A 56,682-nucleotide genomic window follows, 5' to 3' on the forward strand; every position below is an offset into this window, starting at 1 on the left:
AGGGCGGCGACGCGCTTGGGGCGCAGATTTCGCAGATCGTCACCGCCGATTTGAAGCGTTCGGGTCTGTTCGCTCCGATCGACAAGAGCGCCTTTATCGAGAAAATCACCAACCCCGATGCAGCACCGCGCTTCGACGACTGGAAGGTGATCAACGCGCAGGCGCTGGTCACGGGCAGCGTCAGCAAGGAAGCCGACGGCCGCATCCGCGCCCAGTACCGGTTGTGGGATACCTTTGCCGGCCAGCAGATGGCTGGCGAGCAGTTCTTCGCCAACGATGCCAATCAGCGGCGTGTCGCCCATATCATCGCCGACGCCATCTATGAGCGGCTGACCGGCGAAAAAGGCTATTTCGACACCCGCGTCGTCTTCATCGACGAATCCGGAGCCAAGAATGCGCGCAAGAAGCGCCTCGCGATCATGGACCAGGACGGCGCCAACGTCCGCTATCTTTCGGACGGCAGGTCGATCGTGCTGACGCCGCGTTTCTCGCCGAACCGGCAGGAAATCACCTACATGTCCTATGAAAGCGGCCAGCCGCGGGTCTATCTGCTGCAGATCGAGACCGGCCAGCGCGAACTGGTCGGCAATTTCCCCGGCATGACCTTTGCGCCGCGCTTTTCGCCCGACGGCCAGAAGGTGATCATGAGCCTGCTGCGCGACGACGGCAATTCCAACATCTTCGCCATGGACCTGCGCAGCCGCTCGACGACGCGGCTGACCAACTCGACCGCCATCGACACCTCGCCGTCCTATTCGCCCGACGGCAGCAAGGTGGTGTTCACCTCCGACCGTGGCGGCCGCGCACAGATCTACGTGATGGGCGCCGACGGTTCGGGCCAGACCCGCATCTCCTTCGGCGACGGCGTCTATTCGACACCGGTCTGGTCGCCGCGCGGCGACCTGATTGCCTTCACCAAGCAGACCGGCGGCGAATTCCAGATCGGCGTCATGAAGACCGATGGATCGGGTGAGCGCATCCTCTCCTCCGGCTTCCAGCAGGAGGGACCGACCTGGGCGCCGAATGGCCGCGTGCTGATGTTCTTCCGCGATTCCGCCGGTGGCCCCAAACTGGTTTCGGTCGATCTGACCGGACGCAACGAGCAATCGATCCCGACGGCGAACTTCGCTTCGGACCCTGCCTGGTCGCCGCTGCTGGAGTAAGAGACGAACTGAGGAACTGGGAATTGAAGAACTGAAGAACTGAAGAACTGAAGAATGGAGAAGGCGGGCGGCTACATCAAGCGTGCGAAGGATCTAGAGGTTTATAAGCGCGCTTATGTGGTCTCTCTTGACGTGCATAAAGCTACGCTCGCCTTCCCGAAAATGGAGCAATACGCACTGGCTGATCAGTTGCGTCGCTCCAGCAAGGGAATCTGCGCCAATTTGGCTGAGGGATTTGCCAAGCAGACTCACTCCAAACCCAATTCGCGCGGTTCATTTCGATGGCAATGGGGTCATGCAGCGAAGTGGAGACGTGGATTTCCTATGCGTTCGACCTTGGATACATCAGCCAGGCACAACACGACGATTGGCTGCGACCCTATGCCCATATCTACGGCATGCTGATCAATCTGAGAGAAAAGCTGAAGTGAATTCTCTCTTCAGTTGCTCAATTCCCCAACTCTTCAATTCCTCTTTTCCATCTCTTTGTCGCGTTTTGGCCGTATTTCCGCCTAGGGTCCGCGCCAACTGTGGCTCATGGCCAATGGCTGCGGACGGGCAGCTTAAACCAAAATTTAACCGTGTTTCTTGAATGCCGGTTAACCCAAACGTGGTTACTGGGTGATCAACGAAATCACTCAAATTAGACCACTCGAATTACGAAGGAGAGGCGGCATGGGCCGTATTGCAGCACTTACCAGAAACCCGGTCATGATCGCGCTGGTGGCGATGCTCGCCATCGCAGGTTGCGCCTCGAAGAAGACGCCGAACAACGCGGCCGATCTTGGCCTTAACGGCGCCGGCGCCGCAACACCCGGATCGGCGCAGGACTTCACCGTCAACATTGGCGACCGCATCTTCTTCGACACGGACTCGACCTCGATCCGTGCCGATGCGCAGACGACGCTCTCGCGCCAGGCACAGTGGCTGAACCAGTACAAGCAGTATGCCATCGTCGTCGAAGGCCATGCCGACGAACGCGGAACGCGCGAATACAATCTGGCGCTCGGCGCCCGCCGCGCAGCCGCTACCCGTGACTTCCTTGTCGCCAAGGGCGTCTCGGCCAGCCGTCTCAAGACCATTTCCTACGGCAAGGAACGTCCGGTCGCGGTTTGCGACGACATCTCTTGCTGGTCGCAGAATCGCCGCGCGGTCACTACGCTTAGCGGCGCTGGCTCCTGAGGCATCATGGACCGGCGCGTCAAAGGACGCGTGGCCGTCTAGCGGTAAAAATGCAACATACTTGTGCGAAAGGCGGCCTTGGGGCCGCCTTTTTCATATCCGGATGCCCGAAACAAAATTTGGCCGAAGTCTCGGCTCCTGCTATGAGCCGAGGGCGCTTGGCTGGTCCCATTCTGATTGGAAGGCGCGAACAAGCTAACGAAATCACTGCGAGAGGCACATGCATTTGAGATCGGTTCTGAGCGGCACGCTTGCGCTGCTGCTCCTATCAGGCGTCACCGCCCTGGCTAGCGGCACCGGGGCGAGCGGCACAGGGCAATCAACCGACAGCGGCTTTACCTTCCATCTTCCCAGTATCGAATTGCCCGGTTTTTTTGGTCAAAAGAAGAAACCGGACCAGGTTCAGCTGGTGCAGTCCGATCCTACCGCTGTCACCAGCCTGGAAGAGCAGCTGCGGCAGATGAACGGCAAGATCGAGGAACTCAATTTCCAGGTCCTGCAAATGCAGGAGCAGATCCGCAAGCAGCAGGAAGATAATGAATTCCGCTTCCAGCAGCTGGAAGGTGGCGGCACGCAAGGCGGACAGCCGCCGGCGCAGAAGAAATCGGACGCCACCACCGGCACCGACAACAACGTGGCGGCGGCCCCGGCAACACGGGCGCCGGCCGATGCCGGCGCCGAGCCCGCCAACGATCAATCGGCAGTCGGCAAGACGGTCGAGGACGTCATCGTCGAATCTCCGGATGGCGACCCCGGCAAGGTTATTCCCGGTACGGGAGCGCCGGAAAAGACCTTCGGCAGCATCACCGTCGACAAGAACGGCAATGTCATCGATGCTGGCGGCAACACACAATCGACCGCGCCGGCGCAGGATACCGCGCCAGTCGCCGGAGCGGCGCCCAAGGCCGGCAAATCCGATACGGTGGTCGCGGCGTTGCCCGCCACCAACAATCCGGAAGAGCTCTACCGCAACTCATACCAGTTCATCCTCTCGGGCGACTACGGCACCGCCGAGCAGGGTTTTCGCGACCACATCGCCCGCTTCCCCAAGGATGCGAAAGCAGCGGATGCGCATTACTGGCTGGGCGAGTCATTGCTCGGCCAGCAGAAATACCGCGATGCGGCCGAGACGTTCCTTGCCGCCAGCAAGGACTACCCCAAGGCCAAGAAAGCTCCCGACATGTTGCTGAAGCTCGGCGTGTCGCTGGTCGGCCTCAAGCAGCATGACGTTGCCTGCGCCACTTTCAGCGAGGTCGGCAAGCGCTACCCCGATATTTCCAGCGCGCTCAAGGAACGCGTCAAGCAGGAGAAGGCTCTGGCTGCCTGCTGATCCTTGTCATACATGTCGTTGTCCTGAAACCGGGATCACTTTTGGGCGACATGCATCATGCTCGACACCGAGCCGGACCTTTCGACTAACCCTTTTTCGCATATCGATTTTACCAGCGGCGCTGTTGCGGCCGTGTCCGGCGGCAGCGACTCGACCGCCCTGCTCCTTCTTCTCAAACACCATCTCGAACGTAGGGCGCCGGCAACCAGGCTGCTGGCGGTGACGATCGACCACGGTTTGCGGTCCGGTTCGGCTGCGGAAGCGCAAACAGTGGCGAAGCTGTGCGCCAGGCTCGGAATTTCACACCGCATCCTGACATGGTCGGGTCCAAAGCCATCGACCGGTCTGCCCGCCGCCGCTCGCGAGGCGCGCTACCGGCTGCTAGCCGAGGCGGCACAAGCGGAAGGCATCGGCATGATCCTCACCGGCCATACCGCCGACGACCAGGCGGAAACGGTGCTGATGCGGCACGCGCGGGACGCGGGCCAAGGCCATGCCGGCATGGCCGGCCGGGGACTTGCCGGCATGGCGCCGGCCACCCTCTATGACTGGCGCATCTGGATCGTGCGGCCGCTCCTCGGCGTGCGGCGCGCGGTATTGCGCGACGTCCTGCGCCGTCAAAATGTCGGCTGGGCTGACGATCCGACCAATGTCGACGCGGCTTTCGAGCGGCCGCGTATGCGGGCCGCACTTGCCGGCGAGAGTGTCGAGCATGTGAAGGGCATGTTGATGCTCGCGGGCCAGGCCGCCCTCGAGCGCAGGCAGCTTGGCGCCAGCGCAGCCGGTTTGATCGATGGCTTGGCCAGCCAGCCAGCCATCGGCCTCATCCGCCTCGACCCGTGCCTGCTCTCCTCCGGTGACGAGCAGGCGGCCATCTATGCGTTGCGCATCCTTCTGGCCACGACCGGCGGGATTGCCTTCCTGCCGGATCAGGCCCGCAGCGAGGCTCTGTTCGGTCGGCTGAGGGCTGGATTTCTTTGCGCCACATTGTCGCGGACGGTTGTCGATTCCCGGCGCTCCGGCATATTCCTGCGCCGCGAGGCGCGCGGACTGCCCGCCGCCGCTGCCGCCACCGGCAGCACCCTGTGGGACGGCCGCCGGCACATCACATTGAACGACAGCAGCAGCGCATTGTTGATTGCCCCGTTAGGCACGGCAGCGGCGAAACGGCTCGCGACGGGTGAAGGAAAAACCCCGTCGAGCCTGATGCGCGCCGCGCTCGCGGCCGAACCGGCGGTGTGGCAGGCCGGTGAATGCCTTGGTTTGCCTGGATATGGACTGAAGTCCGCGACGGTGGAAGCGCGGCCGGTCGTTGCCCCCTTCGGCCGCTTCCTGCCATCCTTCGACCTAGCGCCGGCGCGGGCCGTCGCCGGGCTGATTGGCGCGGCCCCGGTCCCGCCCTTGCCTTTCAGCGGCCACAGTGCCGGCTGAGGGTTGCGCGAAAGCTTAACCCAGACGTGCTGTTCTGCTTGGCAAGGGGGGACGCTCTCCCTATGTTAGGCGCAAGTTTCCTCTCATGACGCGTGTCCGCCTCGCGGACGCCAACGGGACAATTGATGAATCCGAACTATCGCAACCTCGCGCTCTGGGCGATCATAGCGGTCCTGCTCATAGCCCTGTTCAATTTGTTCCAGACGCCGCAGACGCGAGGGGCTTCCAGCGATGTGCCTTATTCGCAGTTCCTGCAGGATGTCGCGGCGGGGCGGGTCAAGACGGTGACCATTGCTGGCGCTCGTATCAGCGGCACCTACACCGACAATTCCAGCGGTTTCCAGACCTATTCGCCCGGCGATCCTTCGCTGGTCTCGCGGCTGCAGGACAAGAACGTCACCATCAATGCACGGCCTGAAACGGACGGTTCCAATTCGCTGTTCGGCTATTTGATCTCCTGGCTGCCGATGATCCTCATCCTCGGCGTCTGGATATTCTTCATGCGCCAGATGCAGTCCGGCTCCGGCCGCGCGATGGGCTTCGGCAAATCGAAGGCCAAGCTGCTCACCGAAGCGCATGGCCGCGTCACTTTCCAGGACGTTGCCGGCGTCGACGAAGCCAAGGAAGATCTGGAAGAGATCGTCGAGTTCCTGCGCGATCCGCAGAAGTTCCAGCGGCTCGGCGGCAAGATTCCGCGCGGCGTGCTGCTCGTCGGCCCTCCGGGAACCGGCAAGACGCTGCTCGCGCGCTCGGTTGCCGGCGAAGCCAATGTGCCGTTCTTCACCATTTCCGGTTCTGACTTCGTCGAGATGTTCGTCGGCGTCGGTGCAAGCCGCGTCCGCGACATGTTCGACCAGGCCAAGAAGAACGCGCCCTGCATCATCTTCATCGACGAAATCGACGCAGTCGGCCGTCATCGCGGCGCCGGCCTCGGCGGCGGCAATGACGAACGCGAGCAGACGCTGAACCAGCTGCTGGTCGAGATGGACGGTTTCGAATCCAACGAAAGCATCATCCTGATCGCAGCCACCAACCGGCCCGACGTGCTCGATCCGGCGCTGCTCCGGCCAGGCCGCTTCGACCGCCAGGTCGTGGTGCCGAACCCTGACATCGTCGGCCGCGAGAAGATCCTCAAGGTGCATGTGCGCAACGTGCCGCTGGCGCCCAATGTCGACCTCAAGGTGATCGCGCGCGGTACGCCTGGCTTCTCCGGCGCCGACCTGATGAACCTCGTCAACGAATCCGCGCTGATGGCGGCACGACGCAACAAGCGCCTCGTCACCATGGCTGAATTCGAGGACGCCAAGGACAAGATCATGATGGGCGCCGAGCGCCGCTCGTCGGCCATGACGCAGGCCGAGAAGGAGCTGACCGCCTACCATGAGGCCGGCCACGCCATTCTCGCGCTCAACGTGCCGTCGGCCGATCCGCTGCACAAGGCCACCATCATCCCGCGCGGCCGTGCGCTCGGCATGGTCATGCAGTTGCCCGAAGGCGACCGCTATTCGATGAGCTACAAATACATGATCTCGCGGCTCGCCATCATGATGGGCGGCCGTGTCGCCGAGGAGTTCAAGTTCGGCAAGGAGAACATCACCTCCGGAGCTTCTTCGGATATCGAGCAGGCGACCAAGCTGGCGCGTGCCATGGTCACGCGCTGGGGCTTTTCCGACAAGCTCGGCCATGTCGCCTATGGCGACAACCAGGAAGAAGTGTTCCTTGGCCATTCGGTGGCGCGCACGCAGAACGTCTCGGAAGAAACGGCGCAGATCATCGACGCCGAAGTGCGCCGCCTGATCGATGAGGCCTATTCGTCGGCGAAGTCCATCCTGACCAAGAAGAAGAAGGAATGGATCGCGCTGGCGCAGGGCCTGCTGGAATACGAGACGCTGTCCGGCGAGGAGATCAAGCAGTTGATCGCCGGCCACAAGCCCGCACGCGACCTCGGCGACGATACGCCGCCAAGTCGTGGCTCGGCCGTGCCGAAGTCCGGCGGCCGCCGCAAGAAGGGTCCTGAGCCCGAAGGCGGTATGGAACCACAGCCGTCGAGCTGAGTTCGGCCACCGATTTCATCGAACGCCGCGGCTTGCTCCGCGGCGTTTTTTGTTTTTGGCGTTGGGGAGGAGTTGTCCGCGACCTCGCATCTGCGACGGTGACGATTGGCTCTAGGTGGTAGCCAATCTCCCCCACAAGGGGGAGATTGGCAACGTCGCCGCTGGCGTGCCCTCGAAGGCAACAAAAAGGCCCGCGAACCCTGCGGTTCGCCGGCCTTCTCTTCTTCAGATGTCTTGTCGCTCAGCTCTTCAGCTTGGCATTGCACAGGCTGTAATAACCGCCGCCCTTCTGGATCCAGCGAAGGCCGTTCAACGTGCCCGCGTCCTTGTTGCCATGGTAGCCCTGGAGACAGGTCTTCATGCGCGCCTTCGCGGGCTTTTCGGTCTTGAACTCGGCGGCCAGCGTGGTCGGAAATGTCACGCCCGCGGGCGCTACAGTGGGGGCGACCGCCGCGCTGGTTTCTTTTTTCGTCTGCGGCTCGGTTTTGACCGTATCCTCGCTGACACTGTCCGCTGCTGATGTCGCGCACTTCTCCTTGCGAAAAGCCGTCCAGTCCATGCCGTTCAGAGTGCCGCCTTCCTTGGCTGTTCGATAGGTCTCGCCGCATTCCTTCATCGTCAGTGCGCTTGCGGGGGCGACGCTCCAAGCGACAAATGCGGTCGCAGCCAATACCGCCAATTTCAAACCGTGCATAAGACCCTCCTGGTTGATAATAAGTTTGACGTCTTTTTGTATATGGTTTGTTCTCTATATGTTCAACCAGAATCTTTACGGACTACCGATGAGCTTGGCGGTGGGCAGTGTAGGCGAATTGATGATGCCGGCAGCCCGGCGACATGCAGATGCGAGCAAGGCAGTGTGCGTCTTCGCGCAACAACAAAGGCCCGCGCATCTTGCGATGCGCGGGCCTTTGTTTGGAGACTATGGCTAAGCGATCAGCCCTTCAGCTTGGCATTGCACAGGCTGTAGAAGCCGCCGCCCTTCTGGATCCACTTCAGGCCGCCGAGCGCGTTGGCGTCCTTGAGGACATAGTACTGGTCGAGGCAGGTGTGCATGCGGCCCTTTCCGGGGGTCTCGCTGGCATATTTCGCCGAGATCGCGGACGGGAACTTGACGCCCTTGGGCGCAGCCGTCGTCGGCTTCGCCGGCTCCTTGGTGTAGCTCGCCTCGTCGGCGGCCGGCACGGTGTCGTCATCCGAGGCGGCTGCGCCGCACTCGGTCTTGCGGAAGTCGTTCCACTTCATGCCGTTCAGCGTGTTGGCCGTCTTGGCGGCCTGATACTTGGTGCTGCATTCGGCCATGCTCAGACCCTTGCCGCCATTGTCTGCGGGAGCGGCGGGAGCCGCGGCGGCCTTGGTGGTCGCCGGCTTGGCGGCGGCAGCGGCGGATGCACCGGCGGCGCATTCGGATTTGCGGAAGTCGTTCCACTTCATGCCGTTCAGCGTGCCGGCAGCCTTCGCCGCCTGATACTTGGTGCTGCATTCCTTCGCCGTCAGGCCCTTGGCCGTGCTGTCGTCCGGCGCGGCAGCCTTCGTGGTGTTGGTCGCTTTCTTGGCATCGGCCGGCTTGGCGTCGGTCGTCGCTGTGGCGTCGGTGCCGCACTGAGCCTTGCGGAACTGGTTCCAGGTCGCTCCGGCCAGTGTCCCCGCATCCTTGGCGGCGTTATACTTCGTGCTGCACTCGGCCATCGTCAGTGCGTTGGCTGGCGCGGCCAGGAACAAGGTCGCGACGGCGAGGCCGGTCAAAGTGGCAAGTCGGTGGATGAGCATAGCGTTTCTCCGTTGCAGCAGCCCATGATACGTCCCTGCAAATCAATAACGCTCAACGGTCGGTTGCGCCAGATGCTAAGTGGCGTATATATCGCCGAAAATCGGCTTCTCCCGATAAGGTGATGAAATCGTTGTCCGTTGCCTGGTTCAGAGCAAGATTTTCCTGGTGCATCAGCGCTGAAAGGCTCGAATGACTTGTATATTGCAGCATGGCAGTCTGGGCATGTCAGGTTGCGGCCACGTTGTGTGCAGTGCACAACAATGGTTTTCTAAGGATTGGTAACGTATAATCACACAATGTGATCATAGCGCCCTGGCCACTTGTGGCATGACGTGCCGGGGAAGAAACTTCGAGGAAGCTGACTGGCATGGCAGGGAATTATTTCGGCACGGACGGCATTCGCGGACGCGCCAACAAGTTTCCGATGACCGCTGAAATCGCGATGCGGGTCGGCATGGCCGCCGGCCTTTCTTTCCAGCGCGGCAGCCATCGACATCGTGTCGTGCTCGGCAAGGACACCAGGCTTTCCGGTTATATGATCGAGAATGCCATGGTCGCCGGTCTTTGTGCCGCCGGCATGGACGTGTTCCTGCTCGGCCCGATCCCGACGCCGGCTGTCGCCATGCTGGTGCGTTCGCTGCGCGCCGATATCGGCGTCATGATCTCGGCCTCGCACAACCCCTATTACGACAACGGCATCAAGCTGTTCGGACCCGACGGCTACAAGCTCTCCGACGAGATCGAGGAGCGCATCGAGAGCATGCTCGACAGGGATATCGAACTGGCGCTCGCCGATTCCGACGGGCTTGGCCGCGCCAAGCGCGTCGACGGCGTGCATGACCGCTACATCGAATTCGCCAAGCGCACCTTGCCGCGCTCGATGTCGCTCGCGGGCTTGAGGATCGTCGTCGATTGCGCCAATGGCGCGGCCTACAAGGTGGCGCCCGAGGCGCTGTGGGAACTGGGCGCCGAAGTCGTCGCCATCAATGTCGAGCCCAACGGCTTCAACATCAACAAGGAATGCGGCTCGACCCACCCGGCCGGCCTGCAAAAGAAGGTGCACGAAGTGCGCGCCGATATCGGCATCGCGCTCGACGGCGACGCCGATCGCGTCGTCATCGTCGATGAAAACGGCGCGATCGTCGATGGTGACCAGATCATGGCGCTGATCGCCGAATCCTGGCACCAGAGCGGACGGCTTGCCGGCGGCGGTGTCGTCTCAACCGTCATGTCCAATCTGGGCCTCGAACGCTTCCTCGGCGACATGAAGCTGCAATTGCACCGCACCAAGGTCGGCGACCGTTATGTCGTCGAGCATATGCGCGCGCACGGGCTGAATGTCGGCGGCGAACAGTCGGGCCATATCGTGCTGTCCGACTTTTCGACCACCGGCGACGGCCTGGTTTCGGCGCTGCAGGTGCTGGCCTGCATCAAGCGGCAGGGCCGGCCGGTCAGCGAACTGTCGAAGAAATTCGAACCCGTGCCGCAACTCCTGAAGAACGTTCACATTTCCGGCGGCAAGCCGCTCGAGGAGGCGCCGGTCAAGGCCGCCATCGAAGACGCGCGCAACCGGCTCGGCAAGACCGGACGGCTGGTTATCCGGCCATCCGGGACAGAGCCGCTGATCCGCGTGATGGCCGAGGGCGACGACCCGCAACTGGTCGAGTCCGTGGTGAATGGCATCGTGGACATCATCTCGGAAACGCGCAGCGCCGCCTGAGCCCCAGCGCCCGGCAGGACGTCGTCGCCTGAACCTGTCCAAGGCCCGCCTTTCGGCGGGCTTTTTCTTGTCGGCTCCCAGTCTGTTCGCTGTTCGGAAATCTCGCAGCGGTTCCCAGAAGTTTCGAGATTCGTGGTTAAGCAACAGGGTTAAACGCCTTTTAACCTTTGCAATTCATTATCCACGACTGAAAGCCAATCGCATTTCGGGCGGGTTTGCCGTTCCGAGCTTCTCAGGGGTGACAAGCATGTTCAAGACAGCAAGAAAGGCCCTGCTCGCCTTACTGTTCGCAGGCCTGGCGGGGCCGTTGTTCGCGGCCGACCTGCCGGAACCGATCGTCGAAGAGGCTCCGCCTCAGGCCGTCTACGAGCAGCCGGTAGAAGTCGGCGGCTGGTATATCCGTGGCGACATCGACTATCACAAGTCGACCGTGCGCGGCATCGACTATATGACCTACACCGTCGATCCCTGTAACTGTACGGTTACGCCCGGCACCAGAAGCTTCGATTTCGGCAAGCTCAAGGGCGGTTTCTCGCTCGGCGCCGGCGTCGGCTACAAGATCAACGATCACTTCCGGACCGATTTGACCGCCGACTATTGGTTCAAGTCGAACTTCAACGGCGGCACCTCGGACATCAACGGTACTTCGACCGAAGTATCGAAGATGAGCGCCCTGCTGCTGCTTGCCAACGCCTATGTCGATCTCGGCACCTACCATGGCATCACGCCTTACGTTGGCGCCGGCATCGGCGGCGCCCGCGTCAAGTGGGATGATGTCTACGACCCGAACACCACCGAGTTCAATCCCGGCAGATCAAGCTGGCGTTTCGCCTACGGTCTGATGGCCGGCGCTTCGTACTGCTTGACCGACAAGATCATTCTCGATGCCGGCTACCGCTTCTCCCATATCCAGGGCGGCCGCATGTTCGACTGGAACATCACCAGCTCCGGTCCCGGCTTCGATCGTGGCATCAACACACACGAAGTGCGCGGTGGCCTGCGTTACCAGTTCGGTGGCAACAACGGTTGCGCCGCGCCGGTCGTTGCCTACCAACCCGAACCCGAGCCGATCTACACCAAGTAACAGCATCTACATTACTTGAATTCTTCACAAACCGCCCGGCCTCAGCCGGGCGGTTTTTCGTTGGCCGCCTGGAATCGACAGGGGAAATGAATTCGCTAACGCTCTGTTAGCCTTAACCGGCACTTAACCACTATGGTTAACAATGCTTCTTGAAACGATGGCTGCCGCTGCGATTGCGGGCTGCGCCAAATTCGGGAGTCGGGGACCATGAAACTTACATCGCGTATGGCGCTGGCGCTCGGTGCACTAGCCCTCCTGCCGCTGACGCCGGTGCACGCGGCCGACTACGATCCGCCGATCTATGTCGACCAGGCGCCCGACTACGTCCCGGTCGAGGTCGGCTCCGGCTGGTATCTGCGCGGCGATCTCGGCTATGCCTTCAACAAGCCCTATGAATTTTCGGAAACTCCGGCCGGTCTGGTTACGGATACCAGCCCGCTGTCTGGTTCGATAGGTATGGGCTACCATTTCAACGATTACTTCCGTGGTGAATTGAATTTCGGTCTGCTGCCGACAAGCAAATTCGCCAGCAAATTCGACAGTACTTGCGATGGAACGCAGACGGTGACTGTCACCAGCGGTGGCAGCACAAGCGCGTTCGCCGGCCCAAGCACCCGTGGATGCGAAGGCTCCAACGACGGCAACAACAAGGCCTACGATGTGATGGCCAGCGCCTTTGTCGACCTGGGCACTTATGTCGGCTTCACGCCCTATGTCGGAGGCGGTGTCGGCATAGCGTACAGCACCTACAAGTACGCTCAAGGCGCTCGCAACTGTCAGAATTCATCGACAACATCAGGTACAACCACGACCATCTTTGAATGCGACGATCCAAACGGCTATGATGGGACGACGCAGTCGGAGAAGCAGTTCAGCTTCGCCTATACGCTCGGCGCCGGCTTTGCTTATCAGGTCAGCAAGAATGTTGCAGTCGATGTCGGCTATCAATACACGGCTCTGCCTTCCGCGAAATACGTGACAGCAGACGCTGTCGGCAACCCTGAGTTCAAAAAGGGCCTCGATTATCATCAGGTCAAGGTCGGGCTGCGCTACGATCTCTGGTAGGCGCGGCGAGTACGAGGACCAGGACGGCGGATCTTTCGGGGTCCGCCGTTTGCGTTTGAAGTCACGACATCCTGATCAGGGATCGCCGGTATCCCGGCAACGACAAAAACTTTCCTCTTGACGCCTGAAGCCCGAACGAATATCGCCGTCCGTGGGCCACCCCTCCCCAACGAGGGGCCACTATCTGGAAGGATAGACCACGATGACGACGCATACGAAGCCCGGACTCCGTCCGGCAAACCCCAATTTCTCCTCAGGTCCCTGCGCAAAGCGCCCCGGCTGGTCGGTCGAGGCGCTGAAGGCTGCCGCGCTCGGCCGTTCCCACCGCGCCAAGATCGGCAAGACCAAGCTCGAACAGGCGATCGAGCTGACGCGCGAGATTCTCCAGGTCCCGGCGGGTTACCGCATCGGCATCGTGCCGGCGTCGGACACCGGTGCGGTCGAGATGGCGCTGTGGTCGCTGCTCGGCGAGCGCGGCGTCGACATGGTCGCCTGGGAGAGCTTTGGCTCCGGCTGGGTCACCGACGTGGTCAAGCAATTGAAGCTCGCCGACGTGCGCAACATCGAAGCCGGCTACGGCGAGCTGCCTGATCTCACCAAGATCGATTTCGACCGCGATGTGGTCTTCACCTGGAACGGCACCACGTCGGGCGTTCGCGTGCCGAACGGCGATTTCATTCCCGCGGACCGCAAGGGCCTGACCGTCTGCGATGCGACTTCCGCCGCATTCGCGCAGAGGCTCGACTTCGAAAAACTCGATGTCGTCACTTTCTCCTGGCAGAAGGTGCTGGGCGGCGAGGGCGCTCACGGCATGCTGATCCTGTCGCCTCGCGCCGTCGAGCGGCTGGAAACCTACAAGCCCTCATGGCCGCTGCCGAAAATTTTCCGCCTGACCTCAGGCGGCAAGCTGATCGAAGGCATCTTCAAGGGCGAGACCATCAACACGCCCTCGATGCTGTGCGTCGAGGATTACCTCGATGCGCTCAACTGGGCGAAGTCGACCGGCGGCCTCGACGCGCTGATCGCCAGGGCGGATGCCAATGCGGCCGTCCTCGATCGCTTTGTAGGCAAGTCCTCCTGGCTCGGTCATCTCGCCGTCCAGCCGGCGACACGGTCGAACACGTCCGTCTGCCTGTCCTTCACCGATCCGGACGTGTCCGCGCTCGACGCCGACGGGCAGGCGGCCTTCGCCAAGGGGCTGGTGTCGGTGCTCGACAAGGAAGGCGTCGCCTATGATATCGGTGCCTATCGCGACGCACCGCCCGGCCTGCGCATCTGGTGCGGCGCGACGGTCGAGACGTCGGATCTCGAAGCGCTGCTGCCCTGGCTCGACTGGGCATTCGCCGCACAGAAGGCGTCGCTCAAAGCGGCGGCCTGAGATCGTTCGCGGCGGCCTTCGGGCCGCCCACTCCCATCAGGATCAAATCCATTTCAAGGAGGCCGCCATGGCGCCCCGCGTTCTCGTCTCAGACAAACTCTCCCCCACCGCCGTGCAAATCTTCAAGGATCGCGGCGTCGAGGTCGACTATCTGCCCGATCTCGGCAAGGACAAGGATAAGCTCGCCGAAGTGATCGGCCAGTATGATGGCCTCGCCATCCGCTCGGCGACCAAGGTCACCGAAAAGCTGATCAACGCCGCTACCAATCTCAAAGTCATCGGCCGCGCCGGCATCGGCGTCGACAATGTCGATATCCCGGCGGCAAGCCGCAAGGGCATCATCGTGATGAACACGCCCTTCGGCAACTCGATCACCACAGCCGAACATGCGGTGGCGATGATCTTTGCGCTGGCGCGCCAGATCCCTGAAGCCAACGCCTCGACCCATGCCGGCAAATGGGAAAAGAACCGCTTCATGGGCGTCGAGATAACCGGCAAGACGCTGGGCGTCATCGGTTGCGGCAACATCGGTTCGATCGTCGCGACGCGCGGCGTTGGCCTCAAGATGCACGTCATCGCCTTCGATCCGTTCCTGTCGGACAGCCGTGCCGAGGAGCTTGGCGTCGACAAGGTCGAGCTCGACGAGCTGTTCGCCCGCGCCGATTTCATCACCCTGCACACGCCGCTGACCGACAAGACGCGCAACATCATCGATGCCGCGGCGATCGCCAAGATGAAGAAGGGCGTGCGCATCATCAATTGCGCACGCGGCGGTCTGATCGTCGAGGCCGATCTGGTCGCAGCGCTGAAGAGTGGCAAGGTGGCCGGCGCTGGCGTCGACGTCTTCGAGGTCGAACCGGCCGAGAACAACGAACTGTTCGGCATGGAGAATGTGGTGGCGACGCCGCATCTCGGCGCCTCGACGACGGAGGCCCAGGAGAATGTCGCGCTGCAGGTTGCCGAGCAGATGGCCGACTATCTGATCAAGGGCGCCGTCTCCAACGCCATCAACATGCCGTCGATCACCGCCGAGGAGGCGCCGCGGCTGAAGCCGTTCGTCAAGCTCGCCGAGGTGCTCGGCGCCTTTGTCGGCCAGGTCACCGAGGATCCGATCAAGGAGGTGGAGATCCTGTTCGACGGCTCGACCGCGACGATGAACACGCGCGCGCTGATCAGTGCAGCACTCGCCGGGCTGATCCGGCCTCAGGTCTCGGACGTCAACATGGTGTCGGCGCCGATCATGGTGAAGGAGCGCGGCATCATCGTGGCCGAGGTCAAGCGCGACAAGTCGGGCGTGTTCGACGGCTATATCAAGCTGACGGTGAAGACCGAGCACATGACGCGCTCGATCGCCGGCACATGCTTCTCGGATGGCAAGCCACGCTTCATCCAGATCAAGGGCATCAACCTCGATGCCGAGGTCGGCCAGCACATGCTCTACACCACAAATGCGGACGCGCCGGGCATCATCGGCCTGCTCGGCACCGTCTGCGGCGAGAATGGCGTCAACATCGCCAACTTCCAGCTCGGCCGTAACCGGCCGGGCGGCGATGCCATAGCGCTGCTCTATCTCGACGCGCCGTTCCCGGAAGCCGTGCTGGAAAAGGTCAAGGCGCACAAGTCGATCGACTCGGCCAAGCGGCTGCAGTTCGACGTCAACGCGATGTGATTGAGGACAGGCGGTCGCCGACCCACCTCGTTGACGCCGGCCGCCGCGGCGGCCGGTTCATGTCAACTCATCCGAGCCATCGGAGACACCCACGCGATGTCGGTAGACCAGTTCCCAGCCCTTCCAGCCCGTAAACAGCAGGATGAGAACCACGATCAGCGATAGGACGATGCCGGTTGGCATCACGGCCGCCACTCCGCCGGCATACCGCGAGTACCAGTTGTAAAGCTCGATCAACACGACGAGCACATTGCCGCCGGCATGGAGCCATGCCGTCGTGAGATTGCGGACCTGAACATCGCCGAGAACATCCGTCAAGCCAGCAAGCGCAGCCAGGGCAGCCATGATCAGGCCTGCGCCGAGAAGCCAAAGCGACCCGGTGACCCATCCAGGATCGGCTGTTCGCCAGAAGATAAGGTCGCAAACGAAGGTGCCGACAAAAAAGGCAATCGGAAACGGAATCAGCATCGGGTGGATAGGGTGACCAGCAATGCTTGCCGTGCTGCGAGGGTTGTGGCTCATCATGTCGCCTCCCTGGCGTTCAAACTCCGCTGGAGGTGAAATGTTCCAAGTAGGGGACGCGGCAGGATTCATGCCGCTGTTTCCGCGCCATTGGCGAAGTCCAGGCCGTTCGCGTGATTACCGCGACGGCGGAGGGCGTCAGCCGCCAAATGTCATCCGCGGTAGTCCGCCACCGCCATCTTGCGCCCGCTATATTCGGCAAGCCCGATGCCGCCCAGCACGAGCACCAAGGCCAGCGCCTGATAGAGCTGGAACGTCTCGCCGACGATCAGCACCGACAGCAGCGTGCCGAAGATCGGCACCAGATTGATGAACAGGCCGGCGCGGTTGGCGCCGATCAGCTCGTTGCCCCTGATGTAGAAGATCTGCGAAACGACCGAGGCGCCGATCGCCGTATAGACGATGACGGTCCAGCCGCGCGCGTCGGGCATGATGACCTTGCCGGCGAGGACCTCCCACAGGAAGAACGGCAACGAGGTGACGAGTGCCGAAACCGACAGGGCCAGCATCAGGCTCTGCCAGTGCATCACCGGCTTCAGCCGCAACCCCACCGAATAGCCGCTGTAGAGAAAGACGGCGACCAGCATGATGGCGTCACCGAAATTGAGTTCCAGCGTCAACAGCCGGCGCGGGTCGCCATGGCAGGCGGTGAGGATCACGCCGGCGATGGTCAGCACGACGCCGACAATCTGCGCCCAGTTCACGCGCAGGCGGAAGAAGACGAAATTGGCAGTCATGATCAGGATCGGCATCGCCGCCTGTTCGATCGAGACATTGATCGCTGTCGTGTAGTTGAGCGCCGTGTAGAAGATGGTGTTGAACAGGGTGAAGCCGCTGGCGCCGAGGGCGACCAGCACGAACCAGTGCTTGCGGACCATCGGCCAGTCCTTCTGGATGGTCTTCCAGCCGATGGGCAGCATGATCGCCACGGCCAGCACCCAGCGCAGGAAGACCAGCGTCATCGGCGAGACGTGATCGACCGCCAGCTTGCCGGCCACCGAATTTCCACCCCAAAGCAAGGTGGTGAGCAGCAGGAATATGTAGGCGCTTCGATGCATCGCGGGATTCCAGTCGCCGGAGCTGCGGTGTTTGCCGGCCTATTGCCCTCGCTCGCCCAAGTAAATGATGTCAAAGCCGAAAATTGTTGTGCCTCAGGGCATTTTCGACGGCAAAGAAAGGTCGCGCTCGCGAGGTCTTGACGTTATAGAGGCCTGTCGTTTCGAACCATATTCAAGCCGCTTGGCGGCGTCTCAAGGGAAAAGAAACATGGCCAATGTGGTGGTCGTCGGCTCGCAGTGGGGTGACGAAGGCAAGGGCAAGATCGTCGACTGGCTGTCGGAGCGCGCCGATGTCGTGGTGCGTTTCCAGGGCGGCCACAATGCCGGCCATACGCTGGTCGTCGACGGCAAGGTCTACAAGCTGTCGTTGCTTCCGTCGGGCGTCGTGCGCCAGGGCAAGCTGTCCATCATCGGCAATGGCGTCGTGTTCGACCCGCACGCTTTCGTCGCCGAGGTGGCAAAACTCAAGGCGCAAGGTGTCGAAGTGGCGCCGGATCGCCTGAAAATAGCCGAAAACACAGCGCTTATCCTGTCCCTGCATCGAGAGCTGGACGGATTTCGTGAGGACGCCGCATCCAATTCCGGGACGAAGATTGGCACGACCCGTCGCGGCATCGGCCCCGCCTATGAGGACAAGGTGGGCCGGCGCGCGGTCAGGGTGATGGATTTGGCGGATTTGGAAACACTGCCCTTGAAAGTCGATAGGCTGCTGACGCACCACAATGCGCTGCGTCGCGGGCTTGGTCATGCGGAAGTCACGCATGACACGATCATGCAGGAACTAACCTCGGTCGCCGACGACATCCTGCCCTATATGGACCGGGTCTGGAAGATCCTCGACGACAAGCGCCGGGCTGGCGAGCGCATCCTGTTCGAGGGCGCGCAGGGCACACTGCTCGATATCGACCACGGCACCTATCCGTTCGTGACCTCGTCGAACACGGTTGCCGGACAGGCTGCCGCCGGCTCCGGCGTTGGCCCGGGCGCCATCGGCTATGTGCTCGGCATCACCAAGGCCTATACGACACGCGTCGGCGAGGGTCCGTTCCCGACCGAGCAGAAGAACGAGGTCGGCGAATTCCTCGGCACGCGCGGCCATGAATTCGGCGTCGTCACCGGTCGCAAGCGCCGCTGCGGCTGGTTCGACGCGGTGCTGGTGCGCCAGGCCGTCGCGGTCAACGGCATCAAGGGCATCGCGCTGACCAAGCTCGACGTGCTTGACGGGCTGGACGAGATCAAGGTCTGCACCGGTTACCGTCTCGACGGCGAGATGATCGATTATCTGCCGGCCAGCCAGGGCGCGCAGGCACGTGTCGAACCGGTCTACGAGACGCTCGAGGGCTGGAAAGGCACCACTGCCGGCGCGCGCAGCTGGAATGATCTGCCGGCCCAGGCGGTCAAGTATGTCCGCTACATCGAGGAGCTCATCGGCGCACCGGTCGCGCTCCTTTCCACCAGCCCGGAACGCGACGACACGATACTTGTGACCGATCCGTTTCAAGACTAGTTTCTGAAGCCTTTCCGGGCATCGCGGCTGATTTGCGGGGGCCGGCGCGGAAGCAAAATACAGGTCGACTGAAGCATGGCAGATTTCGTTGCTATTCTGAAAAACGCGCTCGACAAGCATGGCGACGAGACGCCGGAAAAGCGTACGCGCATCTATGCCAGCGTTCGCACCATGCTGGCGAAGAAGCTTGGTGAACGTTCGCCGCCGTGGGCTCCCGAAGCCATAGCCACGCAGATGCGTTCGCTGGAAGACGCCATTACAAGCGTCGAGCGCGATTATGCCAAGAGCGTGCCGGAGACCGACCCGCTCGCGGAGCTGGAACACATCTTTTCGTCGATCGATCGCAACAAGAACCAGCCAAGCCATACGAGGCAGCCGGCGAAGGCGGAATCGGCCTGGCCGGCACCGCCCGTCGCCAAGCCCGAGCCCTATCAACCCGCGCCGCCGCCTGCCGCCAAGGTCGAGCCAAGCTGGCAAAGATCGACGCCGGCGCCTGCCCAGCCGGCTCGCGCCGACACGCCTCTTCCAGGCATGAACGCCGAGGAGGCGGACGACGAGGCCGATGTCTTTTCCAGCAACGAAGACAATGAAGAGCCGGTACAGGACACCTTCCAGCGCCTGCGTCCCGCCGAGCGCAAGCGCAGCTATGGCGGGCTGATCGCGGCCGTCGTCGCACTGCTGGTCGTTGCCGGCGGCGGCTACGGCATCTGGCTGAACAAGGACGCCTTCGGCAAGATGCTGGGGCTTGGCGGCAATCAGGTAGCGAAAACCGAACCCGTGAAGCCAGCGCCGGCCAAGCCGGCAACCGATGCCGCGGCAGCGCCGCCGGCGCCCGCGGCTGGCGGCACGGAAGCCGAAAGCACGAAATTCACCCAGCGGCTGACACCGCAGGGTGGTGAAGTCGACCCGGGTCCGGCCGGTGGCCAAAGCGGCATCGGCGAAGGCGAATCGGTCGCGGCGCTGACCACCCCGCCCTCGGCCACGAACGCACCGGCGATTTCCGCACCGGCCGCCGGTACGCCTGCCGCGACTACGCCTCCGGCGACAGATGCCGCCCCCGCAACGCCGCCTGCCAACGGAGCAGCGCCTGCAGCGCCGGCCGGTGCTGCCGGCACGCCGCCAGCACCGGCAGGTGCCGCGCCGCCCGCCCCGGCGGCTGCGCCTGCGGAAGCCGCTCTGCCTGTCGGCCAGAAGGCGATCTTCTATGAGGAGCGCACCAGCACCGCCCAGGGCTCCGCCGAGCCCGGCAACATCGTCTGGTCGCTGGTGCAGGAATCGCCCGGTGGCGACCTGCCGCCGGAGCCGGCGATCCGCGCCGAGGCGACCATTCCCGGCAAGGACATCCAGTTGCGCATGACCATCCGCCGCAACACCGACCAGACGCTGCCGGCCAGCCACATCATCGAGATGATCTTCCTGACGCCCGACGGTTTCGAGGGCGGCGGTGTCGACAACATCCTGCGCGTTGCCATGAAGGCTTCGGAGCAGGATGCCGGCAGCCCGCTGATCGGCATTCCGGCCAAGATTGCCGACGGCTTCTTCCTCGTCGCGCTCAACGACACCAAGGCCGACGAAGACGCCAACATGACCTTGTTGCGCGGCCAGGACTGGATCGACGTGCCGGTGGTCTACAAGACCGGACGGCGGGCGTTGCTGACCATGGAAAAGGGCATTCCAGGAGAGAAGGTGTTCGACGAGGCAATCAAGGCCTGGCAGGCCAAGACGGCAGGCTGAGACGCTGTAGCCGCCGTTCAGAAGCCCTGGAACAGCATGTCGAGCGCAGCGACGATGTCATCGTGGTGCTTGATCAGGTTCAACCGACTTTCGCCCAAATCGCTGGCCGGAACGGTGGCAACCAGGTGTGTTGCCATAACGAGCTTTCGACCGTTGATCTCAAAAATCGGATGAAGCTTTCGCATCGGCGGTGGCACCATTGCGACCGGCAGAAGCGGCACGACCACCCGCGTCTTGAAATTTTCGAGCAGTTCTGACTGAACGTCGAGCACATAGCTGCCTTCGATGCGACCGGCGAAGACATCATAGCGGGGCATCAGAACTGCCGGTAGTCTTCCAGCGGGATGCCATGTTTCTCGATATAGTCGTTCCACGCGTCCATCGTGGCGCGGTTCTCAAGCTTCCACAGCCGCGTTTTTTCGGCAGCCACCGCCTCCGCGATGCCGGCCTCCGCAGCGCGCGAGACATTCACGTCAAGTCCCTTGGCTTCCCTCATGAGGTTCGAATCGATCGACAGATTTGCTGGCTGACGGATCGCACTCAAGGCAATTTTGCGCATAATAGCCTCCGCAACATGCGCATAATGTATGCGCATTTCGGCGTCGGAGCAATAATCAAGCGACGCTAATTGGAGGTGTGCGAGCCTACCCTTCCATCTCCTCGCGCAACATCTCCAGTTCCAGCCATTCTTCCTCGAGCGCGGCCAGCGTCGCGCGCTCCTTGTCGAGGGCGGCGATGGTTTTCTGGAACGAGGCCGGATCGCGCTCGTAATAGGCCGGATCGGCGATGTTGTTCTCCAGCCGCGAGATAGAGGCCATCACAGCTTCGATTTTCTTCGGCAGGGATTCCAGTGCGAATTTCTGCTTGAACGACAGTTTCTTCGCCGGCACTTTTGGCGCGGCGGCTTCGCTCTTGTCTGACGCGGGCGCCTCGCCATTTTCGGCTCTCGCCCGCGCCTTGCGGTCGTCCAGCTTCGTGCCGCCGCGCTGCGCCAGCATGTCGGAGTAGCCACCGGCATATTCGATCCAGCGGCCTTCACCATCCGGCGCGATCAGGCTGGTCACGGTGCGGTCGAGGAAATCGCGGTCGTGGCTGACCAGGATGACGGTGCCGGCGAAACCGGCGACCAGTTCCTGCAGCAGTTCAAGCGTCTCCATGTCGAGATCGTTGGTCGGCTCATCGAGCACCAGAAGGTTTGCGGGCCGCGCCAGCACGCGCGCCAGCAAGAGCCGCGCCCGCTCGCCGCCGGACAACTCGCGCACCGGCGTGCGCGCCTGCTCCGGCTTGAACAGGAAATCCTTCATGTAGGAGACCACGTGGCGCTGCTCGCCATTGATGACGAGGTTTTCGCCGCGCCCATCGGTGAGATATTGTGCCAGCGTCTCCTGCGGGTCGACCGCCTCACGCTTCTGGTCGAGCGTTGCGATCTCCAGATTGGTGCCGAGCCGCACCGAACCGGCGTCCGGCTTCATCTCGCCGGTCAGCATCTTCAAGAGCGTGGTCTTGCCGGCGCCGTTCGGCCCGACCAGGCCAACGCGATCGCCACGCTGGATGCGGGTCGAAAACGCCTTGACCACGGTGAGATCGCCAAAGCTCTTTTCGATGTTTTTCGCCTCGATCACCAGCTTGCCGGACTCGGTGGCGTCGCTCGCCACCATGGTCGCCGACCCTTCGGCCCCGCGATGACCGCGAAAACGCTGGCGCATGGTCTGCAACTCGCCGAGCCGGCGCATGTTGCGCTTGCGCCGCGCCGTCACGCCGTAGCGCAGCCAATGCTCTTCGCGAACGATCTGGCGACCGAGCTTGTGCTGCTCGCGTTCTTCTTCCTCCAGAACCAGGTCGCGCCATTCCTCGAAATGGCCGAAGCCCTTGTCCAGCCTGCGGGTCTGGCCGCGATCGAGCCAGACCGTGGCGCGCGACACGCGTTCGAGGAAGCGGCGGTCGTGCGAGATGACGATCAGCGCCGAGGAGGTGCGGATGAGTTCTTCTTCCAGCCATTCGATGACCGAGAGGTCGAGATGGTTGGTCGGCTCATCGAGCAGCAGGATATCGGGCTCCGGCGCCATGACGCGGGCAAGGGCGGCGCGCCTCGCCTCGCCGCCCGACAGGTCGTTCGGACGTTCCTCACCCGACAGGCCGAGATGCTCCATCAGATAGCTGGCGCGGTAGGGATCGTCGGCGGGGCCAAGCCCGGCCTCGACATAGGCGCGGACAGTGGCAAAACCTTCCATGTCGGGCATCTGCGGCAGATAGCGGACGGTCGCCGAAGGCTGGCGGAACACTTCGCCGTCCTGCGGCTCGATCAGGCCGGCGGCGATCTTCAGCAGGGTCGACTTGCCGGACCCGTTGCGGCCGACCAGTGCGATCTTGTCGCCGGTCGAAGCCGTCAAGGCGGCGCCATCGAGCAGCGGCGTGCCGCCGAAGGTCAGTTTTATCCCGTCGAGGTTGAGAAGGGGCGGGGCCATGTCAGCTTTCAGGTAAGGGATAGGGATGAGCGAGCAGCATCGCGCGGCCATGGCCGAGCGCGATTTCGAGGCGGCCCCCGGTCTTGTCGGACTTGACCTCGTTGGAAATGGTCAGCGACGAACCGAACGCCACCTTGACGTGAGCGAGCGGCCATTTGGCGCCGGTGACGGTCAGGCCGTCGAGCTCGGAAAAGCCGAGCACCGAAAACAGCGTGCCGTCGGCATAGTCGAAGCCGGCCGTTCCACGCAGCAGGGGGATGCCTTCCTGAGCGCCGCTGGTCAAAAGCACGTCCGTTCCCGCCTCCGCCAGCCGCAGGCCGAGCGACAGATGCAGAAAAGCGTGGTCGGCGCGCTTGCCGCCAAAGGCGCCGGCCAGCACCAGCCGGGTCGCGCCGCGCTCCAGTGCCGCGGCGACGGCAAGTTCGCCATCGGTCTGGTCCTTTTCCGCCGGGAAGGTCCGGCGCGGCACGGAAGCGAGATCGTCCGGCAGGTTGGCCGGCACCGAATCGAAATCACCCACCCACAGCTCCGGCACGAGACCCAGCAACCGCGCATGACCGATGCCGGCGTCGGCGGCGATGACGCGGGAGCCTTTGACCTGACGGTCGAGCCGTGGCGTACGGATGAGATCGCCGCCAAGCAGGATGGTGAATGTGCTCATATCGTGTGGCCCTTACCAGCCCGGCACGGGAAACGGAAGGCGGCAAACTCCCGCTTGCATGGCGGATCGGCCCGGCCTATGTGTCGAAACGCTCTAACGGGGTGCCGGACGCGATCTTCGCGGACCGGCTGAGAGGCAGTCTCGCCAACCCGCTGAACCTGATCCGGTTTGTACCGGCGGAGGGATTAGACGTTTCGGACAGTCCGACGCCTCAATTCCTTTCAATTCAAACGAAGGAGGCGCCGATGCGCACGCTTTTATACGCTCTTGTTTCAGCAACGGTCGTGGCCTTGTCCGGGCCCGCCTTGGCCAAGGACAAGCTCACCGTCTACACCTATGAGAGTTTCACCGCCGACTGGGGTCCGGGTCCCGTGGTGAAGAAGGAGTTCGAGGCCGAATGCGGCTGCGACGTCGACTTCGTCTCGGTCGCCGATGGCGTCGCGCTGCTCAACCGCGTCAGATTGGAAGGCGCATCGACCAAGGCCGATATCGTGCTTGGCCTGGATACCAATCTCACCGCCGATGCCAAGGCGTCAGGCTTGTTCGCGCCGCATGGCGCGGTGACGGATGTCAATGTGCCGGGCGGCTGGAGCGACGACACTTTTGTCCCCTTCGACTACGGCTATTTCGCTGTCGTCTACGACACGCAGAAGATGAAGACGCCGCCGAAGAGCCTGAAGGAGCTGATCGAAGGCAGTGCCAACGACAAGATCGTCATCCAGGATCCGCGCACCTCGACGCCAGGCCTCGGCCTGCTTCTTTGGGTCAAGTCGGTCTATGGCGACAAGGCACCCGAGGCCTGGGCCAAGCTCAAGGCCAAGGTGCTGACCGTGACGCCGGGCTGGAGCGAGGCCTATGGGCTGTTCACCAAGGGCGAGGCGCCGATGGTGCTGTCCTACACGACGTCGCCAGCCTACCACATGGTCGCCGAGAACACGGAGCGCTACCAGGCGGCCTCCTTCGAGGAGGGCGAGTATCTGCAGATCGAGGTGGCGGGTATCACCACGACAGGAGCCAAGAATCCGCTGGCGGCCAAGTTCATGGCCTTCATGACCGGGCCGAAATTCCAGGATGCCATCCCCGAGACCAACTGGATGTTCCCGGCAGGCAAGACCGACAAGCCGCTCAATTCGGCCTTCGACAAACTGGTCAAGCCAACGAAGACCTTGCTGTTCAGCCCGCAAGAGGTCTCTGCCAACCGCAAGGCCTGGGTCGATGAATGGCTGGCGGCGATGAGCAAGTAGGCAGCGCGATGGCGCCGGCGCATTCCACGGATTCCCGCGTCAGTGCCGGCATTGTAGCGCTCGCTGCAATCGCGCTGCTGATCGGCGGCGCGTTTGCCGGCCTGCTTTTCGAGGGCGCCCATGATTTCTCGGGCGCCTGGGCAGCCTTCGATCCCTATCTGCTTCGCGTCATTCGCTTCACGCTCTGGCAAGCGGTCCTGTCGACGCTGCTTTCGGTCATCCCGGGGCTGTTTGTGGCGCGCGCTCTGTCGCGGCATCCACGTTTCTTCGGCCGCGCCTTCATCCTGCAGATCTTCGCCGTGCCGTTGGCGCTGCCGGCCATCGTTGCAGCGCTCGGCATCCTGGCGCTTTATGGCCGTGCCGGCTACTTCGCCGGCGTGCTTGCCGTTATCGGCGGCGGAAGCTGGCCGGGCATCTATGGCCTGTCCGGCATTCTCGTCGCCCATGTCTTCTTCAACCTGCCGCTGGCGACGCGGCTGTTCCTCGAGGCGCTGCAGACCATACCGGCCGACCAATGGCGGCTGGCGAGCCAACTCGGCATGGCGGCCCGGCCGGCGTTCCGGCTGATCGAATGGCCAACGCTGCGCGCCGCACTGCCCGGCGTCGCCGGGCTTGTGTTCATGCTCTGCATCACATCCTTCACGATCGTGCTGACGCTCGGCGGCGGGCCGGCCGCGACGACGCTTGAGGTCGGCATCTACCAGGCGCTGCGCTTCGATTTCGATCCCGCACGGGCCGTTGCACTGACGCTGCTGCAGATCGCCTTGACCTTTATCGTGGTGCTGGCACTGACGCGGCTAGGCGCCAATGTGGTCAGCGACACCAATTTGCCGGTCGCGCAACGCCGCTATCTCTCGGTCAATCGGAGCGAGACCTGGTTGAACGCGCTACTCATCGTCCTGGCGCTGCTGTTCGTCGTCGGGCCGATGGCGGCAACCGTGATGGCCGGATTGAGTGCCGATCTCGCCCGCTTGGCCGGCGAGGCCACTGTCCGGCAGGCAACGCTGACCAGCGCGGCGCTCGCCTTCCTGTCGGCGCTGCTTTCGGTGATGCTGTCGCTGGCGCTGACCATGGCGCGGCGGGCACTGGCGCTGAACCGCCGTGCCGGCGCAAAGACACTGCTCGAGCACGCGACCGATACAGGCGCCGGTTTTGTCCTGGTCGTGCCGCCGATCGTCGTCGGCGCCGGCTGGTTCCTGTTGTTGCGCCATGTCGGCGATGTCTTCGCCATCGCCCCGGTCATGGTCGTCACCGTCAACGCGGTGATGGCGATGCCGTTTGCGCTCCGCGCCGTGCGTCCCGCCTATGATGCGGCGAGCGAGCGTCACGAACGGCTCTGTGCACAGCTCGGCATTGCGGGCTGGAACCGGCTGATGCTGGTCGACTGGCCGTCGCTGCGGCGACCGCTCGCCACGGCCTTCGCTTTCGCCATGGCGCTGTCGCTCGGCGATCTCGGTGTCATTGCCTTGTTCGGCAGTGATTCCGTGCAGACATTGCCCTACCTTCTTCTGGCTCGGATGGGCAGCTACCGCACCGAGGATGCCGCCGGCCTCGCACTGCTGCTCGGCCTCGTCTGTCTCGCGTTGATCGTGGCGGCGCACTGGCTGGGAAGGGAGGAGGTCCGTGATGCGTGAAAAGGCGGCCAACGGGCTCGCGAAGGGCGCGCCGGTGCGGCTGGACAAAGTGTCGTTCAGCTATGGCAGCTATGGCGAGGCGCCGCTTGTTTTCGATGTCGAGTTTGCCGCGGCGACGATCACCGCCATCATGGGGCCGAGCGGTTCGGGCAAGTCGACGCTGCTCAATCTGGTCGCCGGCTTCGAGACCCCACGGTCGGGCCGCGTGCTGATCGGCGGTGTCGATGTCAGCGCCGAGCCGGCCTCGGCGCGGCCAGTGTCGATGGTGTTCCAGGAGAACAATCTCTTCGCGCATCTTTCCGTCGAGCAGAATGTCGGGCTCGGCCGCTCGCCATCCCTGCGGCTGACCGAGGCGGACCGCGCCGCGGTCGCCGAGGCGCTTGCGCGCACCGGTCTTGCGGGCAAGGAGAAACGCCTGCCGCGCGAGCTCTCGGGGGGCGAACGCCAGCGCGTCGCACTGACCCGCGTGCTGGTGCGCGACCGACCGGTGTTGCTGCTCGACGAGCCCTTCGCTTCGCTCGGACCGGCTTTGCGCGACGAGATGCTGGACCTGGTTGCCGCCGTTCATGCCGAACGCGCCATGACAGTGCTGTTCGTCACGCACCAGCCGGAGGATGCACGCCGCATCGGCGAGCATATGGTGTTTGTCGACAATGGGTTGGTCGCCGCCACCGGCAAGGCTGATGATTTCTTTGCCGGGGCTGGTCCGGAGGCGTTCCGGCGCTATATCGGCGCGGGTGCCGGATATTCCACATCACGCGATGTTGCCCGGAAGCGGACATAATTTACGGTCAAACCGGCTCCAGGCGATGTGGCGTTTGCTTGCCATGACCGGGGGAGTGTGGCTAGGTCCGCCCTACCGGTCCGGCACAGGCCGTGATTTGCCTGCAGTATCCGGCGCCCGCCCCTGGGACGGGCCGCGGATACTGCAGCAGTTTGAGATATGGCACGTGAACATTCTGAAGATCGTCCCCGATTTTCAATGTCATGTGCCGGGACCCGAAAGGAAGCCGTTCTGGCGATCGGCGCTAACACATTGGGAATGAAACCGCTGGCGCGCTTCCTCGCGCTGGCCGGCTTTGCCGTGGCGTTGGCAAGCTGCCAGATGTTCACGCCGCCGGAGGTTCAGGAATCCGGCTTCCAGCCTTCCGACAAGCCGATCACGGTGGACAATGTCGGCGCCAACAACAAGCTCGCCGAATTGGCCAGGGCGCAGCATCCGCGCATCCTGGCGACCTATGGCGGCGAATATTCCGATCCCAAGCTCGAGCGCATGGTCGCCAAGGTGGTCGGTAGTTTGACGGTGGTGTCCGCCAACCCGACACAGACCTATCGCATCACCATTTTGAATTCGCCCAATGTCAATGCCTTCGCGCTGCCGGGCGGCTATCTCTACATCACGCGCGGCCTCCTGGCGCTGGCCAATGATTCGGCCGAGCTTGCCGCTGTCATCGCGCATGAGATGGGCCATGTCACCGCCAATCACGGCTTGCAGCGCCAGCAACTCGAGGCAGAGGAAGGCCTGGCGACCAAGGTGGTTTCCGATGTGCTCGGCGACAGCCCGACCGCCAAGGCGGCGTTGATCCGCGGCAAGCTGAGGCTCGCGCAATTCTCGCGCAACCAGGAGCTGGAAGCCGACGCCATCGGCATCAAGTCGATCGGCGAGGCCGGCTACGATCCTTTCGCCGCCGGCCGCTTCCTGCAATCAATGTCGGCCTACACGGATTTCCGCTCGATCAGCGGCGCCACCGACGCCAGCCTCGACTTCCTGGCCACGCACCCCAATACGCCGCAGCGCATCGATCTGGCGCAGCGCCATGCCCGCCAGTTCGGCGCGCCGGGCGTCGGCACGCGCGACCGCGATTCCTTCCTCGCCGGCATAGACGGCCTGCTCTATGGCGACACGCCGGAAGAAGGCTATGTGCGCGGCGAAACCTTCCTGCATCCGGGCCTTGGCGTATCGTTCACGGTACCGGACGGCTTCATCATCGACAATTCGGCGGCAGCGGTGACGGCCACCGGCCCCGGCGACATAGCGATCCGTTTCGATGGCGTGTCGATCGACAAGAACCGGGCGCTGACGGACTATATCCGCAGCGGCTGGGTGGCTGGTCTCGTCGACAGCAGCGTCAGGCAGGAAACCATCAACGGCAACGAGGCAGCGACCGCGCATGCCGGCGCCGAAGGCTGGCAGTTCGACATTGCGGTGATCCGCGCCGGCGGCCAGGTCTACCGGCTGCTGACCGCGGCCCCTTCGGCCAGCACGTCGCTGGACACAATCGCCCGCTCGGTCAGCGGCTCGTTCCGGATCTTGAGTGCCGCCGAAAAGGCGGCGCTGAAGCCGCTGCGCATCCGCGTCGTCACTGTCCAGCCTGGGCAGACGATGGGTTCGCTTTCGGCGCAGATGGTCGGCGTCGACCGTAAGCTCGACCTGTTCCGCGTCCTCAACGCGCTGTCGCCTGGTGCCGCGGTTTCGGCCGGCGACAAGGTCAAGATCGTCACGGACAAGTAAGAGCCCCTGGACGCCTGACGCCGTTCAGGCGGCAGTCGCCATGAACTCCGGATTCTGCTTCACCAACGCGACCTTCAGCTTTTCCATGGCGCGGGCCTCGATCTGGCGGACGCGTTCCTTGGAGATGCCGAGGGTTTCGCCGAGCGCTTCCAGCGTCGCGCCCTCGTCGTTAAGCCGGCGTTCCTCGATGATCCTCAACTCCCGTGCGTTGAGCGCGCGAAGCGCCTCCCTCAGCCAGAGCGAGCGGCGCGCGACATCGATCTTGTCGCCGACGATCTCGTCGGGCAGCGGATCGTCCGAGACCAGGAATTCCATGCGCTCGGTCGAACCCGCATCGTCGGCAACCGGCATGTTGAGTGAGGAGTCGGGAGCCGACAGCCGCGAATCCATCATCGCCACGTCGGCTTCGGAGACGCCGAGTGCTTCCGATACTTCGCGATAGAGCGTTGCGTTTGACAGTGGCTCGGCGCCATTCGCCAGCCGCGCGCGCAGGCGTCGCAGGTTGAAGAACAGCGCCTTCTGCGCCGAGCTGGTGCCGCCACGCACGATCGACCAGTTGCGCAGGATATAGTCCTGCATCGAGGCCCGGATCCACCATGTCGCATAGGTCGAGAACCGCACCTCGCGCTCCGGCTCGAAGCGGGCGGCGGCCTCGAGCAGTCCGACATGACCCTCCTGGACCAGGTCGCCGAGCGGCAGGCCGTAATGGCGGAATTTGGAGGCCATGGAAATGACCAGCCGCATATGCGCGACGGTGATGCTGTGCAGCGCGTTCTGGTCGTTGTCCTCTTTCCAGAGCAATGCAAGCCGATGCTCTTCGTCACGCTCGAGGTAGGGAGCCTTCATCGCCGCGCGGACCATGATCCGTCCTGCCGTGTCTTCCATCATGAGGCGCTCCCTGGGTGGTGCGGATGACTTTGCAAACTTGGCTGGCGCCTGGGTTGAAATGGCGGCGTCGTGCCCTAGAACAGCCAGAACTGCCATGCGCGGGAAAGGTTCCGCGACCGTGGCTGCGGGTATGTGTTGCCTGGCGGACTCCGGGGATTACCCGCGATAGCCGTGATGTCGGCTGGAAAGCGCCAGTTTGAGTATCTGATTTCAGAAACTGATTGTTTTTGGAATTCTGTTCCTTATTTTTTCGACTTGCATCTGTCAGTTTCCAGCGCTCACAATATGCCGGTCGGCCGGCCAAGGACGGGATCACAGAAAAATGAAATGGCTCAAGTCGCTCATCATCGCCGGAACGCTGCAGGCCTTGGCTGTCACCGCAGGCCATGCCGGCGCCAATCTCGACCAGATCAAGCAGGCCGGGGTCATCAAGGTCGGCACGGAAGGCACTTATGCGCCATTCACCTATCATGACACTTCGGGCGCACTGGTCGGCTTCGACGTCGAAATCGCCAAGGCGATCGCCGACAAGCTCGGCGTCAAGGTCGAATTCCTCGAAGGCAAGTGGGACGGGCTGATCGCCGGCCTCGACGCCAATCGCTATGACGCCGTCATCAACGAGGTCGGAATCACCGATGCCCGCAAGGCCAAGTACGACTTCTCCGATCCTTACATCGCCTCCAAGGCGGTGCTGATCGTGCGCGGCGACAACACAGACATCAAGACCTTTGCCGATCTCAAAGGCAAGAAGTCGGCGCAGTCGCTGACCTCGAATTTCGGCAAGCTGGCCGAAACGAACGGCGCCGAGCTGGTCGGCACCGATGGCTTCGACCAATCGATCCAGCTGCTTCTGACAGGCCGTGCCGACGCCACGATCAATGACAGCCTGTCGTTCCTCGACTTCAAGAAGCACAAGCCCGACGCCAATGTGAAGATCGCCGCGCAAGAGGAAAACGCCGACTATTCCGGCGTCATCGTGCGCAAGGGCGATCCGGAGCTGGTCGCGGCGATCAACAAGGCGCTGGCCGACATCAAGGCCGACGGCACCTATAAGAAAATCTCCGACACCTATTTCGGCCAGGACGTTTCGAAGTAATCTATGAGGCGGGCCGCTCCGCGGCCCACAGGACATATCGAGCGGCGAGTCGTCTTTGACGGTCCGCCGCTTTTGTCGTGATATGTCGCGCCTCGACGAAGCCTCGACTTATTTGGAGGGTCTTACGTGCCGCACTGGCTGCAACTGATGCTGGAGTCGCTGCCTTCGCTGTTGTGGGCGGCGCTGATCTTCACCGTGCCGCTGACGCTGTTGTCCTTCGTCCTTGGGCTGACCGTTGGGTTGGGTGCGGCGCTTGCCCGGCTGTTTGGTCCGAAACCGCTGGTCGCGCTGGTGCGCTTCTATGTCTGGATCTTCCGCGGCACGCCGCTGCTGGTGCAGCTGTTCCTTATCTTCTACGGCCTGCCGTCGGTCGGTATCCTGCTCGACGCCTTCACGGCGGCGTTGATCGGCTTCACGCTCAACATCGGCGCCTACACGTCGGAAATCATCCGCGCGGCCATAGGGTCGGTGCCGAAGGGCCAGTGGGAAGCCGCCTATTCGATCGGCATGACCTGGAGCCAGGCGATGCGGCGCACCATCCTGCCGCAAGCCGGCCGGGTCGCGGTGCCGCCGCTTTCCAACACCTTCATCTCATTGGTCAAGGATACGTCGCTGGCCGCCGCCATCACCGTGCCGGAGATGTTCCAGGCGGCGCAGCGCATCGTCGCCACCACCTATGAGCCGCTGATCCTCTATGTCGAGGCGGCGATCCTCTATCTGGCGCTGAGTTCGGTGCTGTCGGCCTTGCAGACGCGGCTGGAGACCCGGCTCAACCGCTATGGCGGCTTCCTGGAGGCACGCTCATGATCGGCCTCAGCAACATCGAAAAGCGCTTTGGCGACAATCTCGTGTTGAAGGGCGTGACGGTCACCATTGCCGAAGGCAGCGTCACGGCGCTGGTCGGCCCGTCGGGCGGGGGAAAGAGCACCCTGCTGCGCTGCATCAACCTCCTGGAGATCCCGACCTCGGGCACGGTGCGCATCGGCGACGAGACGCTCGAATTCCATCCTGGTGGCAGGGTTCCGGCCAGGGATATCCAGCGCCTGCGGCTGCAGACCGGCATGGTGTTCCAGAACTTCCAGCTGTTTCCGCATCGCACCGCGATCGAGAACGTCATGGAAGGGCTGGTGACGGTGCTGAAATGGGCGCCTGAGAGGGCACGCGAGCGGGCGCTGGCTCTGCTGGAGAAGGTGGGGATGGCGCACAAGGCCGACGCCTGGCCGGCGACGCTGTCGGGCGGCCAGCAGCAGCGCGTGGCGATCGCCCGCGCCTTGGCGCCGTCGCCGAAAGTGCTGCTCTGCGACGAGCCGACCTCGGCACTCGACCCGGAACTGGCGCAAGAGGTGGTCGACGTGCTTGGCAAGCTCGCCAGTGAAGGCACGACCATGGTGATGGCGACGCATGATCTGCGCCTCGCCTCCAAGATCGCCAAGGAAGTGGTGTTCCTCGATGCCGGCGTCGTCGTCGAGAAGGGACCGGCCGCGGTGCTGTTCAACAATCCGGAGCAGCAACGGACGAAGCGGTTCATTGCGACGCTGAAGCAGGAGGCTGAGAAGGAAGGCGGCGGCGGGTAGGCGCGGCCTAGGGTCTGTAGAATTCGGGCGATGGCCCCGAAGGCGCGCCGGTTCCGGTATATCTTGCCGGATGCGCGAGCAGGCCGTCAGCCATCCTTCGGCATATCGGGCCTTGCCGCCAGCAGCCGCTGAAATTTCACCGTCAGATCTCCCTCGAAATCGCGGCTCTTCATTTGCAGGTTCAGATATGATGGCTGACGAGCGCCACGCCAAGTCCGATGAGGATCGAACCGCATGTCTTGGGGATCACCCATCCGGCGCCAGTGAACCGGCCAACGGCGAGCGAGGCGATGCCGACCGCCGCAAGGTCGGCCATCGAGAAGATGAGATTGACGATGATGCCGAGGATGAGGAACTGCAACCCGACGGCCATGCCGGCTGACGGATCCACGAACTGCGGCAGGAAGGTCAGGAAGAACAGTGCCGTCTTGGGATTGAGGATCTCGACGACCATGCTGTCGCGAAATGTATTCGGGGCCGGCCTGGCACCATCCTCACCCATCCGGTTCCAGCCCAGGAACATGGCAAGGCCCAGCGAAATGAGATATGCGGCGCCCGCCCATCGGATCACCAAGAAAGCGACCGGCGCGTGTTCCATCAGTGCGGCGAGCCCGACCGCCGCGGCCAGGATGTGCACGTAACAACCAAGATGGACACCCAGTGCCGCCATCAATCCCGCCTGACGGCCATGGGCCAGCGTCTGCGCTGTCATGTAGAGAATCGCCGGTCCTGGCATGCAGGCGAAGGCGAGCGTTGCGAGGGCGAACGGAATCCAGAGATCCAGCGATGGCATGACAGCTCCTCCCATGATCAAGCCGTGGGAGGAGTAGGCCGGGGGGCAGGCCGAAAACATACGACGGATGCCGTATTTGGGTGATGATCGGGTTTGGCTAATCTGCCGATGGTTAAGGGGACGTTGCCGGGTTGCCCATTGTAGCGGCTGCGATATCAGCCGGTGGGCAATCCCAGACGAACCGCGTAGGCGGTCAGTTCGGCGGTGTTGTGGAGACTGAGCTTGCCCATCAGATTTTCGCGATGTTTGCGAGCGGTCGGCAGGCTGATGCCCAGTCGTTCGGCGATGTCGCGCGTGATCATGCCTTGCGCCACCAGTTGAAGGATCTGCCGTTCGCGTCGCGTCAGCGGTACCGGGGACAGGATTTCCTGCGCGGCTATCGGCTCGCTGTCCCTGCCTATATCGCTGACCGCGAAGCGAACGGTTTTCGCCAGATAGGTGCCTCCGTTCTTGACCGCTTCGATGGCAGCGCCGAGTTCCTCGGGATCGCCATCCTTGGTCAGGTAGGCGTTGGCGCCGGCGCTGAGCGCGGCGCGTACTGTCCTCGGCTCGACATTGGCCGTCAGCACCACGATCCGCAGGCGTGGTGCCAAGGTCCTGATGGTGGCGATAAACTGCATCCCGGCCACACCCGGCATGCCGAGGTCGAGGATCAAAAGGTCGGCGCGCGTGCTTCGCAGCTGGCCAAGCAGCGCCTCGCCATCCGCAGCCTCGGCGACGACCGAGACATTGTCCATAGCCGAGATAAGCAGCTTCAGCCCCTCGCGCACGATGGCATGGTCGTCGGCGAGTATGGCGGTGAGCGGTTCATCGGGGCACCATCCAGGGCTGCGGCGGCGTATATGGATCGATCGCCAACTTATGCGAAACAGGTTGCCGGTAGATCAACGGTACCGGGGAAGACCGGCCGGAGAATTACTTGGGACAATTGGAGGGATTCGATGCAGGAAGACAAGATACGCCAGGCCCTGGTCGAACTCCTGTATCGCAATTCCTACGGCGTGGTCATCTCCAACATCGTGATCTCGATGGCGGCGGTCTATGTTCTGAGAACGGCCGTTTCCGCCAATTGGCTGACCGGCTGGCTGGCGGCGCTGTATCTGCTGACGGCTATCCGGGTGCTGGCGTCGCGCCGTTTTTTCAGCCGCTCAAGGGATCGCGGCTCGATCTTGCGCTGGGCATGGCTGGCCACGGCGTTTTCCTGTATGTCGGGCCTTCTGTGGGGGGTGCTTGGCTGGGTCGGCTTTATGCCCGAGGCGCCGATCGTGCTGTCCTTCACGGTCATCGTCCTGACTGGTCTCGTCTGCGGTACGGTGCCGTCGCTGTCGGCCTTTCCGCCGGCGCTGGTCGGTTCCATCCTGGCCACGGTGGTGCCGGTCGCCTTGCGCTGCTTGACCACCCAAAGCGATATTTCCGGCGCCTTCCTGTTCCTGCTCGCATCGCTGGTGGCGATCAATTTCTACTACTGCCGTATCACCTACCGCATGCTGCGCGAAACCGTCAGCCTGCGACTGGAGAACGAAACGCTGGTCGAGCACCTGCAAGAGGAACGCGACAGGGCGCAGACCGCCGACCGTGCCAAGACGCGTTTTCTGGCGGCGGCGAGTCACGATCTGCGCCAACCGATCCATGCCCTGAGCCTGCTGGTCTCGACGCTTGCCATATTGGGGCAGCGCGGCGACGTAACCTCCGGCGAGGCGCGCGATCTGGCCAGCCGGGCGAAATCGGTTGTCAGCAACTTCAGTGGGCTGCTCAACGCTTTGCTCGATATCTCGCGGCTCGATGCGGGCATCGTCACGGTCACGAGCGAGGCGGTGCCGCTGCGCGACCTCTTTGGTGATCTTCGCAATGAATTCGCCGCCGAGGCAAAACAACGCGGACTTACGTGGCGCGTGGTAGACAGCAGTCTCTACGTCGACAGCGACCCGATGATGTTGAAGCGCATCCTCAACAACCTGGTCTCGAATGCCCTTCGCTACACCAAGCAAGGTGGTGTCCTGCTGGGCTGTCGCCGGCGCGGCGCATGTGTGGAGATACAGGTCCTCGACAGCGGCCCCGGCATCCCCGCCGATCAGCAGGGGATGGTCTTCGAGGAGTTCGTGCAGTTGCAGAACCCGGCGCGGGACCGCACGCAAGGCTTGGGACTCGGGCTCGCCATCGTTCGCCGCACCGCCGAGCTGTTGGGGCACCCCCTGAAATTGGCTTCGACGTCCGGGCGCGGTTCCCTGTTTTCCATCACCGTCGCGAAGGCCGGCGCGGTGCAAGCTCGCTTGGAGGTAGACACGACATCGCCGGCCAGCAGTGCCGCCGGCATCATGGTGGTCGAGGACGAGGGCGACGTTCTCGATGCCATGGTGCGCTTGCTCAGCCTGGAGGGACATCGTGTCTATCCCGGCCGCTCCGCCGCAGAGGCGCAGGAGGCCCATACGGCGGCGCTGGCTGCCGGCGATGCGCCGGTCGACCTGATCATCGCAGACTACCGTCTCGAGAATGACACCACCGGCACTGACGCGATCCGTGCGCTTCACGCCCATATCGGCTGGCTTGTCCCGACCATCATCATTACTGGCGATACGTCGCCGGCGCGCCTCAAGGAGATCAGCGCCAGCGGCAGCCGCATCCTGCACAAGCCGATCGCCGACGAGGAATTGCGCGAGACCATTGCCGCGGTCTGCTTTGGCGGCAAGGCGATAAGTGGCGACACACGTTAAAACGAAAACGCGCGCTCGACGGTTCGGTGTGCCGGCAAGCCGCGATGCAGCATGCTGATGCGCAGGGCCTACCAACATCGAAGCTGCCGCCCGAAAGCAAAAGAGGCCCCGGTCAAACCGGAGCCTCCAATCGTTTCTGGCAGGATTTCTCGAAAGGTGAGAAAGATCAGGCAGCTTCTTCCTGCTCGGCCTCTTCATTGTCGGCCTTGGCGCCACGCTTAGGGCCCTTGTTGAGGTTGACCTCGATCAGGCGCACGGCTTCGGTTTCCGACATGCGGTTGACGGCCGCGATCTCGCGGGCCATGCGGTCGAGCGCCGCCTCGTAGAGCTGACGCTCGGAATAGGACTGCTCCGGCTGGTTATCGGCGCGGTAGAGGTCACGCACGACTTCCGAGATCGAGATCAGGTCGCCCGAATTGATCTTCGCATCATATTCCTGGGCGCGGCGCGACCACATGGTGCGCTTGACGCGGGCGCGGCCCTGCACGACCTTCAGCGCGCGTTCGACATAATCCTCTTCCGACAGCTTGCGCATGCCGATGGAGGTCGCCTTGGCGACCGGCACCTTCAGGCGCATCTTGTCCTTCGAGAAGTCGATGACGAACAGTTCCAGCTTGTGTCCAGCAACTTCCTGCTCGTCGATCGAGACGATCTGGCCGACGCCATGCGCCGGGTAGACGATGTACTCGCCGGTCTTGAAACCGTGACGCGCAGCGGTGGACTTCTTCTGCGGGGTGATCGTTGCCATTGCGCACTGAACTCCTTGTTGTGGTACCGGCGTCCTGCCGGCCCGAACTCGCGCGATCGGAGAAACCGACCGTTAGCCGCACAACAGATGAACCCATCGGAAAAGCCGGACCGGCAAACCGCAACATCGCGACCGCCTGGCCCAGATCGCTCTGGTCCGAATGGGATTTTCACCTTTCAGTGATTTGGGGCGTCTGCGCCATAAATCGACGTTGTGTCACCGGCATGTTTCGCTGATGTAACACAAAAAGTCGGAAGAATCAAGGTTTTGCTGCATACGCGAAGGCCACAACCCGGCGCCGGCTGTCAAGCCGGTTAATGTGACGTGCCTCTTACCCTGCGTAATACCGGCCTTTCCGGCCGTATTGTCAATCGCCTTCGCCGGGCTCGGCGGAGAAGTATTTCTCGAACTTGCCGGCCTCGCCGTCGAAGGATTTCGCGTCTGCCGGCGGTTCCTTCTTGGCGGTGATGTTGGGCCATTTCTCGGCATATTCGGTATTGACCTGCAGCCATTTGTCGAGGCCGGGCTCGGTGTCGGGCTTGATCGCGTCGGCCGGGCATTCCGGCTCGCAAACACCGCAGTCGATGCACTCGTCGGGATGGATGACGAGCATGTTCTCGCCTTCGTAGAAACAATCGACCGGACAGACCTCGATGCAGTCCATGTATTTGCATTTGATGCAATTGTCGGTCACGACATAGGTCATCGGTCGGCTCCGGGACGTCCCATTTTGTTGGGCTTTTTCCGTCAGGTAACGCCTTTGGCCGCTGCTTGCAAGGGCAGCCATTCCTGTCGGCATCAGCGTTTCGAAATGGAATTCCAGGCAGCCGGCGCCCCAGAGGCCGGCGACCTCATGCAGGGCTTCCTGTTTGCCGGGTTCAGTTTTGCTTCAAACACGTCGTTATCCTGGCAAGCGCCGCCTGTTTTTGGACGCCAGGCATCAATCTTCGCCGAGCAATCGGTCGGTCTGGCGACGTTCCTTCTTGGTCGGGCGGCCGCTGCCGGCCTCGCGCAGCCCCGGAATTGCATCGGGAGGGGCTTCGCCCTTCGGTGCGGGCGGTGGCGACATATCCTCGTAGAGCGTACGGGCTTCCTCGGCCGGGCCGCGTCGCGCACCCGCGCCGAGGACCTTCCAGATGAAGATGCGCCGCTCGAGCGTGATGGTCAGGACGTCGCCTGGCTTGACCTGATCTGAGGCCTGCGCTGCTTTGTCGCGATTGATGCGGACCCGGCCGGCGACGACCAACTTCGCCGCCAGCGAGCGCGATTTCACGACGCGGGAGAAGAACAGCCATTTGTCGATGCGCTGGCGGCCTTCGGCAACCATCGAAGCGAGCCGGGTTCTACTTCTTCAATTGGTCGCGCAGAGCGGCGAGCTTGGCGAAGGGCGAATCCGGATCGAAACGCACCGGGCGCTCCTCGCGCGGCTTTGGCTGGAAGGCGGGCTTGCCGCCTTGCGGACCACCCTTGCCATCCGGCCTGCCACCCTTCCAGTCGGGACGGCCTTCGCGGCGGTCGGGACGCTCGCCCTGCGGCCTGTCACGTCGCTGTTCGCCTTCGGCCTGCGGCTTGGGTTTGAACTTCGAGCGGTCGAAGCGCGGCTTGCCGGCTCCATCGCGCCGTCCTTCATGGGCCGGACGCTCTCCGGGTGCAGCGGCGGCCGGTGCGCCGGCGTCCGCAGGCGCATCGCTTCGGCCGCGCATTTGTCCGTTGCGTGGGCGATTGTTCCTGCGGTTGTCGTCGCGGTTGCGCGGGCGCTGTTCGAAACGACCCTGACGCCACAACAGGATGGGTTTTGGCGCGTCGGCTTCCGGAGCGGGTTCCCCGGTGGCTGCTTCAGTCACCGTCACGGGTTCGTCCGGCGCGGCGTCCGTTGCCGGCGCGGCATTTGACACCAGCTCGGCCGGTGCAACTTCTTCTGCCGCTGCGGCTTCAGCCTCTGCCTGCGGTTCAACCGGTTCCGGTTCAGCAGCAGCCTCGGCAACAGGCGCTTCGTCTTGCACGGTTTCGACCGGAGCGTCCGCCTGTTCTCCCACGGCAGGCGCAGCAGGTTCCGCCGCGGCGTCGGAGGTGATTTCGGTCGCCATTTCCGAAACGGCCACTGCGTCCGATGCCGGCTCCAACCCTTCGACTGCTGCCTCTGCTGCGGCGTCCGCCGCCTTGGTCTGCTCGGCTCGTGCAGCCTCTTCCGCCGCAAGCTTCGCCATCGCTGCTTCGCGCGCGGCATTGTCCTGTGCTTCGAGCCGCGCCTTGACCTCGACGGCCGGCTTCGGCTCGGCACGGTAGCCGAGACCTTTGAGGATCTCTTCCATGTCGTCCGCGGTGGCGCCGAGGATCGACATCATCGGCGGCGTCACCATGAAGGACTGGCCGTCATAGGCGCCGTCCGGGCGCTGGCCGAGACCGGGCTTCCAGTTGGTCGCCGGGCGGATCAGATCCGCCAGCCGTTCCAGGATGTCGATGCGCACGGCGCGACGGCCGAGATTGCGGTAGCCGGCAAGCTTGTAGAAGGTCTTGTCGAAGGCCGGGTCGATGACCACCGAGGTGCGACCCGAGGCGAGCGCATGGACCACGTCGCCAAAACCTGGCTTGTCCTTGCCGTCGTTCTTCAGCGCCCACAGCAGCGTCACCAGCCCGGCAGGCGCCGGCTTGATCAGCGCCGGCACGAAGACATGGTAGGCGCCGAAGCGCACGCCAAGCCGGCGAAGGGCTGCGCGGCCTTCCTGGTCGAGCGACTTCATCTCCTCAGCGATGTCGCGGCGGTTGATGAGGCCGAAATTCTCGACCAGCTGGAAGGCGATGCCACGGCCGATGCCGGAAATCTGGTCGGCGTTTTTCAAGTCGACCAGCGGCTTCAGCAGCGACTCGATCTGGAAATTGACGAAACGCTCGGCACGCGCGGCGACCTTGTCGCGCGCCGGGCCGGTCAGCTGTTCGTCGGCCAGCAGCACCAGCCGCGGCTTCAGCGCGTCTTCGCCTGATACAAGCGTGCCGATCGGCGCACCGATCCAGCGCAGCGTGCCGTCCGAGCCGAGCGCGATATCGCCATTGGCCGAGGCGCCGAAGCGTTCGGCACGCGCCTCGAACTCGGCGGCCAGCGCCTTCTGGGCGGCGGTGCGCACCGCCTTGGCGTCTTCACCGCCGGCGGTCTGGTCGGCGGTGAAGCGGAACCCTTGCAGCTCGCCGACATGGTGGCCTTCGACAAGGACGGTTCCGGTAGAACTAATTTCGGCTTCAGGCATGGTATTTTCTCTAAGGCGCCGCATGAGGACGGAAGTCCTGCGGTCTACGAAGCGTTTCGTCAACCGCTCATGCAGCGCATCCGACAATCTGTCTTCGATTTCGCGCGTCTTTTCCTGCCAGTGTGCCTGATCGGCCAGCCAGCCGGGCCGGTTCGACACGAATGTCCAGGTGCGGATCTGGGCAATGCGATGCGAGAGCGTATCAATGTCGCCCTCTGTTGTGTCGGCGCGGCGCACCTGCTCGGCCATGTAATTCTCGTCGACATGGCCGTGGCGTGCGAGGTCCGTGTAGATCGAGGCAATGAGGTCGGCATGCTGGGCCGGCGCGATCCTGCGGTAGTCGGGCAGCGCGCAGGCTTCCCACAGCAGCGCCACGCGCTTGGCATTGGTGGTGAGTGCGCGGATGTCCTCGTCGCGCGACAGATGCTCGAGCGCCTGTGCATCGACGGCAGGCAATGCCCGTGTCAGTCCCTCAACCGGGGCGTTGGTTTCGATCGAGCGCTTCAGCGCGTCGAGGCTGGCAAAGTCGAAATGTGCGGTGCGCCATTGCAGCACCTTCACCGGGTCGAAGTCGTGGCCTTCGATCTTCTTGATCAGATCCTCGTCCAGCGGGTCGACCTGGCCGGTGACACCGAACGTGCCGTCGCGCAGATGCCGGCCGGCGCGGCCGGCGATCTGGCCAAGCTCGGCCGCCGTCAGATTGCGGTACTGGAAGCCGTCGAACTTGCGATTCTGGGCGAAGGCGACGTGGTCGAGATCGAGGTTGAGACCCATGCCGATGGCATCGGTGGCGATGAGGTAGTCGACATCGCCGGACTGGAACAGCGCCACCTGGGCGTTGCGGGTGCGCGGCGAGAGCGCGCCGAGCACGACGGCGGCACCGCCCTGCTGGCGGCGGATCAACTCGGCGATGGCGTAGACCTCGTCGGCGGAAAAGGCGACGATCGCCGTGCGCCGCGGCAGGCGGGTCAGCTTCTTGGAGCCGGCATAGGCAAGATGCGACAGCCTCGGCCGCGTCACCACCGAGACACCCCTCAGCAGGCGCTGCAGGATACTTTGCATGGTGGCGGCGCCCAGCAGCAGCGTTTCCTGGCGGCCGCGCAGGTGCAGGATGCGATCGGTGAAGATGTGGCCGCGCTCGAGGTCGCCGGCGAGCTGCACCTCGTCGATGGCGACGAAGGCGGCGTCGGTCTCGCGCGGCATGGCCTCGACGGTGCAGACCGAATATTTGGCGCCCGGTGGCTGGATCTTTTCCTCGCCGGTAATCAGCGCAACCTTGTGGGCGCCGACCTTTTCGCAGACGCGGGCGTAGACCTCGCGCGCCAGAAGCCTGAGCGGCAGGCCGATGATTCCACTCTCATGCGCCACCATGCGCTCGATGGCGAGATGGGTCTTGCCGGTGTTGGTCGGCCCGAGCACGGCGGTCACGTCGCGGCCCGACAGGATCAGCGGCTCAGTGTGTTTGGGCTGGATGTTCATCAACCTAGAATAAGGCTTCCGGGACCTGGAGATAAGGCTTCTGGCCTCTGGTTGTCGGGAGCGTGCCTCAAATGGGCGCGTATGACAGGCGACACATAGGGATTTCGGGCGCGAAGCGAAAGCGGAATGTTCCGTCGGCAGCCAGAAGGTGGTTCTGTCAAGCTCTCAATCAGATGCGGATTAACGGATAGAACGAGTCTGGAACGAATCGGCGACGAATCAGTGACTCCTGCAGATTCAGCTTTTGTTCACGGCTATATGTGGATTTCGCGGCCGCGACACGCACCACATGCTGAATCGCTGAACTGGCCCGTTTCGTGCTAAGAGGGCATTGCCATTAACCTTTGTCGATAAACGATCACAGTGGCTTGGCATGCCTCGACCAACGTTATGAAATTGTTGATCTTTCTTAATCTGCGTTAAGCAATTGGCAGGGGATTCCGGCTGTCGTCGTTAACGTTCAGCTCAAAGCCGGAACGAATCGGCGACGAATCAGCGATAGCGGAATTTTCCCGTTTTGTTCACCCCAATATCTTGTGTTGTGAACAGCTTATCCACCGAGAATCCACAGGCTTGGAGGCAGGTTTCGCACAGGCCGGCCGGGCCGCTGTTAACCTCTGCGTGCCGGATTGGGTCAGCAGCCGTGCTGTCACTTCGAAGGACCATGGCGCCAACGAAAACGGGCCGGCGCGCCGGCCCGTCGATCTCTGCGCCTACATCGCCGTCGTCAGGCGAAATACTGGCCGCCATTGGCCGTGATGGTCGAGCCGGTGATGAAGCCGGCATCTTCGGATGCGAGGAAGACGACGCAGCGCGCGATTTCCTCGGGCTCACCGAGGCGGCCGACAGGAATCTGGGGAATGATGCGCTCGTTGAGCACCTTCTCGTCGATCGCCTTGACCATCTCGGTGGCGATATAGCCGGGACAGATGACGTTGACAGTGATGCCGGCGCGAGCCCCCTCTTGGGCGAGAGCCTTGCTGAAACCGATATCGCCGGCCTTGGCGGCGGAATAGTTGACCTGGCCGGCCTGGCCCTTCTGGCCGTTGATCGAGGAGATGGTGATGATGCGGCCGAACTTGCGGTCGCGCATCCCGCTCCACAGCGGATGCGTCATGTTGAAGACGCCGGACAGGTTGGTGTCGATGACCTCTTTCCACTGCTCGCGCGTGATCTTGTGGAACATGGCGTCGCGGGTGATGCCGGCATTGTTGACCAGCACCGAGACCGGGCCGAGATCGGCCTCGACCTGCTTGATGCCGGCGGCGCAGGCATCATAGTCGGCGACCGACCATTTGTAGACCGGAATGCCGGTCTCAGCCTTGAATTTCGCCGCTGCGGCATCATTGCCGGCATAGTTCGCCGCAACCGAATAGCCGACGGTCTTCAATGCGATCGAGATCGCCGCGCCGATGCCGCGCGATCCGCCTGTGACGATTGCTACCTTGGTCATGCATTTCCCCTTTTTTGATATCGCCCTGTTGTCGGGCTTGGCAGGCACTGGATACAGAACGGGCGGCTAAAGCGCGTCGCGCTGAAGTAGATTCAGGCGATGCGCTTCAGATGTTTGGTTTTATGCATGTCGGTGTTCCCAAAACCGCTGCGCACTTTTGGGCGACATGCATGCACGCCGCCCGTTTAGTGACTTTCTTCAGAGTGCTTCGACACACATGGCGACGCCCATGCCGCCGCCGATGCACAGGGTAGCGAGACCCTTCTTGGCGCCGCGCCGGCGCATTTCGAAGACCAGCGTGTTGAAGACGCGAGCGCCGGACGCACCGATCGGATGGCCGATGGCGATGGCGCCGCCATTGACGTTGACGATCGAGGGATCCCAGCCCATGTCCTTGTTGACGGCGCAGGCCTGCGCCGCAAAGGCTTCGTTGGCCTCGACCAGGTCGAGATCGCCGACCGACCAGCCGGCCTTTTCCAAGGCCTTGCGCGAGGCGGGAATGGGTCCGGTGCCCATGATCTGCGGATCGACGCCGGCGGTTGCCCAGGACACGATGCGCGCCAGCGGGGTGATGCCGCGCCTCACCGCTTCCGCTTCGCTCATCAGCAGCGCGCCGGCGGCGCCGTCATTGATGCCGGAGGCGTTGGCGGCGGTTACCGTGCCGTCCTTGTCGAAAGCCGGTTTCAGCTTGGTCATGGCGTCGATCGTGGCGCCGTGGCGGATGTATTCGTCCTGGTCGACGATGGTGTCGCCCTTCTTGCCCTTGATGGTGACGGCGACGATCTCGTCCTTGAACTTGCCGGCCTTCTGCGCGGCCTCGGCCTTGTTTTGCGAGGCGAGCGCGAACTGGTCCTGGTCTTCGCGGGTGATCTGGAACTGACGCGCGACGTTTTCGGCTGTGTTGCCCATGTGGTAACCGTTGAAGGCGTCCCACAGCCCGTCCTTGATCATGGTGTCGATCAGCTTGAAGTCGCCCATCTTGACGCCGGCGCGCAGGTGCTGGGCATGCGTCGAAAGCGACATCGATTCCTGGCCTCCGGCGACGATCACCTTGGCATCGCCGATGGCGATCTGCTGCATGCCGAGCGCGATGGCGCGCAGGCCCGAGCCGCAAACCTGATTGAGGCCCCAGGCGGTGGTTTCCTTGGGCAGGCCGGCATTGATCGACGCCTGGCGGGCCGGGTTCTGGCCTTGCGCGGCGGTCAGCACCTGGCCGAGGATGACCTCGTCGACCTCGCCTGGCTCGACGCCGGCACGCGACAGCAATTCCGTGATAACGACGGCGCCGAGCTCATGCGCCGGGGTGGCGGCGAAAGCGCCGTTGAAGGAGCCGACCGGCGTGCGCGCCGCACTGGCAATGACGATGGAAGCGGACATTTTCTTCTCCAGACTTCAAGGGTGTTGCTCTGTCGTTGGGGACTTTTCTTGCCCTTTCCCAACCCCAAGTCAAACCGGAAATGGGCATGGCGCCCATGCGCCGCAAGCAGGCCATGCCTTGCCATGGCGGCCATTCGTCCATTGCTGCGCAGCATATTTTGCCTGCCATGCAGCATTTAGTGATCCCGCACTGCACAAACTGCTTGGAATTGTGAGGCTTTTGCGCATATCCTCAAAAAAGGCACAATCGTTATCGGCGGCTTACTCAGAGGCGCGCCGGTGTCCCCGGGAGGATGTAGATGGCCGCTAAAGACGATCCGATCATCATCAAGAAATACGCCAATCGCCGCCTCTACAACACCGGCACCAGCACCTATGTGACGCTCGAGGACCTCGCCGAGATGGTCAAGAAGGGCGAGGAGTTCACCGTCCAGGACGCCAAGACCGGCGACGACATCACGCATCCGGTGTTGACCCAGATCATCTTCGAACTGGAGAACAAGGACGGGCAGAACATGCTGCCGATCCCGTTCCTGCGCCAGCTCATCGCTTATTACGGTGACCAGATGCAGATGATCGTCCCGAGCTTCCTCGAACAGTCGATGCTTGCCTTTTCCAAGGAGCAGGAGCGTTTTCGCGAGCAGATGAAGGGGGCGCTCGGCAAGTCGCCGCTCGACATGATGAAGATCACCACGCCGATCAAGGCGCTGGAGGAACAGACGCGCCGCAACATGGAAATGTTCCAGAATGCGATGCGGCTGTTCACGCCGTTCCCGCCTGCGGGCTCCACGCCAGCCGCTGCGACGTCGCCCGAGCCGGCCAGGAAGGAAACGCCTGACAAGCCCGACGATCTTCAGGAACTTAAGGACCAGATCGCGGCCATGCAGCGCAAGCTCGACACGATGTCCTGAGCGCCTGGCGTTCTTGCGACCTTACACCAGCACGCCCTCATAGCGGCCGCGCGGCCGGATGACACTTCCGCTTGTTATCTGTTCGACCGTGTGCGCGGCCCAGCCGACGCTGCGTGCGAGCGCGAACAGGCGGAACGGTGCATCGCGCGGCAAGCCTAGGCTGCGCGTCAGCGCGGCCAGCCCAAAGTCGATGTTGGGAAGCGCGCCGGTCGCCGCAAAGGCAGCGTCGCGCAGCGACGATAGTGTGCCGTCAACCTCGATCACCGACAGCAGCGCCGCCCCGCGGGGGTCGCCGTCAGGATAGAGCTGATGACCGAACCCCGGCAGCGGCCGGTCATGGCTGAGCCAGCGCCGGATCGTCGCATCGGCGCCATGCCGCGCCGCATCCTCCGCCAGTTGCATCACCGCCTCGCCGGCGCCGCCATGGCGCGGGCCTGACAGCGTCGCGAGCCCTGCCAGCAGGCAAGCGGCCAGCGGCGCGCCGGTCGAGGCTGCGACGCGCGCGGCGAAGGTCGACGCATTCAGTTCATGATCGGCAAGCAGGACAAGCGCACGGCGGATCGCATCGGCGCGGCCGGCATCCACCGACCAGTCCTGCGCAAGCCGCTGATGGACGGGATTTGACCCCGCCGGTGCGCCCAGCGCGGCGGCCAGCACGCCGACCGCGTGCGCGGCATCGGTATGCAGCGAGGCGGCGCTGCGCCCGAGCGACGGGCGCCCCTGGCCGGCAAGCACGGCAAGTTGCGCAAAGGCCGAGGCTCGGCCAGCTTGATGGGGTGCGTCCGGCGACGCTGCCTCGAAAGCCACCGGTTTCGGCAGAGCCCAGAGAACGGCGGCGGCTTCTTCCAGTGTGGCGTGCCCGGAGAGCACTGCGGCGTCCTGCCCGCGATAGATGAGCCGACCGTGCGAGACGGTCGAAATCGCCGTTACGATCGAGGGCTCGCCCCAGGCGATGGCGCTTTCGGCGATGACTGACGGGCTGCGGCCGCGCGCCCGGCGGGTCGCCAGTGCGGCGATATCGTCGGCGCGGTACTGGCTGCGGCGCGGATCGGCGCGGTCGGGCCGCATGCCGATGCGCCCACGGCTGACATAGGCGTACAGCGTCTGCGCCCGCACCTTGAGTCTCTCCAGCGCCTCTTCCCGGGACAACCACTCGGACATATCGAGCCCTGATATTGATTCTATTGATCAAGATTGATGGAAACGTTGCCCATCTCTATCTCCGATCCGGAAATGCTTCAAGGAGACAGGCTATGGCGAATGGGCTCGATGATGTGGTGGCGGCGGAAACCGTGCTTTCCGATGTGGATGGTCTTGGCGGCCGTCTGACGATCCGAGGTCATTCGCTGCCGGAACTGGCCGGCCGTTGGAACTATGCCCAGGTGGTTAGACTGCTGCTCGACGGCTTCTTCAACGACCTTCCCGATGATGCGCAACTGACGCGGGCGCTGGGAGAGGCGCGTGCGGACGTGTTCGAACGGCTCTTGCCCTCGCTGCCTTTGCTGGCGCCGCTCGATGTCTACAGCGCCATGCGCGCCGGCATGGCGCAGCTGCCGGATGGCGAGACCTTGACCGACGCCTTGCTGCTGATCGCGGCGCCCGCCGTGCTGACGCCGGCGCTGCTGCGCCTGCGGCGCGGCGAGCAGCCGATCGCGCCGGACAGCCGCGCCGATCATGCCGCCGACATGCTGAGGATGCTGAGCGGCCGCGTCGCCTCGCCGGCGCTCACAAAAGCGCTCGACATCTATCTGGTGACCGTCTGCGACCATGGCCTCAACGCATCGACCTTTGCGACGCGCGTGGTCGCCTCCACGCAGGCCGGCCTGACATCCTCTGTGCTGGCCGGGCTTGGCGCGCTCAAAGGGCCGCTGCATGGTGGCGCGCCTGGCCCCGTCATCGAGATGCTGGATGCGATCCAGGCGCATGGTGATGCCGCCGGCTGGCTGCGCAACGAGATCGCGCAGGGCAGGCGCATCATGGGGTTCGGCCATCGCATCTACCGTGTGCGCGATCCGCGCGCCGATGTGCTGAAGGCCGTCGTGCGGCAACTCGGCGGCGAGGGCGAAACCGGTCGCCGGCTGGCCTTTGCGGAGGCCGTCGAGCATACGGCGCTCGAGGTGCTTAGGATCGCCAAGCCGCAGCGTTCGCTGCAGACCAATGTCGAGTTCTACACCGCGCTGGTGCTGCAAGCGGCGGGCTTTCCGCCGCAAGCTTTCAGCAATGTCTTTGCCGCCGGGCGCGTGGCCGGCTGGATCGCGCATGCGCTTGAACAGCAGACGACTGGACGGCTGATCCGACCGCAGTCGCGCTACATCGGGCCGGTGCCGGACCTGGTCGCCTGAGGTTCTTTCGGCGCCTGGCGAGCGACACCGATCCGATCAGGATCCTCCTGGTGAGCGGCCGTGTGGCCGCTCATGACGAAAATTTCATCTCGTCGAAAAATTCTCGCCGCTGTTGTTGCGTCGCATTGAGCATATATGCTGCACTGCAACATAAGATCGCTCTTGCCGCAACCAGAGGATTTCGACCTTGGCCGCCAGAAAAACCGCAGTCATCACCGGCTCCACATCGGGCATTGGCCTGGCCATCGCCCAGGCGCTGGCGGCCGAAGGCCATAATGTCGTCGTCAACTCCTTCTCCGACACGGCTGCCGACCACGCCGTCGCGGACGCGATCGCCAGACAGCACAAGGCGAAGACGGCCTATATCGAGGCCGACATGTCGAAGCCGGCCGAATGCCGGGCGCTGATCGCCAAGGCGGCCGAGACATTCGGTTCGGTCGATATTCTCGTCAACAATGCAGGCATCCAGCATGTCGCGCCGGTGGAAGAGTTTCCGATCGAGAAATGGGACGCCATCATTGCCATCAACCTGTCGTCGGCGTTCCACACCATCGCGGCCGCCATCCCGCTGATGAAAAAGGCCGGCGGCGGCCGGATCGTCAACATCGCCTCGGCGCATGGCCTGGTCGCGTCGCCGTTCAAATCGGCCTATGTCTCGGCCAAGCACGGCATCATGGGATTGACCAAAACCGTTGCGCTCGAACTGGCGCGCGAAAAAATCACCTGCAACGCCATCTGCCCCGGCTATGTGCTGACGCCGCTGGTCGAGGCGCAGATCCCCGACCAGATGAAAGCCCATCAGATGGACCGCGAGACCGTCATCCGTGAGGTCATGCTGGACAAGCAGCCGACCAAGGAATTCGTCACGGTGGAGCAGATCGCGGCAGCGGCGGTGTTCCTGTGCTCGGACGCGGCGGCGCAGGTCAACGGCACGCAACTGTCGGTCGACGGCGGCTGGACCGCCGCGTGAGGCGCAAAACTCTCTCATCCACCCAAAGGGATAGATCAAGGACGACGCCATGACCAAGAACGGCAAGGCGGAGGAGACGAAGAAGATCAACGTAGCGCTTCAGGGCGGCGGCTCACACGGGGCCTTTTCCTGGGGTGTGCTCGACCGGCTGCTGGAGGACGGACGGCTGGAGATATCAGCAGTGTCCGGCACCAGCGCCGGCGCCATGAACGCGGTGGCGCTGGCCGATGGATATGTGCGCGGCGGTGTCGAAGGCGCGCGGCAAAAACTTGACGATTTCTGGCGCGCGGTGGCGGCCAAGGGGCGGTTCAGCCCGGTGCAGCGCATGCCGTGGGACGTCGCCTGGGGCAACTGGTCGATCGAGAACACGCCCGGCTATCTCTTCTTCGACACCATGTCGCGGGTGTTCTCGCCCTATGTCGCCAACCCACTCGGCCTCAATCCGCTGCGCGACGTGGTGCAGCAGGAGATCGATTTCGAGAACGTCCGCGCCTGCAAGTCGATGGAACTGTTCATCTCGGCGACCAATGTCGAGACCGGACAGTTGCGCGTGTTTTCCGACGGCGAGATCGACCTCGATACGGTGATGGCCTCGGCCTGCCTGCCGCAATTGTTCCGCGCCGTCGAGATCAAGGGCGTGCCCTATTGGGATGGCGGCTATGGCGGCAATCCGGCGCTTTATCCGTTCTTCAAGACGGCTGCGACCGAGGACGTGCTTCTGGTGCAGATCAATCCGGTGGTGCGCGAGGGAACACCAAGAAGCGCCAACGAGATCCAGAACCGCATCGACGAGATCACCTTCAACGCCGGGCTGCTGCGCGAATTCCGCTCGATTGCCTTCGTCAAGGAGCTGATCGCCGCCGGCCGTCTGCCGCATGGCGAGTACCGCGACATCCGCATGCACCGCATCGATGCCGACGAGGCGTTCAAGGACCTGTCGGCGTCCTCGAAGGTCAATGCCGAATGGGCGTTCCTGACCTATCTCAGAGATCTCGGCCGCACCGCCGCCAGCGACTGGCTGGAAGAGAATTACGACGCCGTCGGCAAGCGACCGACGCTCGATCTCTCCGGCGAACTGGATGACGGCTTCAAGCCGGTACGCGGTCCGGCACCCGGCCGGCGGGTCAAGGAATTTCTTGCGGCCCGCAAGAACCCGGAGGCAGAGCGCCGGCGCGCCTGAGCGACCAATCGATGTGCATCGATTGGTCCGCAATTATGCTTTCAAGGTCAGGCCGATCACCCTGATCAGGGCAGCGGCTGCCTGCCGCTGCCCTTCCGGATCTCTGATCCGCGCCTTCATGCCTTCCAGCCCGTCGAGCAGCATGTCGGCAAGCAGTTGCGCCGACAGGCCCCTGGCCGCCAGATCGACGCCGTTCCTGGCTGCCTCGCCCTCTATCGCGGCGCCGATGTGTTGGCCAAGCCCGCCGCGCCAGCAGCCCACCAGATCGCCAAGGCTCGATTTCATGTCCAGCAATTCGGCGCCGTGCGGCGAGGCAACGACCGCGCTCATCATCGAGATAAAGGCCTCATCGATGGCTCGCATCATGCGCTCGTTGAAAGGGCCATCGCCGGCTAGGGCAAATCTTGCCGCCTCGACCGAGCGCGACAGGATCATCATGGCGATGGCGCGGAAAATGTCGGTCTTGTTCTTGAACAGGAGATAGAGCGCCGGGCGCGACATGTCGGCGGCACGGGCGATGTCGTCCATGGTGGTGCGCGAGAAGCCATAGGCCAAAAACACCTTCATCGCGCCATCCAGAATACGGGCGCGTTTGGGATCGGCGGTGGCGATGTCTTCGATCTGGTTCATCGAGCAATTCTATCCTGCAAAATCCTAATTGACAAAATGACGAAATTTGTCAATCTGTATCGGAGCGAAACGGCCGGGAGGCCGCTTCGCCCTTGGCAGTGGACGACAACAAAGGGTATCCCCATGCGCCTCACCGTCGACGGTCAGTCATTCGATATCGACGCCGATCCGGACATGCCGCTGCTGTGGGCACTGCGCGATCTCATTGGCAAGACCGGGCCAAAGTTTGGCTGCGGCATCGCCGCCTGCGGCGCCTGCACCGTGCATGTCGACGGTCAGCCGGTGCGTTCCTGTTCGTTTCCCGTCGGCGAGGTCGGCGGCGCCGTCACCACCATTGAAGGCATCGGCACGGCAGGCGGACTGCATCCGGTGCAGCAGGCATGGCTGGAGGAACAGGTCGCGCAATGCGGCTACTGCCAGGCCGGCCAGATCATGAGCGCGGTGGCGCTGCTCGATGAAGTCGCCGACCCAAGCGATGCCGACATCGACAACGCCATGGGCGGCAATCTCTGCCGCTGCGGCACCTATCCCAAAATCCGCTCGGCCATCAAAAAGGCCGCGGCGCTCAAGACGGCGGGGCTCTGACCATGGCCAGGGTCGGAAAGATCGCCCGCCGCACGTTTCTGATTGGCGCTGCCGCTGTCGCTGGCGGCGTTGCCGTCGGCTACTACTATTATCGCAAGCCGTTCCCCAACCCGCTCGAGGCCGAGCTTGGCAAGGGCGAGGCGACGTTCAACCCTTATGTGAAAATCGGCGCCGACACCACCATCACCATCGTCGCGCCGCGCGCCGAGATGGGGCAAGGCATCTCGACGACGCTGGCGGCCATGGTCGCAGAGGAACTCGACGTCGGGCTCGACCGGGTCATGGTCGAGCATGGACCGGCATCCCATGCCTACTACAACGCCGCGATCCTCGAGGAGGGCGGTCCGTTCGCCTTCTTCGATGAAAGCCTGACCGCGCAGGCGGTGCGTTCCGGTCTCGGTGTGGTCGGCAAATTCCTTGCCCTGCAGGGCACCGGCGGTTCGGCTTCGACACGCGACGGTTTTGACAAGATGCGGCAAGCGGGTGCCGCTGCCCGGCAGATGCTGGTCGCAGCGGCAGCGCAAAAACTGGGTGTCGCGGCGGCCGATCTGGAAACGGCCGACGGTTCGATCCTGCACAAGGCGTCGGGCAAATCGCTGACCTACGGCGCGGTCGCCGCGGCTGCCGCCGCGATGGCGCCGCCGGCCGAAGTCAGGCTCAAGGACCGGGCCGACTGGAAGCTGCTGGGAAAGCCGCAGAAGCGCATCGACATGCTGGCAAAGCTCACCGGGGCGCCGATCTTCGGCATCGATGTCCGGCTGCCGGAGATGGTCTACGGCACGGTCAAGATGAGCCCGCGCTTCTGGTCGAAGCCGGTCAAGGCGGACCTCTCCAAAGCCGAGAAAATGCCTGGGGTGATCAAGATCGTGCCGCTCGAGACGAATTACGGCCATGGCTTCGGTATCATCGCGAATAATACATGGGCAGCATTCAAGGCGGCCGAGGCGATCGACGCCCAGTGGTCCGATCCTGAATATCCGCTCAGCAGCGCCGCCATTTCAGATGTGCTGAAGCAGGCGCTTGCCACCAAGGGGTCGGTGATGCGCGACAATGGCGATGTCGAAACCGCCTTTGCCGACGCGCCGCGCGAAAGCATCATCGAGGCAGACTATGCCGTGCCCTATCTGGCGCATGCGACGATGGAGCCGATGAACGCCACGGCACAGTTCAGGGACGGTGCGCTCGACATCTGGTGCGGCAACCAGGCGCCGACCCTGGTGCGGCAGCTTTGCGCCAACGCGGTCGGCATCGAGCAGGACAAGATCAATGTGCACACCACCTTCATGGGCGGCGGTTTCGGCCGGCGCGTCGAGATGGACTACGCGCTGTGTGCCGCGCTGATGGCGAAGGAGACGGGCGGACGCCCGATCAAGGTGACCTGGACGCGTGAAGAAGACATGCGGCACGACGCCTATCGGCCGGCTGCTATCGGCAAGTTCCAGGCGCGGCTCGGTGACGATGGCATGCCGATCGCGGTCGACATGAAGATGGCCTCGCCATCGGTGATTGCCGGTACGCTGCGCCGGCTGTTCCCCTCGGTATCGCCGCTCGGTCCCGACAAGACCATTGTCGACGGCGCCTATGACCAGCCCTACACGATCCCGAATTACCGGGTTAGGGGTATCGCGGCGCCGGTCTCCATCCCTGTCGGCTCCTGGCGTTCGGTCGGCAGTTCGGTCAACGGCTTTTTCCATGAGGGCTTCATGGACGAGATCGCGGTCGCCGGAAAAATCGATCCGGTCGAGATGCGCAAGAGACTGATGGCCGCCTATCCCTCGGCGGTGAAGGTGGTCGAGAAAGTCGCCGCGATGGCGAAATGGGGCGAGGCGCTGCCCGCCGGCAAGGCCAAGGGCATGGCCTTCACGCTGTCCTTCGGCAGTTGGGTCGGCGAGATCGTTCAGGTGGCGGACACGCCGGCCGGCATCCGCATCGAGAAGGTTTGGATCGCCGCCGATGTCGGCACCGCGCTCGATCCCGGCATCATCGAGGCGCAGTTGATTTCCGCCGCCATCTACGGCCTTTCGGCGGCGATGGGTCAGGAAATCACCTTCGCCGACGGCATGGTCGAACAGTCGAACTTCCACGATTTCGATGCCATGCGGATCTTCCAGTGCCCGGTCTTCGAAGTTGCCATCCTGGAAAATTTCCACAAGATGGGCGGCGTCGGCGAGATCGGCACACCGCCGGCGGCTCCAGCACTCGCCAACGCCATCTTCGCGCTCACCGGAAAGCGCATCCGCACGCTGCCGCTGTCGAAAACGGTGGCCTTCGCATGAAGAAGCTCCTCATCATGCTGACGCCTGCTGCCATGCTCGTGCTCGCAGCGCCGTTTGCAATTGCGCAAGAGAGCCAGACGCCGGCGCCGGCGACCGTCGACGCGGCGAAAGGCCTGTCCGAATGGGATAAGGTCTATGCGGTGTTCTCGCATCCGCGCTGCGCCGACTGTCATGTCGCGGACGACCGGCCGCGATGGTCGGGTGCGCACTATCGCGGTACGCGCGTTCACGCCTTCAATGTCCAGCGCGGTGCTCACGGGTCGGGCTTCGGCAATCCGGGCCTGCGCTGCACGGCTTGCCATTTCTCCAGCAATTCCAAGGCATTGCACGGGCCGCCCGGGGCCGAGAACTGGCATCTGGCGCCGGCCGAGATGGCCTGGTTCGGCAAATCCTCGGCCGAAATCTGCGCCCAGATCAAGGATCCCCTGCGCAATGGCAACCGCAGCTTGAAGGACATCGCGCTGCATGTTCGCGACGACAGATTGGTCGCCTGGGGCTGGGCGCCGGGGCCGGATCGTGAACCGGCTCCGGGCTCTGCCGAAGCGACCTATCAAGCGATCGAAGACTGGGCCGCGGCGGGCGCATCTTGTCCGCCGGGGCAATGATCTTGCAACTTTCAGACTATATTGCGGTGCAACTTTGATGTAGAAGCGCGCTTCGCCGATCACGGCAAATTGAACACGGCTTGGCGCGCACCCATATCGGCGACGCGCCCGCGTTATGAGGACGCTGGCCGAACCCGCAGTGGAAAACAACGACGATGCCGAGAATCAGGTTTCACAAGCTTGCAGCCATTGTTGTGCTCATTGGTTTCGCGGCGTGGATGGCGACAGGCGAGTTTTCGTCGGTCGGCAGCGTAGCCGCCAACAAAGCCAAGGCAGCCGAAGCCGAACAGGCCAAGGCGCCGGACGCGGCCAAGCCGAAGACGGCTGAAGCCGAGCCGAAGGCACCGCTGCGCACCGTCGCGGTGGTGACGCCGCCACGCAAGACCTATGCACGCGCCATCCGCATTTCCGGGCTGACCGAAGCCGACAAGCGGGCGGTGCTGGCGACGCGCGTCGCCGGTGTCATCGACAAGCTGCCTGTCAAGCAAGGCGATCACGTCAAGACGGGGGATCTGGTGCTGATGCTTGCAGCGGAAGAAAAGATCTCGATGGTCGACAACGCCAAGCAGTTGGTGGTGCAGCGCCAGGCCGAGCTGGACGCAGCCTTGCGGCTGATGAAGACCGGCAATCTGCCCAAGCTGCAGCTCGACACCGCGCGCTCGAACCTGACCTCGGCGCAGTCGCAACTGGAAACGGCACAGGCCGAACTCGACCGCAACGAGGTGAAGGCGCCCTTCGACGGCGTTATCGACCGGGTGCCGGTGGAACTTGGCAGTTCCATCATGCAGGGCGGCGAGGTGGCAACCATCCTCAAGCTCGATCCGGTGATTGCCCGCGGCGAAGTCAGCGAGCGCGATCTCGGCTACCTGAAACTCGGGGACAAGGCCACCATACGGCTGGTCAGCGGCCAGACCGTCGAAGGCACCGTGCGCTACATCAGCCGCGACGCCTCTTCGGCGACCCGCACCTTCCGCGTCGAGGTTGCCGTCCCCAATGCCGACGGCTCCGTGCCGGCCGGCATGACGGCGGAAATCGCACTCAGCGCGCTGCCGACCGATGCGGTGCTGCTGCCGCGCTCGGTGGTGACGCTCGGCGACAAGGGCGACCTCGGCATCCGTGCCGTCGGCAAGGACAACAAGGTTGCGTTCTTCCCCATCGACCTCGTCGACGACACGCCGACCGGCCTGGTGCTTGGCGGCATCCCTGCCGATGCGCGCATCATCGTTGCCGGCCAGGAACTGGTGAAGGAAGGCGATGAGGTCAAGCCGGTCGAAGCCGACCAGGCAACCATCCAGAAACTGCTGGGCGAAGCGACCGCCGGCACGCAGTAGCATGGGGTATGGCGGACAGACCCCGGGCGGGGACACTTGGCTGCGACGCAGCTCGTGAAATTCAAGAACAGGCGTTAGCCATGGATATCGTCAGACTCGCAATCAACAATGCCCGCCTGACCATTTCGGTCCTCGTCTTCCTTCTGCTCGCCGGCTGGGTCGCCTATCAGTCGACGCCGAAGGAAGCCGAGCCCGACGTTCCGATTCCGATGATGTATATCAGCCTGATCTATCAGGGCATTTCGCCGGAAGATTCGGAGCGCCTTCTGCTGCGGCCGATGGAAAGCAAGCTGAAGAGCCTGAAAGGCCTCAAGGAAATGCGCTCGGCCGCCTTCCAGGGCGGCGGCTATGTGCTGGTCGAGTTCCAGCCGCAGACAAATCTGGCGACGGCCTTGCAGGACACGCGCTCCAAGGTGCAGGACGGCAAGGCCGACCTGCCGCAGGCGGCCGAAGAGCCGGTCGTTACCGAAGTCAACATCTCCGAATTCCCCGTCCTCGTCGTCACCCTGTCGGGCGAATTGCCCGAACGCGTGCTGACCGCCGCCGCGCGCGAACTGCGCGACCGTATCGAGGAAGTGCCAGGCGTCCTGGAGGGCTCGTTGCAGGGTTCGCGCGACGATCTTGTCGAAGTCGTCATCGATCCGATGAAACTGTCGTCCTACGGGTTGCAACTCGATCAGCTGATCGGCGCTGTCGGTGCCTCCAACAGTCTGGTCGCCGCCGGCAATATCGAAGGCTCGGAAGGCAAATACGCCGTCAAGGTGCCGTCACTGATCGAGACGCCCGAGGACGTGGCGGCCTTGCCCGTGGTCGCCGGCCCCAATGCCGTGGTGCAGGCCAAGGACATCGCGACGATCCGCTCGACCTTCGCCGATGCCACGACGATCACGCGCCTCAATGGCAAGCCGGCCATCGCCATCGAAGTCAAGAAGCGCATCGGCGCCAATCTGATCGACACGCTCGCCAAGGTGAGGGAGGTGTCCGACGCCTACGTCAAGACGATGCCGCAAGGCATGAACGTCACCTACACGCAGGACAAGTCGGTCTTTGTCAACCAGTTGCTCGGCGATCTGCAGAACCACGTCATGATCGCCGTCATCCTGGTGTTCATCGTCATCCTCTACGCGCTGTCGGGTCGTGCCTCGCTGCTGATCGGCCTGGCCATTCCGTCGTCTTTCCTGATCGGCATCCTGCTGCTGGCGATGATGGGCTACACGATCAACATGATCGTGCTGTTCAGCCTGATCCTGGCTGTCGGCATGCTGGTCGACGATGCCATCATCGTCACCGAGTTCGCCGAACGGCGG

General features: G+C 63.3%; 50 protein-coding genes, 1 pseudogene and 1 riboswitch (2 of these 52 cut by a window edge). Of the genes and pseudogenes, 32 read left to right on the top strand and 19 right to left on the bottom strand.

Translation table 11 applies throughout. The features are described from left to right. The 7 genes and pseudogenes from tolB to ftsH all read left to right on the top strand — a co-directional run. Positions 1-1,163: the 3' portion of a Tol-Pal system beta propeller repeat protein TolB gene (tolB, locus tag AC0L2D_RS21545; protein WP_013529148.1), read on the top strand. It extends 148 nt beyond the left edge of the window; only the last 1,163 of its 1,311 coding nucleotides appear in the window; its start codon lies off the left edge, out of view; the stop codon is at positions 1,161-1,163. A 54-nt stretch (positions 1,164-1,217) separates the two neighbouring features. After that, positions 1,218-1,352: pseudogene (locus AC0L2D_RS21550) on the top strand (four helix bundle protein); the annotation flags it as partial. Between the two features lie 92 nt (positions 1,353-1,444). Next, positions 1,445-1,594, top strand: coding sequence for a four helix bundle protein (locus AC0L2D_RS21555; protein WP_473542314.1), 150 nt, complete (start codon positions 1,445-1,447; stop codon positions 1,592-1,594). Positions 1,595-1,838: 244 nt separating this feature from the next. Then, the gene (gene pal / locus AC0L2D_RS21560) at positions 1,839-2,345 is read left to right on the top strand and encodes a peptidoglycan-associated lipoprotein Pal (protein WP_013529149.1); all 507 of its coding nucleotides are present in this window, start codon (positions 1,839-1,841) and stop codon (positions 2,343-2,345) included. A 220-nt stretch (positions 2,346-2,565) separates the two neighbouring features. Next, on the top strand, positions 2,566-3,675 hold the full coding sequence (gene ybgF / locus AC0L2D_RS21565; RefSeq protein ID WP_027162518.1) for a tol-pal system protein YbgF: 1,110 nt from the start codon (positions 2,566-2,568) through the stop codon (positions 3,673-3,675). A gap of 57 nt (positions 3,676-3,732) precedes the next feature. Further along, complete coding sequence (gene tilS / locus AC0L2D_RS21570) at positions 3,733-5,106, top strand: tRNA lysidine(34) synthetase TilS (protein ID WP_473542316.1); 1,374 nt, start codon at positions 3,733-3,735, stop codon at positions 5,104-5,106. A 125-nt stretch (positions 5,107-5,231) separates the two neighbouring features. Further along, entirely contained in the window at positions 5,232-7,160 is a 1,929-nt protein-coding gene (gene ftsH, locus AC0L2D_RS21575) for an ATP-dependent zinc metalloprotease FtsH (protein ID WP_013529152.1), read from the top strand. 241 nt (positions 7,161-7,401) lie between these two features. On the opposite strand, the gene AC0L2D_RS21580 is transcribed toward ftsH, so the two are convergent. After that, positions 7,402-7,854: a hypothetical protein gene (locus AC0L2D_RS21580; RefSeq protein WP_013529153.1), complete on the bottom strand. Its 453-nt coding sequence runs from the start codon at positions 7,852-7,854 to the stop codon at positions 7,402-7,404. Between the two features lie 242 nt (positions 7,855-8,096). Further along, entirely contained in the window at positions 8,097-8,930 is an 834-nt protein-coding gene (locus AC0L2D_RS21585; protein ID WP_473542318.1) for a hypothetical protein, read from the bottom strand. A gap of 368 nt (positions 8,931-9,298) precedes the next feature. Here AC0L2D_RS21585 and glmM point away from each other — a divergent pair, with 368 nt between their 5' ends. From glmM to serA, 5 genes are all read left to right on the top strand, one after another. Continuing rightward, on the top strand, positions 9,299-10,651 hold the full coding sequence (glmM, locus tag AC0L2D_RS21590; RefSeq protein ID WP_473542320.1) for a phosphoglucosamine mutase: 1,353 nt from the start codon (positions 9,299-9,301) through the stop codon (positions 10,649-10,651). A 247-nt stretch (positions 10,652-10,898) separates the two neighbouring features. After that, on the top strand, positions 10,899-11,735 hold the full coding sequence (locus AC0L2D_RS21595) for an outer membrane protein (protein ID WP_013529156.1): 837 nt from the start codon (positions 10,899-10,901) through the stop codon (positions 11,733-11,735). Between the two features lie 207 nt (positions 11,736-11,942). Next, the gene (locus tag AC0L2D_RS21600) at positions 11,943-12,800 is read left to right on the top strand and encodes an outer membrane protein (protein WP_013529157.1); all 858 of its coding nucleotides are present in this window, start codon (positions 11,943-11,945) and stop codon (positions 12,798-12,800) included. A 202-nt stretch (positions 12,801-13,002) separates the two neighbouring features. Continuing rightward, complete coding sequence (locus tag AC0L2D_RS21605; RefSeq protein ID WP_473542323.1) at positions 13,003-14,178, top strand: phosphoserine transaminase; 1,176 nt, start codon at positions 13,003-13,005, stop codon at positions 14,176-14,178. Between the two features lie 67 nt (positions 14,179-14,245). Then, positions 14,246-15,847: a phosphoglycerate dehydrogenase gene (serA, locus tag AC0L2D_RS21610; protein ID WP_024502929.1), complete on the top strand. Its 1,602-nt coding sequence runs from the start codon at positions 14,246-14,248 to the stop codon at positions 15,845-15,847. 57 nt (positions 15,848-15,904) lie between these two features. Here the strand turns inward: serA and AC0L2D_RS21615 are convergent, their stop codons facing one another. Together AC0L2D_RS21615 and AC0L2D_RS21620 are read right to left on the bottom strand one after the other, a co-directional pair. Further along, complete coding sequence (locus AC0L2D_RS21615) at positions 15,905-16,369, bottom strand: DUF2231 domain-containing protein (RefSeq protein WP_473542360.1); 465 nt, start codon at positions 16,367-16,369, stop codon at positions 15,905-15,907. Between the two features lie 152 nt (positions 16,370-16,521). After that, a complete protein-coding gene (locus AC0L2D_RS21620; RefSeq protein ID WP_473542325.1) occupies positions 16,522-17,427 on the bottom strand; it encodes a DMT family transporter in 906 nt (301 codons plus the stop codon). A gap of 208 nt (positions 17,428-17,635) precedes the next feature. On the opposite strand from AC0L2D_RS21620, the gene AC0L2D_RS21625 reads away from it, so the two are divergent. Both AC0L2D_RS21625 and AC0L2D_RS21630 read left to right on the top strand, forming a co-directional pair. After that, positions 17,636-18,934, top strand: a complete 1,299-nt coding sequence (locus AC0L2D_RS21625) for an adenylosuccinate synthase (protein WP_013529162.1) — start codon at positions 17,636-17,638, stop codon at positions 18,932-18,934. Positions 18,935-19,009: 75 nt separating this feature from the next. After that, a complete protein-coding gene (locus tag AC0L2D_RS21630) occupies positions 19,010-20,668 on the top strand; it encodes a hypothetical protein (RefSeq protein ID WP_013529163.1) in 1,659 nt (552 codons plus the stop codon). Positions 20,669-20,685: 17 nt separating this feature from the next. Here the strand turns inward: AC0L2D_RS21630 and AC0L2D_RS21635 are convergent, their stop codons facing one another. The 4 genes from AC0L2D_RS21635 to AC0L2D_RS21650 form a co-directional block, all read right to left on the bottom strand. Continuing rightward, positions 20,686-20,985 (bottom strand): CcdB family protein, encoded by a 300-nt coding sequence (locus AC0L2D_RS21635; RefSeq protein WP_473542328.1) that lies wholly within the window; start codon positions 20,983-20,985, stop codon positions 20,686-20,688. After that, on the bottom strand, positions 20,985-21,227 hold the full coding sequence (locus AC0L2D_RS21640) for a type II toxin-antitoxin system CcdA family antitoxin (protein ID WP_082827595.1): 243 nt from the start codon (positions 21,225-21,227) through the stop codon (positions 20,985-20,987). Before AC0L2D_RS21640 ends, AC0L2D_RS21635 begins: the two co-directional genes overlap by 1 nt. An 85-nt stretch (positions 21,228-21,312) precedes the next feature. Beyond that, positions 21,313-23,133: an ABC-F family ATP-binding cassette domain-containing protein gene (locus AC0L2D_RS21645; protein WP_473542330.1), complete on the bottom strand. Its 1,821-nt coding sequence runs from the start codon at positions 23,131-23,133 to the stop codon at positions 21,313-21,315. Between the two features lies 1 nt (position 23,134). Continuing rightward, positions 23,135-23,794: a thiamine diphosphokinase gene (locus tag AC0L2D_RS21650; protein ID WP_473542332.1), complete on the bottom strand. Its 660-nt coding sequence runs from the start codon at positions 23,792-23,794 to the stop codon at positions 23,135-23,137. An 87-nt stretch (positions 23,795-23,881) separates the two neighbouring features. Then, a riboswitch (TPP riboswitch) is annotated at positions 23,882-23,996 on the top strand. A gap of 43 nt (positions 23,997-24,039) precedes the next feature. Between AC0L2D_RS21650 and thiB the strand changes: the two genes are divergently transcribed. The 4 genes from thiB to AC0L2D_RS21670 all read left to right on the top strand — a co-directional run bounded on the left by thiB (position 24,040) and on the right by AC0L2D_RS21670 (position 29,184). Further along, on the top strand, positions 24,040-25,038 hold the full coding sequence (gene thiB, locus AC0L2D_RS21655) for a thiamine ABC transporter substrate binding subunit (RefSeq protein WP_337123488.1): 999 nt from the start codon (positions 24,040-24,042) through the stop codon (positions 25,036-25,038). A gap of 8 nt (positions 25,039-25,046) precedes the next feature. Beyond that, the gene (gene thiP, locus AC0L2D_RS21660; RefSeq protein WP_473542362.1) at positions 25,047-26,672 is read left to right on the top strand and encodes a thiamine/thiamine pyrophosphate ABC transporter permease; all 1,626 of its coding nucleotides are present in this window, start codon (positions 25,047-25,049) and stop codon (positions 26,670-26,672) included. Next, on the top strand, positions 26,665-27,456 hold the full coding sequence (thiQ, locus tag AC0L2D_RS21665) for a thiamine ABC transporter ATP-binding protein (protein WP_024502937.1): 792 nt from the start codon (positions 26,665-26,667) through the stop codon (positions 27,454-27,456). Before thiP ends, thiQ begins: the two co-directional genes overlap by 8 nt. A 258-nt stretch (positions 27,457-27,714) precedes the next feature. Further along, positions 27,715-29,184 (top strand): M48 family metalloprotease, encoded by a 1,470-nt coding sequence (locus AC0L2D_RS21670; protein WP_024502938.1) that lies wholly within the window; start codon positions 27,715-27,717, stop codon positions 29,182-29,184. A gap of 24 nt (positions 29,185-29,208) precedes the next feature. On the opposite strand, the gene AC0L2D_RS21675 is transcribed toward AC0L2D_RS21670, so the two are convergent. Further along, positions 29,209-30,072 carry an RNA polymerase factor sigma-32 gene (locus tag AC0L2D_RS21675; RefSeq protein WP_013529172.1) on the bottom strand — a complete coding sequence of 288 codons (864 nt, stop codon included), beginning with the start codon at positions 30,070-30,072 and terminating at the stop codon, positions 29,209-29,211. Positions 30,073-30,394: 322 nt separating this feature from the next. Between AC0L2D_RS21675 and AC0L2D_RS21680 the strand changes: the two genes are divergently transcribed. The 3 genes from AC0L2D_RS21680 (at position 30,395) to AC0L2D_RS21690 (ending at position 32,742) form a co-directional block, all read left to right on the top strand. After that, positions 30,395-31,168: an amino acid ABC transporter substrate-binding protein gene (locus AC0L2D_RS21680; protein ID WP_013529173.1), complete on the top strand. Its 774-nt coding sequence runs from the start codon at positions 30,395-30,397 to the stop codon at positions 31,166-31,168. 126 nt (positions 31,169-31,294) lie between these two features. After that, positions 31,295-31,975, top strand: coding sequence for an amino acid ABC transporter permease (locus AC0L2D_RS21685; RefSeq protein WP_013529174.1), 681 nt, complete (start codon positions 31,295-31,297; stop codon positions 31,973-31,975). After that, the gene (locus AC0L2D_RS21690) at positions 31,972-32,742 is read left to right on the top strand and encodes an amino acid ABC transporter ATP-binding protein (protein ID WP_013529175.1); all 771 of its coding nucleotides are present in this window, start codon (positions 31,972-31,974) and stop codon (positions 32,740-32,742) included. Before AC0L2D_RS21685 ends, AC0L2D_RS21690 begins: the two co-directional genes overlap by 4 nt. Positions 32,743-32,923: 181 nt before the next feature. On the opposite strand, the gene AC0L2D_RS21695 is transcribed toward AC0L2D_RS21690, so the two are convergent. After that, positions 32,924-33,535 carry a LysE family translocator gene (locus AC0L2D_RS21695; RefSeq protein ID WP_024502939.1) on the bottom strand — a complete coding sequence of 204 codons (612 nt, stop codon included), beginning with the start codon at positions 33,533-33,535 and terminating at the stop codon, positions 32,924-32,926. 155 nt (positions 33,536-33,690) lie between these two features. Continuing rightward, positions 33,691-34,305 carry a response regulator gene (locus tag AC0L2D_RS21700; RefSeq protein ID WP_473542336.1) on the bottom strand — a complete coding sequence of 205 codons (615 nt, stop codon included), beginning with the start codon at positions 34,303-34,305 and terminating at the stop codon, positions 33,691-33,693. Positions 34,306-34,311: 6 nt separating this feature from the next. On the opposite strand from AC0L2D_RS21700, the gene AC0L2D_RS21705 reads away from it, so the two are divergent. After that, on the top strand, positions 34,312-36,246 hold the full coding sequence (locus AC0L2D_RS21705) for a hybrid sensor histidine kinase/response regulator (RefSeq protein ID WP_473542338.1): 1,935 nt from the start codon (positions 34,312-34,314) through the stop codon (positions 36,244-36,246). Positions 36,247-36,412: 166 nt separating this feature from the next. Here AC0L2D_RS21705 and AC0L2D_RS21710 read toward each other — a convergent pair whose 3' ends face one another. From AC0L2D_RS21710 to AC0L2D_RS21735, 6 genes are all read right to left on the bottom strand, one after another. Then, positions 36,413-36,994 carry a CarD family transcriptional regulator gene (locus AC0L2D_RS21710; RefSeq protein WP_013529179.1) on the bottom strand — a complete coding sequence of 194 codons (582 nt, stop codon included), beginning with the start codon at positions 36,992-36,994 and terminating at the stop codon, positions 36,413-36,415. Positions 36,995-37,361: 367 nt separating this feature from the next. Continuing rightward, positions 37,362-37,700, bottom strand: a complete 339-nt coding sequence (gene fdxA / locus AC0L2D_RS21715) for a ferredoxin FdxA (RefSeq protein ID WP_013529180.1) — start codon at positions 37,698-37,700, stop codon at positions 37,362-37,364. Positions 37,701-37,934: 234 nt separating this feature from the next. Beyond that, positions 37,935-38,321, bottom strand: coding sequence for an RNA-binding S4 domain-containing protein (locus AC0L2D_RS21720; RefSeq protein ID WP_013529181.1), 387 nt, complete (start codon positions 38,319-38,321; stop codon positions 37,935-37,937). 16 nt (positions 38,322-38,337) lie between these two features. Then, complete coding sequence (locus tag AC0L2D_RS21725) at positions 38,338-41,715, bottom strand: helicase-related protein (protein ID WP_473542341.1); 3,378 nt, start codon at positions 41,713-41,715, stop codon at positions 38,338-38,340. A 727-nt stretch (positions 41,716-42,442) separates the two neighbouring features. Beyond that, a complete protein-coding gene (gene phbB, locus AC0L2D_RS21730; protein ID WP_013529183.1) occupies positions 42,443-43,168 on the bottom strand; it encodes an acetoacetyl-CoA reductase in 726 nt (241 codons plus the stop codon). A gap of 198 nt (positions 43,169-43,366) precedes the next feature. Next, positions 43,367-44,545 (bottom strand): acetyl-CoA C-acetyltransferase, encoded by a 1,179-nt coding sequence (locus tag AC0L2D_RS21735; protein ID WP_024502944.1) that lies wholly within the window; start codon positions 44,543-44,545, stop codon positions 43,367-43,369. Positions 44,546-44,631: 86 nt separating this feature from the next. Between AC0L2D_RS21735 and AC0L2D_RS21740 the strand changes: the two genes are divergently transcribed. Together AC0L2D_RS21740 and phaR are read left to right on the top strand one after the other, a co-directional pair. Then, complete coding sequence (locus tag AC0L2D_RS21740; protein WP_255337222.1) at positions 44,632-44,760, top strand: hypothetical protein; 129 nt, start codon at positions 44,632-44,634, stop codon at positions 44,758-44,760. A gap of 84 nt (positions 44,761-44,844) precedes the next feature. Then, positions 44,845-45,456 (top strand): polyhydroxyalkanoate synthesis repressor PhaR, encoded by a 612-nt coding sequence (phaR, locus tag AC0L2D_RS21745; protein WP_013529185.1) that lies wholly within the window; start codon positions 44,845-44,847, stop codon positions 45,454-45,456. Between the two features lie 21 nt (positions 45,457-45,477). Here the strand turns inward: phaR and AC0L2D_RS21750 are convergent, their stop codons facing one another. Further along, complete coding sequence (locus AC0L2D_RS21750) at positions 45,478-46,617, bottom strand: citrate synthase (protein ID WP_024502945.1); 1,140 nt, start codon at positions 46,615-46,617, stop codon at positions 45,478-45,480. Between the two features lie 92 nt (positions 46,618-46,709). Here AC0L2D_RS21750 and AC0L2D_RS21755 point away from each other — a divergent pair, with 92 nt between their 5' ends. The 3 genes from AC0L2D_RS21755 (at position 46,710) to AC0L2D_RS21765 (ending at position 49,948) form a co-directional block, all read left to right on the top strand. Beyond that, the gene (locus tag AC0L2D_RS21755) at positions 46,710-47,798 is read left to right on the top strand and encodes a citrate synthase/methylcitrate synthase (RefSeq protein ID WP_473542344.1); all 1,089 of its coding nucleotides are present in this window, start codon (positions 46,710-46,712) and stop codon (positions 47,796-47,798) included. 187 nt (positions 47,799-47,985) lie between these two features. Continuing rightward, positions 47,986-48,768 carry a 3-hydroxybutyrate dehydrogenase gene (locus AC0L2D_RS21760; RefSeq protein ID WP_473542346.1) on the top strand — a complete coding sequence of 261 codons (783 nt, stop codon included), beginning with the start codon at positions 47,986-47,988 and terminating at the stop codon, positions 48,766-48,768. A gap of 49 nt (positions 48,769-48,817) precedes the next feature. Further along, entirely contained in the window at positions 48,818-49,948 is a 1,131-nt protein-coding gene (locus AC0L2D_RS21765) for a patatin-like phospholipase family protein (protein ID WP_027162499.1), read from the top strand. A 33-nt stretch (positions 49,949-49,981) separates the two neighbouring features. On the opposite strand, the gene AC0L2D_RS21770 is transcribed toward AC0L2D_RS21765, so the two are convergent. Continuing rightward, on the bottom strand, positions 49,982-50,578 hold the full coding sequence (locus AC0L2D_RS21770) for a TetR/AcrR family transcriptional regulator (protein WP_473542348.1): 597 nt from the start codon (positions 50,576-50,578) through the stop codon (positions 49,982-49,984). 123 nt (positions 50,579-50,701) lie between these two features. Between AC0L2D_RS21770 and AC0L2D_RS21775 the strand changes: the two genes are divergently transcribed. The 5 genes from AC0L2D_RS21775 to AC0L2D_RS21795 all read left to right on the top strand — a co-directional run. Further along, a complete protein-coding gene (locus AC0L2D_RS21775) occupies positions 50,702-51,163 on the top strand; it encodes a (2Fe-2S)-binding protein (RefSeq protein ID WP_063169182.1) in 462 nt (153 codons plus the stop codon). Between the two features lie 2 nt (positions 51,164-51,165). Next, entirely contained in the window at positions 51,166-53,439 is a 2,274-nt protein-coding gene (locus tag AC0L2D_RS21780; protein ID WP_473542349.1) for a xanthine dehydrogenase family protein molybdopterin-binding subunit, read from the top strand. Next, the gene (locus AC0L2D_RS21785; RefSeq protein WP_473542350.1) at positions 53,436-54,044 is read left to right on the top strand and encodes a hypothetical protein; all 609 of its coding nucleotides are present in this window, start codon (positions 53,436-53,438) and stop codon (positions 54,042-54,044) included. The genes AC0L2D_RS21780 and AC0L2D_RS21785 overlap by 4 nt, the downstream gene beginning before the upstream one ends. 155 nt (positions 54,045-54,199) lie before the next feature. Beyond that, positions 54,200-55,375: an efflux RND transporter periplasmic adaptor subunit gene (locus tag AC0L2D_RS21790; protein ID WP_082827499.1), complete on the top strand. Its 1,176-nt coding sequence runs from the start codon at positions 54,200-54,202 to the stop codon at positions 55,373-55,375. Between the two features lie 80 nt (positions 55,376-55,455). Continuing rightward, positions 55,456-56,682, top strand: partial view of an efflux RND transporter permease subunit gene (locus tag AC0L2D_RS21795; RefSeq protein ID WP_063169179.1) — the 5' end (the start) only. It continues 1,947 nt past the right edge of the window; only the first 1,227 of its 3,174 coding nucleotides appear in the window; the start codon lies at positions 55,456-55,458; its stop codon lies beyond the right edge, outside the window.

This window comes from Mesorhizobium sp. WSM4833 (assembly GCF_055811095.1).

Excerpts from the sequence above, each read along its gene's own strand:
- phbB (WP_013529183.1), bottom strand. The coding sequence starts at position 43,168 with ATGACCAAGGTAGCAATCGTCACAGGCGGATCGCGCGGCATCGGCGCG.
- AC0L2D_RS21775 (WP_063169182.1), top strand. The coding sequence starts at position 50,702 with ATGCGCCTCACCGTCGACGGTCAGTCATTCGATATCGACGCCGATCCG.
- AC0L2D_RS21650 (WP_473542332.1), bottom strand. The coding sequence starts at position 23,794 with ATGAGCACATTCACCATCCTGCTTGGCGGCGATCTCATCCGTACGCCA.
- AC0L2D_RS21645 (WP_473542330.1), bottom strand. The coding sequence starts at position 23,133 with ATGGCCCCGCCCCTTCTCAACCTCGACGGGATAAAACTGACCTTCGGC.
- AC0L2D_RS21735 (WP_024502944.1), bottom strand. The coding sequence starts at position 44,545 with ATGTCCGCTTCCATCGTCATTGCCAGTGCGGCGCGCACGCCGGTCGGC.
- AC0L2D_RS21720 (WP_013529181.1), bottom strand. The coding sequence starts at position 38,321 with ATGGTTGCCGAAGGCCGCCAGCGCATCGACAAATGGCTGTTCTTCTCC.
- glmM (WP_473542320.1), top strand. The coding sequence starts at position 9,299 with ATGGCAGGGAATTATTTCGGCACGGACGGCATTCGCGGACGCGCCAAC.
- AC0L2D_RS21600 (WP_013529157.1), top strand. The coding sequence starts at position 11,943 with ATGAAACTTACATCGCGTATGGCGCTGGCGCTCGGTGCACTAGCCCTC.
- thiQ (WP_024502937.1), top strand. The coding sequence starts at position 26,665 with ATGCGTGAAAAGGCGGCCAACGGGCTCGCGAAGGGCGCGCCGGTGCGG.
- fdxA (WP_013529180.1), bottom strand. The coding sequence starts at position 37,700 with ATGACCTATGTCGTGACCGACAATTGCATCAAATGCAAATACATGGAC.
- AC0L2D_RS21635 (WP_473542328.1), bottom strand. The coding sequence starts at position 20,985 with ATGCCCCGCTATGATGTCTTCGCCGGTCGCATCGAAGGCAGCTATGTG.
- AC0L2D_RS21770 (WP_473542348.1), bottom strand. The coding sequence starts at position 50,578 with ATGAACCAGATCGAAGACATCGCCACCGCCGATCCCAAACGCGCCCGT.
- AC0L2D_RS21695 (WP_024502939.1), bottom strand. The coding sequence starts at position 33,535 with ATGCCATCGCTGGATCTCTGGATTCCGTTCGCCCTCGCAACGCTCGCC.
- AC0L2D_RS21615 (WP_473542360.1), bottom strand. The coding sequence starts at position 16,369 with ATGAGCCACAACCCTCGCAGCACGGCAAGCATTGCTGGTCACCCTATC.
- AC0L2D_RS21640 (WP_082827595.1), bottom strand. The coding sequence starts at position 21,227 with ATGCGCAAAATTGCCTTGAGTGCGATCCGTCAGCCAGCAAATCTGTCG.
- AC0L2D_RS21765 (WP_027162499.1), top strand. The coding sequence starts at position 48,818 with ATGACCAAGAACGGCAAGGCGGAGGAGACGAAGAAGATCAACGTAGCG.
- tilS (WP_473542316.1), top strand. The coding sequence starts at position 3,733 with ATGCTCGACACCGAGCCGGACCTTTCGACTAACCCTTTTTCGCATATC.
- AC0L2D_RS21675 (WP_013529172.1), bottom strand. The coding sequence starts at position 30,072 with ATGATGGAAGACACGGCAGGACGGATCATGGTCCGCGCGGCGATGAAG.
- AC0L2D_RS21625 (WP_013529162.1), top strand. The coding sequence starts at position 17,636 with ATGGCCAATGTGGTGGTCGTCGGCTCGCAGTGGGGTGACGAAGGCAAG.
- AC0L2D_RS21620 (WP_473542325.1), bottom strand. The coding sequence starts at position 17,427 with ATGCATCGAAGCGCCTACATATTCCTGCTGCTCACCACCTTGCTTTGG.
- AC0L2D_RS21690 (WP_013529175.1), top strand. The coding sequence starts at position 31,972 with ATGATCGGCCTCAGCAACATCGAAAAGCGCTTTGGCGACAATCTCGTG.
- AC0L2D_RS21780 (WP_473542349.1), top strand. The coding sequence starts at position 51,166 with ATGGCCAGGGTCGGAAAGATCGCCCGCCGCACGTTTCTGATTGGCGCT.
- pal (WP_013529149.1), top strand. The coding sequence starts at position 1,839 with ATGGGCCGTATTGCAGCACTTACCAGAAACCCGGTCATGATCGCGCTG.
- ybgF (WP_027162518.1), top strand. The coding sequence starts at position 2,566 with ATGCATTTGAGATCGGTTCTGAGCGGCACGCTTGCGCTGCTGCTCCTA.
- AC0L2D_RS21710 (WP_013529179.1), bottom strand. The coding sequence starts at position 36,994 with ATGGCAACGATCACCCCGCAGAAGAAGTCCACCGCTGCGCGTCACGGT.
- AC0L2D_RS21630 (WP_013529163.1), top strand. The coding sequence starts at position 19,010 with ATGGCAGATTTCGTTGCTATTCTGAAAAACGCGCTCGACAAGCATGGC.
- AC0L2D_RS21755 (WP_473542344.1), top strand. The coding sequence starts at position 46,710 with ATGGCGAATGGGCTCGATGATGTGGTGGCGGCGGAAACCGTGCTTTCC.
- ftsH (WP_013529152.1), top strand. The coding sequence starts at position 5,232 with ATGAATCCGAACTATCGCAACCTCGCGCTCTGGGCGATCATAGCGGTC.
- AC0L2D_RS21670 (WP_024502938.1), top strand. The coding sequence starts at position 27,715 with ATGAAACCGCTGGCGCGCTTCCTCGCGCTGGCCGGCTTTGCCGTGGCG.
- phaR (WP_013529185.1), top strand. The coding sequence starts at position 44,845 with ATGGCCGCTAAAGACGATCCGATCATCATCAAGAAATACGCCAATCGC.
- AC0L2D_RS21555 (WP_473542314.1), top strand. The coding sequence starts at position 1,445 with ATGGCAATGGGGTCATGCAGCGAAGTGGAGACGTGGATTTCCTATGCG.
- AC0L2D_RS21725 (WP_473542341.1), bottom strand. The coding sequence starts at position 41,715 with ATGAACATCCAGCCCAAACACACTGAGCCGCTGATCCTGTCGGGCCGC.
- serA (WP_024502929.1), top strand. The coding sequence starts at position 14,246 with ATGGCGCCCCGCGTTCTCGTCTCAGACAAACTCTCCCCCACCGCCGTG.
- AC0L2D_RS21740 (WP_255337222.1), top strand. The coding sequence starts at position 44,632 with ATGGCGCCCATGCGCCGCAAGCAGGCCATGCCTTGCCATGGCGGCCAT.
- AC0L2D_RS21605 (WP_473542323.1), top strand. The coding sequence starts at position 13,003 with ATGACGACGCATACGAAGCCCGGACTCCGTCCGGCAAACCCCAATTTC.
- AC0L2D_RS21785 (WP_473542350.1), top strand. The coding sequence starts at position 53,436 with ATGAAGAAGCTCCTCATCATGCTGACGCCTGCTGCCATGCTCGTGCTC.
- thiB (WP_337123488.1), top strand. The coding sequence starts at position 24,040 with ATGCGCACGCTTTTATACGCTCTTGTTTCAGCAACGGTCGTGGCCTTG.
- AC0L2D_RS21680 (WP_013529173.1), top strand. The coding sequence starts at position 30,395 with ATGAAATGGCTCAAGTCGCTCATCATCGCCGGAACGCTGCAGGCCTTG.
- AC0L2D_RS21705 (WP_473542338.1), top strand. The coding sequence starts at position 34,312 with ATGGTCGTCGGCGAGTATGGCGGTGAGCGGTTCATCGGGGCACCATCC.
- AC0L2D_RS21750 (WP_024502945.1), bottom strand. The coding sequence starts at position 46,617 with ATGTCCGAGTGGTTGTCCCGGGAAGAGGCGCTGGAGAGACTCAAGGTG.
- AC0L2D_RS21595 (WP_013529156.1), top strand. The coding sequence starts at position 10,899 with ATGTTCAAGACAGCAAGAAAGGCCCTGCTCGCCTTACTGTTCGCAGGC.
- AC0L2D_RS21580 (WP_013529153.1), bottom strand. The coding sequence starts at position 7,854 with ATGCACGGTTTGAAATTGGCGGTATTGGCTGCGACCGCATTTGTCGCT.
- AC0L2D_RS21585 (WP_473542318.1), bottom strand. The coding sequence starts at position 8,930 with ATGCTCATCCACCGACTTGCCACTTTGACCGGCCTCGCCGTCGCGACC.
- thiP (WP_473542362.1), top strand. The coding sequence starts at position 25,047 with ATGGCGCCGGCGCATTCCACGGATTCCCGCGTCAGTGCCGGCATTGTA.
- AC0L2D_RS21790 (WP_082827499.1), top strand. The coding sequence starts at position 54,200 with ATGCCGAGAATCAGGTTTCACAAGCTTGCAGCCATTGTTGTGCTCATT.